Origin of the sequence: Roseixanthobacter glucoisosaccharinicivorans (assembly GCF_043195095.2) — a bacterium.
Taxonomy (GTDB): domain Bacteria; phylum Pseudomonadota; class Alphaproteobacteria; order Rhizobiales; family Xanthobacteraceae; genus NCEH01.
Window position 1 is genome coordinate 2,158,270 of sequence record NZ_CM195538.1, and the last position, 57,671, is coordinate 2,215,940.

44 protein-coding genes and 2 tRNA genes (2 of these 46 only partly in view) are annotated in these 57,671 nt (G+C 63.3%); 30 read left to right on the plus strand and 16 right to left on the minus strand.

Annotation, left to right across the window (positions count from 1 at the left end):
- The 3 genes from V5F78_RS09730 to V5F78_RS09740 all read right to left on the minus strand — a co-directional run.
- Positions 1-632, minus strand: partial view of an ABC transporter ATP-binding protein gene (locus tag V5F78_RS09730; RefSeq protein ID WP_394071658.1) — the 5' portion only. It extends 226 nt beyond the left edge of the window; the window shows 632 of its 858 coding nt (coding positions 1-632); its start codon is at positions 630-632; its stop codon lies beyond the left edge, outside the window.
- A gap of 234 nt (positions 633-866) precedes the next feature.
- Positions 867-1,142: a translation initiation factor IF-1 gene (infA, locus tag V5F78_RS09735; protein WP_012115181.1), complete on the minus strand. Its 276-nt coding sequence runs from the start codon at positions 1,140-1,142 to the stop codon at positions 867-869.
- Between the two features lie 26 nt (positions 1,143-1,168).
- Positions 1,169-2,701 carry a DEAD/DEAH box helicase gene (locus tag V5F78_RS09740; protein WP_394071657.1) on the minus strand — a complete coding sequence of 511 codons (1,533 nt, stop codon included), beginning with the start codon at positions 2,699-2,701 and terminating at the stop codon, positions 1,169-1,171.
- 344 nt (positions 2,702-3,045) lie between these two features.
- Here V5F78_RS09740 and V5F78_RS09745 point away from each other — a divergent pair, with 344 nt between their 5' ends.
- Both V5F78_RS09745 and V5F78_RS09750 read left to right on the plus strand, forming a co-directional pair.
- Positions 3,046-3,570: a DedA family protein gene (locus tag V5F78_RS09745; protein WP_394071656.1), complete on the plus strand. Its 525-nt coding sequence runs from the start codon at positions 3,046-3,048 to the stop codon at positions 3,568-3,570.
- A 177-nt stretch (positions 3,571-3,747) separates the two neighbouring features.
- A complete protein-coding gene (locus V5F78_RS09750) occupies positions 3,748-4,116 on the plus strand; it encodes a hypothetical protein (RefSeq protein WP_394071655.1) in 369 nt (122 codons plus the stop codon).
- Positions 4,117-4,122: 6 nt separating this feature from the next.
- Here the strand turns inward: V5F78_RS09750 and V5F78_RS09755 are convergent, their stop codons facing one another.
- Positions 4,123-5,256, minus strand: coding sequence for an AGE family epimerase/isomerase (locus tag V5F78_RS09755; protein ID WP_394071654.1), 1,134 nt, complete (start codon positions 5,254-5,256; stop codon positions 4,123-4,125).
- Positions 5,257-5,438: 182 nt separating this feature from the next.
- Here V5F78_RS09755 and V5F78_RS09760 point away from each other — a divergent pair, with 182 nt between their 5' ends.
- Positions 5,439-6,695 (plus strand): aminopeptidase, encoded by a 1,257-nt coding sequence (locus V5F78_RS09760; RefSeq protein WP_394071653.1) that lies wholly within the window; start codon positions 5,439-5,441, stop codon positions 6,693-6,695.
- 50 nt (positions 6,696-6,745) lie between these two features.
- Here the strand turns inward: V5F78_RS09760 and V5F78_RS09765 are convergent, their stop codons facing one another.
- Complete coding sequence (locus V5F78_RS09765; protein WP_394071652.1) at positions 6,746-7,666, minus strand: LysR family transcriptional regulator; 921 nt, start codon at positions 7,664-7,666, stop codon at positions 6,746-6,748.
- A gap of 181 nt (positions 7,667-7,847) precedes the next feature.
- Here V5F78_RS09765 and gbd point away from each other — a divergent pair, with 181 nt between their 5' ends.
- The 4 genes from gbd to V5F78_RS09785 all read left to right on the plus strand — a co-directional run bounded on the left by gbd (position 7,848) and on the right by V5F78_RS09785 (position 12,944).
- The gene (gene gbd, locus V5F78_RS09770; protein WP_394071651.1) at positions 7,848-8,987 is read left to right on the plus strand and encodes a 4-hydroxybutyrate dehydrogenase; all 1,140 of its coding nucleotides are present in this window, start codon (positions 7,848-7,850) and stop codon (positions 8,985-8,987) included.
- 141 nt (positions 8,988-9,128) lie between these two features.
- Positions 9,129-10,511: an MFS transporter gene (locus V5F78_RS09775; RefSeq protein ID WP_394071650.1), complete on the plus strand. Its 1,383-nt coding sequence runs from the start codon at positions 9,129-9,131 to the stop codon at positions 10,509-10,511.
- Positions 10,512-10,863: 352 nt separating this feature from the next.
- Positions 10,864-11,637: an SDR family NAD(P)-dependent oxidoreductase gene (locus V5F78_RS09780; protein ID WP_394071649.1), complete on the plus strand. Its 774-nt coding sequence runs from the start codon at positions 10,864-10,866 to the stop codon at positions 11,635-11,637.
- Positions 11,638-11,825: 188 nt separating this feature from the next.
- Positions 11,826-12,944, plus strand: coding sequence for an alkene reductase (locus tag V5F78_RS09785; RefSeq protein ID WP_394071647.1), 1,119 nt, complete (start codon positions 11,826-11,828; stop codon positions 12,942-12,944).
- 376 nt (positions 12,945-13,320) lie between these two features.
- On the opposite strand, the gene V5F78_RS09790 is transcribed toward V5F78_RS09785, so the two are convergent.
- A tRNA-Glu gene (locus V5F78_RS09790) sits at positions 13,321-13,395 on the minus strand.
- Between the two features lie 177 nt (positions 13,396-13,572).
- Positions 13,573-13,995 carry a VOC family protein gene (locus tag V5F78_RS09795; protein ID WP_348848344.1) on the minus strand — a complete coding sequence of 141 codons (423 nt, stop codon included), beginning with the start codon at positions 13,993-13,995 and terminating at the stop codon, positions 13,573-13,575.
- Positions 13,996-14,046: 51 nt separating this feature from the next.
- On the opposite strand from V5F78_RS09795, the gene V5F78_RS09800 reads away from it, so the two are divergent.
- The 4 genes from V5F78_RS09800 (at position 14,047) to V5F78_RS09815 (ending at position 16,238) form a co-directional block, all read left to right on the plus strand.
- Positions 14,047-14,808 (plus strand): SIR2 family NAD-dependent protein deacylase, encoded by a 762-nt coding sequence (locus V5F78_RS09800; protein WP_394071646.1) that lies wholly within the window; start codon positions 14,047-14,049, stop codon positions 14,806-14,808.
- Positions 14,809-14,940: 132 nt separating this feature from the next.
- Entirely contained in the window at positions 14,941-15,519 is a 579-nt protein-coding gene (locus tag V5F78_RS09805; protein WP_394071645.1) for a cold-shock protein, read from the plus strand.
- A gap of 9 nt (positions 15,520-15,528) precedes the next feature.
- Positions 15,529-16,023 carry a DUF192 domain-containing protein gene (locus V5F78_RS09810; RefSeq protein ID WP_394071644.1) on the plus strand — a complete coding sequence of 165 codons (495 nt, stop codon included), beginning with the start codon at positions 15,529-15,531 and terminating at the stop codon, positions 16,021-16,023.
- A gap of 138 nt (positions 16,024-16,161) precedes the next feature.
- Positions 16,162-16,238 (plus strand) — tRNA-Pro (locus tag V5F78_RS09815).
- A 42-nt stretch (positions 16,239-16,280) separates the two neighbouring features.
- Here the strand turns inward: V5F78_RS09815 and V5F78_RS09820 are convergent.
- From V5F78_RS09820 to V5F78_RS09830, 3 genes are all read right to left on the minus strand, one after another.
- On the minus strand, positions 16,281-17,027 hold the full coding sequence (locus V5F78_RS09820; protein WP_394071643.1) for a helix-hairpin-helix domain-containing protein: 747 nt from the start codon (positions 17,025-17,027) through the stop codon (positions 16,281-16,283).
- A 150-nt stretch (positions 17,028-17,177) separates the two neighbouring features.
- Positions 17,178-19,385 carry a BON domain-containing protein gene (locus tag V5F78_RS09825; RefSeq protein WP_394071642.1) on the minus strand — a complete coding sequence of 736 codons (2,208 nt, stop codon included), beginning with the start codon at positions 19,383-19,385 and terminating at the stop codon, positions 17,178-17,180.
- A 268-nt stretch (positions 19,386-19,653) separates the two neighbouring features.
- On the minus strand, positions 19,654-21,165 hold the full coding sequence (locus V5F78_RS09830) for a porin (RefSeq protein ID WP_394071641.1): 1,512 nt from the start codon (positions 21,163-21,165) through the stop codon (positions 19,654-19,656).
- A 579-nt stretch (positions 21,166-21,744) separates the two neighbouring features.
- Here V5F78_RS09830 and V5F78_RS09835 point away from each other — a divergent pair.
- The gene (locus V5F78_RS09835; RefSeq protein ID WP_394071640.1) at positions 21,745-22,752 is read left to right on the plus strand and encodes an NAD-dependent epimerase/dehydratase family protein; all 1,008 of its coding nucleotides are present in this window, start codon (positions 21,745-21,747) and stop codon (positions 22,750-22,752) included.
- Between the two features lie 143 nt (positions 22,753-22,895).
- Here V5F78_RS09835 and V5F78_RS09840 read toward each other — a convergent pair whose 3' ends face one another.
- The 3 genes from V5F78_RS09840 to V5F78_RS09850 all read right to left on the minus strand — a co-directional run bounded on the left by V5F78_RS09840 (position 22,896) and on the right by V5F78_RS09850 (position 26,859).
- A complete protein-coding gene (locus V5F78_RS09840) occupies positions 22,896-23,147 on the minus strand; it encodes a hypothetical protein (RefSeq protein ID WP_394071639.1) in 252 nt (83 codons plus the stop codon).
- A 180-nt stretch (positions 23,148-23,327) separates the two neighbouring features.
- Positions 23,328-24,917 carry a PEP/pyruvate-binding domain-containing protein gene (locus tag V5F78_RS09845; RefSeq protein WP_394071638.1) on the minus strand — a complete coding sequence of 530 codons (1,590 nt, stop codon included), beginning with the start codon at positions 24,915-24,917 and terminating at the stop codon, positions 23,328-23,330.
- 13 nt (positions 24,918-24,930) lie between these two features.
- Positions 24,931-26,859, minus strand: a complete 1,929-nt coding sequence (locus tag V5F78_RS09850) for a hypothetical protein (protein WP_394071637.1) — start codon at positions 26,857-26,859, stop codon at positions 24,931-24,933.
- A gap of 495 nt (positions 26,860-27,354) precedes the next feature.
- Between V5F78_RS09850 and V5F78_RS09855 the strand changes: the two genes are divergently transcribed.
- The 10 genes from V5F78_RS09855 to istB all read left to right on the plus strand — a co-directional run bounded on the left by V5F78_RS09855 (position 27,355) and on the right by istB (position 41,202).
- Complete coding sequence (locus V5F78_RS09855) at positions 27,355-28,308, plus strand: KpsF/GutQ family sugar-phosphate isomerase (protein ID WP_394071636.1); 954 nt, start codon at positions 27,355-27,357, stop codon at positions 28,306-28,308.
- Positions 28,309-28,585: 277 nt separating this feature from the next.
- Positions 28,586-29,938, plus strand: a complete 1,353-nt coding sequence (locus tag V5F78_RS09860) for a nucleotide sugar dehydrogenase (protein ID WP_509276749.1) — start codon at positions 28,586-28,588, stop codon at positions 29,936-29,938.
- Positions 29,939-30,295: 357 nt separating this feature from the next.
- Complete coding sequence (locus V5F78_RS09865; RefSeq protein WP_394072697.1) at positions 30,296-30,937, plus strand: class I SAM-dependent methyltransferase; 642 nt, start codon at positions 30,296-30,298, stop codon at positions 30,935-30,937.
- 68 nt (positions 30,938-31,005) lie between these two features.
- Positions 31,006-32,871 carry a tetratricopeptide repeat protein gene (locus V5F78_RS09870; RefSeq protein WP_394072699.1) on the plus strand — a complete coding sequence of 622 codons (1,866 nt, stop codon included), beginning with the start codon at positions 31,006-31,008 and terminating at the stop codon, positions 32,869-32,871.
- Positions 32,868-34,730 (plus strand): glycosyltransferase family 2 protein, encoded by a 1,863-nt coding sequence (locus V5F78_RS09875; RefSeq protein ID WP_394072701.1) that lies wholly within the window; start codon positions 32,868-32,870, stop codon positions 34,728-34,730. Before V5F78_RS09870 ends, V5F78_RS09875 begins: the two co-directional genes overlap by 4 nt.
- A complete protein-coding gene (locus V5F78_RS09880; protein WP_394072703.1) occupies positions 34,730-35,791 on the plus strand; it encodes a glycosyltransferase family 4 protein in 1,062 nt (353 codons plus the stop codon). Before V5F78_RS09875 ends, V5F78_RS09880 begins: the two co-directional genes overlap by 1 nt.
- A gap of 148 nt (positions 35,792-35,939) precedes the next feature.
- On the plus strand, positions 35,940-36,728 hold the full coding sequence (locus V5F78_RS09885; RefSeq protein ID WP_394072705.1) for a hypothetical protein: 789 nt from the start codon (positions 35,940-35,942) through the stop codon (positions 36,726-36,728).
- A 122-nt stretch (positions 36,729-36,850) separates the two neighbouring features.
- Entirely contained in the window at positions 36,851-38,629 is a 1,779-nt protein-coding gene (locus V5F78_RS09890) for a hypothetical protein (RefSeq protein WP_394072707.1), read from the plus strand.
- A 333-nt stretch (positions 38,630-38,962) separates the two neighbouring features.
- Complete coding sequence (gene istA / locus V5F78_RS09895; protein ID WP_394072782.1) at positions 38,963-40,450, plus strand: IS21 family transposase; 1,488 nt, start codon at positions 38,963-38,965, stop codon at positions 40,448-40,450.
- The gene (gene istB, locus V5F78_RS09900) at positions 40,447-41,202 is read left to right on the plus strand and encodes an IS21-like element ISPve1 family helper ATPase IstB (RefSeq protein ID WP_394016433.1); all 756 of its coding nucleotides are present in this window, start codon (positions 40,447-40,449) and stop codon (positions 41,200-41,202) included. The genes istA and istB overlap by 4 nt, the downstream gene beginning before the upstream one ends.
- A 22-nt stretch (positions 41,203-41,224) precedes the next feature.
- On the opposite strand, the gene V5F78_RS09905 is transcribed toward istB, so the two are convergent.
- The 3 genes from V5F78_RS09905 to V5F78_RS09915 form a co-directional block, all read right to left on the minus strand.
- Positions 41,225-41,959, minus strand: coding sequence for a class I SAM-dependent methyltransferase (locus V5F78_RS09905; protein ID WP_509276752.1), 735 nt, complete (start codon positions 41,957-41,959; stop codon positions 41,225-41,227).
- Between the two features lie 144 nt (positions 41,960-42,103).
- Complete coding sequence (locus tag V5F78_RS09910; RefSeq protein ID WP_394068493.1) at positions 42,104-44,311, minus strand: glycosyltransferase family 2 protein; 2,208 nt, start codon at positions 44,309-44,311, stop codon at positions 42,104-42,106.
- A 204-nt stretch (positions 44,312-44,515) separates the two neighbouring features.
- Entirely contained in the window at positions 44,516-47,539 is a 3,024-nt protein-coding gene (locus V5F78_RS09915) for a glycosyltransferase (protein ID WP_394068491.1), read from the minus strand.
- 252 nt (positions 47,540-47,791) lie between these two features.
- Between V5F78_RS09915 and V5F78_RS09920 the strand changes: the two genes are divergently transcribed.
- The 8 genes from V5F78_RS09920 to V5F78_RS09955 all read left to right on the plus strand — a co-directional run.
- Positions 47,792-49,210, plus strand: a complete 1,419-nt coding sequence (locus tag V5F78_RS09920) for a mannose-1-phosphate guanylyltransferase/mannose-6-phosphate isomerase (RefSeq protein ID WP_394068528.1) — start codon at positions 47,792-47,794, stop codon at positions 49,208-49,210.
- A gap of 130 nt (positions 49,211-49,340) precedes the next feature.
- Complete coding sequence (rfbC, locus tag V5F78_RS09925; protein ID WP_394068489.1) at positions 49,341-49,898, plus strand: dTDP-4-dehydrorhamnose 3,5-epimerase; 558 nt, start codon at positions 49,341-49,343, stop codon at positions 49,896-49,898.
- A gap of 18 nt (positions 49,899-49,916) precedes the next feature.
- Positions 49,917-50,975, plus strand: coding sequence for a dTDP-glucose 4,6-dehydratase (gene rfbB, locus V5F78_RS09930; RefSeq protein ID WP_394068488.1), 1,059 nt, complete (start codon positions 49,917-49,919; stop codon positions 50,973-50,975).
- Positions 50,975-51,868: a dTDP-4-dehydrorhamnose reductase gene (rfbD, locus tag V5F78_RS09935; RefSeq protein ID WP_394068486.1), complete on the plus strand. Its 894-nt coding sequence runs from the start codon at positions 50,975-50,977 to the stop codon at positions 51,866-51,868. The genes rfbB and rfbD overlap by 1 nt, the downstream gene beginning before the upstream one ends.
- Positions 51,865-52,737 carry a glucose-1-phosphate thymidylyltransferase RfbA gene (gene rfbA, locus V5F78_RS09940; RefSeq protein ID WP_394068484.1) on the plus strand — a complete coding sequence of 291 codons (873 nt, stop codon included), beginning with the start codon at positions 51,865-51,867 and terminating at the stop codon, positions 52,735-52,737. The genes rfbD and rfbA overlap by 4 nt, the downstream gene beginning before the upstream one ends.
- Before the next feature lie 215 nt (positions 52,738-52,952).
- On the plus strand, positions 52,953-53,726 hold the full coding sequence (locus V5F78_RS09945) for a ferredoxin--NADP reductase (RefSeq protein WP_394068482.1): 774 nt from the start codon (positions 52,953-52,955) through the stop codon (positions 53,724-53,726).
- Positions 53,727-54,092: 366 nt separating this feature from the next.
- The gene (locus V5F78_RS09950; RefSeq protein WP_394068481.1) at positions 54,093-57,170 is read left to right on the plus strand and encodes an autotransporter domain-containing protein; all 3,078 of its coding nucleotides are present in this window, start codon (positions 54,093-54,095) and stop codon (positions 57,168-57,170) included.
- A 224-nt stretch (positions 57,171-57,394) separates the two neighbouring features.
- On the plus strand, positions 57,395-57,671 hold the 5' portion of the coding sequence (locus tag V5F78_RS09955; RefSeq protein ID WP_394068480.1) for a PepSY domain-containing protein. The gene runs 2,378 nt beyond the window's last position; 277 of the gene's 2,655 nt are visible here — the first part of the coding sequence; the start codon lies at positions 57,395-57,397; its stop codon lies off the right edge, out of view.

The window sequence follows — 57,671 nt, forward strand, 5'->3', positions numbered from 1 at the left end:
GTCACGAACAGCACCGCCTTGCGATCGGCGTTCCACAAATCCAGCAGCAGGTTGCCCATGATCTGGCGGGTCTGCGCGTCGAGCGGGCCGAAGGGCTCGTCCATCAGCAGGATTTTCGGATCGCGGATCAGCACCTGCGCCAACCCCACGCGCTTCCTCTGTCCGCCCGAAAGCATGTGGGGATAGCGATCGGCGAAGGCGGCGAGCCCCACGCGCTTCAGCCACGCCAGCGCCCGTTCACGCGCCTCGGCGGCGGGAATGCCCGCGACATCGAGCCCGATGGCGACGTTCTCGACCGCGGTCTTCCAGGGAAACAGGGCCTCGGCCTGAAACAGATATCCGGCCTGGCGATTGAGGCCGCCGAGCGGAGCGCCGAAAATGGAGACCGTGCCGGCGCCGGGAATGAGCAGCCCGGCCGTGGCGTTGAGCAAGGTGGATTTGCCGCAGCCCGTGGGACCGACGATGGCGACGAATTCCCCATCGGCCACCTCCAGGTCCGCCCCCTCGACGGCGATGAAGGCCGTCTCGCCCTTGGAGCGGGCGGGAAAGACGATCCGCACGCCCGCGAGTTGCACCGCGCAAGGCGGCGCATCACCCGCCGACGCGCCGCTGTGCGACATCGAACCTGCCATTGATCCTCCCGCGCGCCGGTGATCCGGCTTTGATTGGAGGGGAAGGTAAGGGGATTTTTTGCCGATGGGGAGGGCGTGCCGCAACGAAAACGCCGCCATCCCTGGGGATGGCGGCGCTTATCAAGCGGTCCGGCTGTCGGCAGCACGCGCCAAAGGCTGCGGCCGCCGTTTTATCGACAGCCGCACGAGCCGTGGCACTCCGCGAAACGGTACGGGCCAAGGCCCGCAGGCGCATCAGCGGCGGCGGAAATTCTGCTGGCGGCGGGCGCCGGGCGGGGGGGCATTGCCTTCCGCCTTGTGGCGGAAATTGATGCGACCGCGATCGAGGTCGTACGGCGACATCTCGACCACCACCCGGTCCCCTTCAATGGTGCGGATGCGGTTCTTCTTCATCTTTCCGGCTGCATAGGCCAGGATCTGATGATCATTGTCGAGCCGCACACGGAAGTTGCCATCGGGCAGGACTTCCGTGACCGTTCCTTCGAACTCCAGCAATTCTTCCTTCGCCATATAGTCTTCTCCAGCTACCCCAGATTTCAACGCGGGCGCTTGAACGCCGTGCCCGGCTTGCCACCGCCGGCAGGCCCGGAACCGGTGCGCATGAAGCCGACCGCACCGATTTCCGATGCGCCACGTTGGCCGCCCGGGGCGCGAACCGCCCGTTGATCCTGCCGCGCGCCTGTGCGCGGCGATTCAGAAGGGCGGCCCGAGGGCGCGCCCGCAGTGCGAGATTCGTTGGACCGCCCCTCGTGAGAGCGCCCCTCCTGTCCGCCACGGCCATCGTGGGCGCGATGATCGCCCCGGTGGTCGCCGCGATGATCCTGGCTGCGGCCATCGGGACGCGGCCCGCGGCCCTGGCTCGGCGCGCCGCTGCGGCCACCGGCCGGCTTGTTGCGCGCGGGCGCCCCGGCGGTGGGATCGACGATCGGCGCCGTGCCGGGCGTCGAGCGACGGTCGGTCAGCGGCAATTGCATGCGGATCAGCTTTTCGATCGAACGCAGGTACGCGCGCTCCTCGCCGTCGCAGAAGGAAATCGCGATGCCTTCACGGCCGGCGCGCGCGGTGCGGCCGATGCGGTGGACATAGGATTCCGGCACGTTCGGCAGGTCGAAATTGAACACGTGGCTGACGCCCGTGACATCAATGCCGCGCGCGGCGATATCGGTGGCCACCAGGGTGCGCACGGTGCCTTCACGGAAGGCGGCGAGCACGCGGTCGCGCTGGTTCTGCGACTTGTTGCCGTGGATCGCCTCAGCGGCGCGGCCGTATTTGGCGAGCGCGCTCACCACCTTGTCGGCGCCGTGCTTGGTGCGGGTGAAGACGAGCGAGCGCTCGACCCCCTCGCCGCCGAGCAATTCGGCCAGAAGCGCCGGCTTGCCCTGCTTTTCCACCAGCATCACATGCTGTTCGACCCGGTCGGCGGTCTTGGCCGCCGGGGTGACGGAGACCGTCACGGGATTGCGCAGCATGGAGCCCGCCAGGTCCGCGATGGCGGACGGCATGGTGGCCGAGAAGAACAGATTGTGGCGCTTCGCCGGCAGGCGGCGGATGATGGCGCGGATGGCATGGACGAAGCCCATGTCTAGCATCTGGTCGGCTTCGTCGAGCACGAACACTTCCACCGCGTCGAGCTTCACGGCGTGGTTCTCGGCGAGATCGAGCAGGCGGCCGGGGGTGGCCACCAGCACGTCCACGCCGCGATGCAGGGCGCGAATCTGCCGGCCCATGGGAACGCCGCCGATGGCGAGTTCCACGGTGCGGCCGGTGTGACGGCCGAACTTCTCGAAATTCTCCACGATCTGGCCGGACAATTCGCGGGTCGGCGAAAGCACCAGCACGCGCACATGCTTGGGCTCGGGCCGGCGCGGATGGCGCACCATATGGTCGAGGATGGGCAGCGCGAAGGCTGCGGTCTTGCCGGTGCCGGTCTGGGCGATGCCGATCAGGTCATGGCCGGCGAGGATCTGGGGGATGGCCTGCGCCTGGATCGGCGTCGGCGTAACATGGCGCTCTTCGGTGAGGGCCTGGACGATGGGTTCGGCAAGGCCGAGTTCGGAAAAAGAGGTCAAGCTCTGTCTTTCATGCGGCGAACGCCACCCGGGGCGCGGGACAGGGTCCACGCGCCTCGCGCATTCGCGGGGGGTGTGTGACACCCCGCGTGGCCTGGGCTGTCGAATTCTGCAAAATGAGTATCGGGCTTAAGCCGACGGGAATTGAGCATTCCCGGAGCGTTCCGCTACGCGGCCCGAGAGCGACCTGCCCGGCATCATCTGCGCCGCCGACCGCTACAGCCCGCCATATGGCCCAGATCCGTGATGATTTCAAGGCAAAGGCCAGCTACTGCCGCATTTTGTGCGCAAGTCCCCCCTTGCGGCATGCCGGCGCATCGCCGAAATAGCCCGCCGGAGGACCCATGATCGACTTCGACGCCTATGCTGCGCCGGTGCTGGATTTCATTCGCGCCCGCCAATCCTTCGCCCCGGCCATCGTGTTCGCCCTGGCGTTCGGCGAGTCCATCGCCTTCCTGTCGCTGCTCATTCCAGCAACCGTGCTGCTGCTCGGCATCGGCGCCCTGATCCAGGCCGGCGGGCTGGATTTCTGGTCGATCTGGTTCGCGGCCGTGTGCGGCGCGGTGCTGGGGGATGCCCTCTCCTATTGGTTCGGCCTGCACTTCAAGCAGCGTGCCAAGACCTTCTGGCCGCTCTCCCGGCGCCCGGACCTGGTGCAGCAGGGGGAAGGCTTCTTCGCGCGCTTCGGCATCTGGGGCGTCGCGGTGGGGCGGTTCTTCGGCCCGGCCCGCGCCGTTGTGCCGCTTATTGCCGGCATCCTCGCCATGCCGCAGATTCCGTTTCAGGTGGCGAATGTGCTGAGCGCGCTGGTCTGGGCCTTCGTGATGCTGGCGCCCGGCGCCGCCGTGCTGAAGGCGCTGGGCTGGTAGGGCAAGGCCGCCCCTGCGGCTGATCCGCGAAAGCCGGGCGGCTCGGGCGAGGACCCTGGCGCCAATGCCGGCGCTTGCGCCAATCCCGGAACTTGCGCCAGCGCGGGAACAGGGCCGCGGGTGCGGGTGTTGGCCTCATGGGGATCCGCTGGGGGAACAGCCCGGACAGGAGGCCGCATGTCCCATCGCCCGCCCCATCATCGAGACGTCCCCACGCAGCGCCCGTCCCGCCCGCAGCCCCGCGCCGCCCTGCCCGCCACGCTGGTCCTGGGGCTCGGTCTCATCCTGAGCCAGGTGATCGGAGCCAGCGGCGCGGCGGCGCAGGTGGGCGCCGATCCGCGCCGGCCCGATGCACCCGGACCCACCCTGCCCGCACCGCGCAGCGATAAAAACCTCAGCGACCGGCTGGACCGCACGGACGGTGTCATTCCCCCCGCCCGCAATCTCGATCCCGAACTCACCCACCCCGCGCCCAAGGGGGGCACGATGCCGGTCATTCCACCGCCAGGAAGCCCGGGCGGCAACCCCCAGGTGCAGCCCAAATAGCCAGGCTCAGGCGCCTTTCCCTGCGTGCAGGACCTCGATTGCCAGCACGATGTGATAGAGGCTGCTGGCGCGCGTGGGCTCCACCATGGGCGCGCCGTCGCGGTCGATATGTTCCCACCAGGCACCCGCCACCGGATGGGCGAAAAACCGCATCATCCCGCGCGCCGCCTCGGCGATCTTGCCGGTGGCCTCGGCATGTTCGCCGGCATCGCGGGCGATCGCCTTGAGGGCCACATGGGCCTTTAGGCGCTCCGTCTGCGGCCAGAGGCGGGCGCGATGGTCGCGGATGGTCAGGTTCGCAGTGAGTTCGTTCACGGCGAGGCCGAGGGTCGGATCGACCCCATGGGCTTCGGCGAGCGCAATCAGCCGGCGCGCTGCGGCGATGGCGTCCGGCCTCTCGCGTAACGTGCCCCAGCAGATCAGCAACCACGCCCATTCGAACTGATGTCCCGGCTCGACGATCTTCTCCTCGCCGGGCAGCGGGTGCCAGTCGCGATCGAAATATTCATAAAGCGCGCCGGTGTCCGGATCGAGGAAGGCAGAAAGAGCCAGCTCGGCAATCTCGTCCGCGAGCCGATCCCACGCCGGATCCGGCGCGGTCTGCGCCCACGCCAGACATGCTTCCAGCAGATGCATGTGGGGATTGGCCTTCAGCGGAAGCGTGGGCGGGCTTGCTTCCTCGAACCCGGCGCGGGGATGGGCGTAATGCGCGCGCATGGTCTCCAGCAGGCGATGGGCGCGCGCGCACGCCGCCTCCGGCTCCGCGCCGCTGGCGTGGGCCGACGCCAGGGCGAAAAGAACGAAGGCATGATCGTAGGAATCAAACGCCCCGTTGAGGGTCTCTCCTTCGGGCGTGCGCGTGGCGATCAGCGTGCCGTTGGCGGCGAAGAAACCGTCGAGCGCGGACAGGCCATGGCGCAGGATCGGCCGCGCCGCGCCCGCCCAGCCGAGCCGCTCCGCTGCCCCAAAGGCATAGATCTGGCGGGCCACGAGGCGCGCGCGGCGCGGTTCGGGAAGGATCGCGCCGGTGGGATCGAACCGCTCGTAAAAGCCGCCGTGCGCACGGTCGACACCGCGCGTCGACCAGAACGGCAGGGCCTTCTGGAACAGCCAGGCGATCAGCATTTCGAATTCCGGCACGGTCTCGTCCTCGGTTCGCGCGCGTCTGGCATAATGAGGCCCCCCGCATTCGTAAAGTTTGCGCGCCGCCCGCCACAGGGGCCGACTGGCCCAGAAAGGGGCGCGGCGCACGGGCCGTATTCGCAACCGCCGCCGGTTCGGATAAGGTCCGCCCCACTCATCTCTTTGCTGGGCATTCCCTTATGACGGCACATGCGCGTGATCTTTCCGCACCGATTGACCCGGTCCAGCTCGACCGGCTGGCCGAAGTGGCGGTCAAGGTGGGACTGGACCTTCAGCCCGGCCAGGACCTGTTCCTCACCGCCCCCATGGCGGCCCTGCCGCTGGTGCGACGCATCGCCGAACATGCCTACAAGGCCGGCGCCGGCCTCGTGACGCCCCTGTTCTCGGACGAGGAAATGACGCTCGCGCGCTATCGCTTTGGCGCCGATGCGAGCTTCGACCGGGCACCGGGCTGGCTCTATGACGGCATCGCCAAGGCGTTCAGCGCCAATACCGCGCGGCTCGCCATCGTCGGCGACAATCCGATGCTGCTCTCCGGCCAGGACCCCGCCAAGGTGGCGCGGGCGAACAAGGCGAATTCGCTCGCCTATCAGCCGGCGCTGGAGAAAATCGCCGGCTTCGATATCAATTGGAACATCATCGCCTATCCCACCGCCTCCTGGGCCAAGCTGGTGTTTCCCGGCGATGAGGAGCCGGTGGCCGTCGCCAAGCTGGCGCAGGCGATCTTCGCGGCGTCGCGGGTGGATGGCGACGATCCCGTGGCGGCCTGGAGCGCGCACAATGCCGCGCTGCGCACCCGAACCGAATGGCTGAACGGCCAGCGCTTCGCGGCCCTGCATTATTCCGGGCCGGGCACCGACCTCACCATCGGCCTCGCCGACGGGCACGAATGGCAGGGCGGGGCCTCCACGGCGAAGAACGGCATCACCTGCAACGCCAATATTCCCACCGAGGAAGTCTTCACCACCCCCCACGCCCGGCGCGTGGAGGGGCATGTTTCCTCCACCAAGCCACTGTCCTACCAAGGCACGCTGATCGACCAGATTCAGGTGCGCTTCGAAGCCGGGCGCATCGTCGAGGCCAAGGCGGCGCGCGGCGAAGAAGTGCTGAACAAGGTGCTGGATACGGATGAAGGCGCCCGCAGGCTGGGCGAAGTCGCGCTGGTGACCCATTCCTCGCCGATCTCGAAGAGCGGCCTGCTGTTCTTCAACACCCTGTTCGACGAGAACGCCGCCTGCCACATCGCGCTTGGCCAGTGCTATTCCAAATGCTTCCTCGACGGCGCCAACCTCTCGCCCGAGCAGATCGCGGCACAGGGCGGCAACAAGAGCCTGATCCATATCGACTGGATGATCGGCTCGGCCCAGATCGACATCGACGGCCTCACGGCGGACGGCGCCCGCGTGCCGGTGTTCCGCAAGGGCGAATGGGCCTGAGGCGCGCCTGATCGGCCGGCGGCGGCGCAAGGACGTCGCCGCTCCCCCGCTCAGCGCAGGTTGAACCCCTCCATGAAATAGCGTGCCACCGGCGAGAGCGGCGCGCCGCGACGGGTCACCAGCTCATAGGGCTCGCTGCGCGAGCGCAATTGCAGCGGCAGGATAGAGGTCATGCCGAAGCTGGTGCAGAACTGCGCCACCTCGCTCGACAGCAGCGCCACGAACGAGGGTTCGCGCTGGAGCAGCGAGAGCGTGGCGAACGCCGAGGTGGTCTCCACCAGATAGAGCGGAAAGCGCAGCCCCGCCTGCTGGAACTCGCGCTCCAGCAGCACCCGCATGGGCATGTTGGCGGAATAGACCACCCAGCGCGCCTCGGCGAGGTCGGCAAGCTCGATGCGCTTGCGGGTGGCCGCCGGGTGATGGGTGTTCGCCACCACGGCGAGGGTTTCCTCGCGCACGATCACGCTGTCGTAGAGGTCCGGCCGCTCGCTGATGGTGGTGCGGCAGATGGCGATGTCGAGCCGCCCCTGGTCCAGCAGGCGCAGCAGTTCGGCGCTGGTGTCCTCCACCAGCTCGATGGAGATGGCGGGATGCGCCTTGATGAGGCGCAACATCATTTCCGTCAGCAGCGGCACGGCGCCCATGATGACGCCGAGCGCCAGCTTGCCGCCGTGGCCCTGGAGCAGGCCCTCCATCTCCTCGCGCATCTGGCCGAGATTGGTGTGGATCAGCCGCGCATAGCGGATGACGCACAGGCCGGCATCATTGGCCACCAGCCCGCGATTGGTGCGGGTGAACAAGGTGGCGCCGAGGGTTTCCTCGATCTCCTGCAACGCCTTGCTGGCGCCCGGCTGGCTCAGCCCCACCTGCTCCGCCGCCTTCAAGAGCGAGCCGAGATCATCCAGCGCGATCAGCAGCCGCAGATGACGCAGATGCAAGCGCGAGACCATGGAACCGAGGGAAGGCAGCATGTCTTACTATTACTCCGGGATATAGCTGTATCAACTCTTCTCAGTTTTCAATGAAAACGCCCTCACATATCCCTTTGCGGGAGCGTGACGTCGTAAACCGACGCTAACTTACGCTGCACTGCAATATAAAAAGATGCGAGTCGCTGCGCAACCGGGCGATTTCGTGGGGGAAATACTTCAAATGGCTCTGATCAATTACCTCACGCGCATCCAGTTCGGCTTCGGCTCCGTCTCGCTGCTGCAAGACGAATGCGACCTGATCCCGATCCGTCGGCCCCTGATCGTCACAGACGCGGGCGTGCGCAAGGCTGGCATTCTCGACACGATCCTGGAACAGCTTTCTGCGAAAACCGTCGTCACCATCTTCGACGCCACGCCCCCCAATCCGAACGAAGCGGCCGTGCGCGCGGCCCTCGCCGCCTATCGCGAAGGGGAATGCGACGGCATTATCGCGGTCGGGGGCGGCTCCTCCATCGACCTTGCCAAGGGGGTGGCGGTGTGCGCGGCCCATGACGGGCCGCTGAAGAGCTTCGCCGTGATCGAGGGCGGGGTGGAACGCATCACGGCCGCCACCGCGCCGGTGATCGCCATTCCCACCACCGCCGGCACGGGAAGCGAGGTCGGGCGCGGGGCGATCCTGATCCTCGACGACGGGCGCAAGGTGGGCGTGCTCTCGCCCTATCTCATTCCCAAGGTGGCGATCTGCGATCCCGAGCTGACGCTGAGCCTGCCGCCCTTGCTCACCGCCGCCACCGGCATGGACGCGCTGTCCCATTGCATCGAGACCTATCTGTCGGCCGCCTTCAACCCGCCCGCCGACGGCATCGCCCTCGAAGGGCTGCGTCGGGCCTGGACCCATATCGGCCGCGCCACCCACGACCCGAGCGACCGCGAGGCGCGGCTGAACATGATGAGCGCCTCCATGCAGGGCGCCATGGCGTTCCAGAAGGGGCTCGGCTGCGTCCACAGCCTCAGCCATTCGCTGGGCGGCATCAATCCGCGCCTGCACCACGGCACCTTGAACGCCATCCTCCTGCCGGCGGTGCTGGACTTCAACAAGGACAGCGATTCGGCCCGGCACGAGCACAAATTGGAGCGCCTGGCCGAGGTGATGGGCGTCGGCGAGGCCGATGAGGTGGGCCCCACCATCCGCGCCGCCACCGAGCATCTCGGCTTGCCGGCCAGCCTCGGTGCGGTGGGCGTCGGCGAGGATCTGTTCGCCGGCATCATCAAGGGCGCGGTGGCCGACCATTGCCACAAGACCAATCCGCGCGTGGCCACCCCTGACGATTACGCGCGGATGCTCGCGCAATCCCTCTGAGGCTGGCTCAGCGGGTCTAACGAGGGCGGCGGCGCATACGCCAAGGCGCCGCCCGCGGGCAACAATCTAATTGATTTAAAGAACAAATCTCGGTTCGCGCTCAGCGCGTCGAAGAACAAGAGTTATCGGAGGGAACCTGACATGAATATCAAGACGTCCGTCGGCCAAACTGCCGCCTCGGTGGCGCAGGCAACCGATGCGGTGATCCGCAAGGCGGGATGGCGCATCGTGCCGCTGTTCATGGCGTGCTTCGTGGTCGCCTATCTCGACCGCGTCAATGTGAGCTTCGCCAAGCTCCAGATGCAGAGCGAGCTGGGCTTTTCCGAAGCCGCTTATGGCCTTGGCGCCAGCATCTTCTTCATCGGCTATCTGCTGTTCGAGATTCCCTCCAACATGATCCTGGCCAAGGTCGGCGCGCGGCGCTGGATCGCGCGGATCATGATCAGCTGGGGCATTGCCTCGGCGGTGATGATGTTCGTGAAATCCGAATATGCCTTTTATGCGCTGCGCTTCCTGCTCGGCGTGCTGGAGGCGGGGTTCGTGCCGGGTGCCGTGTATTGCTTCACCCATTGGTTCCCCGCCTCCCAGCGCGGGCGCATCAACTCGCTGTTCTTCATGTCCATCGGCATCTGCGGGCTGATCGGCGGTCCGATCTCGGGCGCCATCATGAAGTTCATGGACGGCATCGGCGGCCTTGGCGGCTGGCAGTGGCTGTTCCTGCTGGAAGGTATCCCCTCCGTGGTGCTCGGCTTCGTCGTGCTGATGGTGCTGGACGACCAGGTGGACGATGCCAAATGGCTCACCACTGAGGAAAAGGCCCTGCTGAAGGCCCGCCTCGCGCAGGATCCCAAGGTCGGCCACGCCCATTCCTTCGGCGCCGCTCTGCGTGAGCCGGTGACCTATGTGTTCTCGCTGATCTATCTCGGCCTCGCCATGGGCATCTACGGCATCATCTTCTGGATGCCGCAACTGGTGAAGACTGCCGGCACCACCGACACCTTCGTCATCGGCATCCTCACCTCCCTGCCCTATCTGATCGCGCTCGTCTTGATCCCGCTGATCGCCCGCAGCTCCGACCGCTCCGGCGAGCGGCGCTGGCATCTCGGTGCGTGCGCGGTGGCCGGCGCGGTGGGCTATGTGATCTGCGGCGCGTTCGGCGACAGCCTGATCGCCCTGCTGCTCGGCCTCACCATCGCGGCGACCGGCATCATCGGCTCGTTCGGCCTGTTCTGGCTGCTGCCGCAGCGCGTGCTTTCCGGCCTCGCCGCCGCGTCCGGCATCGCGCTGATCAATTCGGTCGGGCAGATCGGCGGCATCATCGGGCCCTACATGGTGGGCGTGGTGAAGGATGCCACCGGCAGCGCGTCCATGGCGCTGTATGTGATCGCGGCGGTCTGCGGCGCCTCGGCGGTGCTGATCATGTGGTGCCTGCCGCGCAAGCTCTACCTGCGCGATACCCAGGCCCGCGCCGTCGGCGCCTCCATGGACCCCGGCCTGCTTGTGGCCACGCCGCGCGAGATCTAGGGCGGATAGACGTTCAGCGGCCTGGTGCATCTTCGAGGTGCCTGCGGGATGGTGGCGCCATGTCTTTCACCAGCTGTCATGGCCGGGCGTGTCCCGGCCACCCACGCCGAGCCGCTCGTGCGGGCCTTGAAAAGCCAGCACCAGCGGTGCCACGTGGATGCACGGGACAAGCCCGTGCATGACGCTGCTCTGATGCAAGCGCTAAGCTCTGCCGCAAGCGCGTCCGACCGGGAATGTCGATCGACCCCAGGGCGGTTTTCCAAGTCCCATGAAACGGGACGCCGCCCTGCCCCCCTTGAACCGCCGGCGCGCGTGCGCCGGCGGTTTGTTCAGATAATCGGAGGTGCCGGCCATGTCCGGAATTGAACGCTTCACCCTCGCGGGCAAGGTCGTGATGATCACCGGCGCCAGCAAGGGCGTTGGGCGGGCCATCGCGCTGGCGTGCGCGGCCTGCGGCGCCGATGTGGTGCTCGGCGCGCGCAACAGCGGGCGGACCGAGGCGGTGGCCGAAGAGTGCCGCGCCCTGGGACGGCAAGCCTTCGCCGGGGTGCTCGACGTCACCGACGCCACCTCCATCGAGACCTTTGTCGCCGCCGCGCTGGAGGCGATGGGGCGGATCGACGTGCTCGTGAACAATGCCGGCCAGACCATGGTCAAGCCGGCGATCGAGTTCACGCCCGAGGAGTTCGACCGCATCAGCGACCTCAATTTCAAGGGCGCGTTCTTCGTCTCGACAGCGGTGGCGCGCTCCATGATCGACCGGCAGGTGAACGGCGCAGTGATCAACATCAGCTCGCAGTCGGGGCATGTGGGCGCACCGTTCCGCGCCGTCTATGCCGGCAGCAAAGGCGCGCTCAACCAGCTCACCACCACGCTGGCGGGCGAGTGGGCGCCCCACGGCATCACCGTCAATGGCGTGTCGCCCACGTTCACGCGCTCGGACATGCTGGAAAAGGCCATGGAGAATGCCGATTTCCGGGCCATGGTCGCGCGGGTGCCGCTCGGCCGTCCGGCGGAACCCGACGAGATCGCATCCGCCGTCATCTTTCTCGCCAGCGGGGCCGCACGCATGGTCACGGGCCACACCTTGCTTGTCGACGGCGGCTATACCTCCATCCGAAGCTAGGCCGCCATGTCCGGATGTCCCCGCGCGTCGCGTGGCAGTCCGGCATTCCCAACCCTGCGTTTTTCAGGGTCCGCGTATCCAGAGCCCGCATATTCCAGGGCCCGCGTCTTTCGTTCCGCGTTCTGTGCCCATCCCCCGGACCGCCGCAGCGCCCTTCGCGCGTGGCGACGCCTGATCGAGGAGTCTCCATGACCACCACGCTGTTCACGCCCCTCGCCCTTGGCCCATACCAGCTGGCGCACCGCATCGTGATGCCGCCGCTCACGCGCATGCGCGCCGGCCCCGGCGCCGTGCCGCGCGCCCTCAATGTGGAATATTACGCCCAGCGCGCCACGCCCGGCGGGCTCATCATCGGCGAAGGCGCCCAGATCTCTCCCATGGGCCAGGGCATGCCGGGCACGCCGGGCATCCATTCCCCGGAGCAGATCGCCGGCTGGAAGAAGGTGACCGACGCGGTGCATGCCAAGGGCGGACTGATGTTCCTGCAATTGTGGCATGTGGGCCGCATCTCCCATTCCTCTCATCTTCCCGGCGGGGCCCTGCCGGTGGCGCCTTCGGCCATCGCCGCCGCCGGAAACGCCTTCACATCCACGTTCGAGCGGGTGCCGTTCGAAACCCCGCGCGCCCTTGAGACCGCTGAAATCCCGGCGCTGCTCGAGAGCTATGCCCAGGCCGCGCGCAATGCCATCGAAGCCGGGTTCGACGGGGTCGAGATCCACGGCGCGAACGGCTATCTGCTGGAGCAATTTCTCCATGCGCGCACCAATCACCGCACCGATGCCTATGGCGGCTCCATCGAGAATCGCGCGCGCCTGGTGGTAGAGGTGGCGCAGGCGGTGGCGGACGCGGTCGGCGCCGAGCGCACCGGCATTCGCCTGACGCCCTATGGCATCGCCAACGACAGCGGCGAACCCGATCCCATGCCGCTCTATACCCATCTGATCGGCGAATTGGCCAAGGTCGGGCTGGCCTATCTCCACCTCATCGAACCCCGCGCCAGCGGTGCCGGCCAGGCCGAGGTGGACCACAAGGACGTGCCCTCCGCCGCCGAGCTGTTCCGCTCGGTCTGGCCGCGCGTGCTGATCGCCGCCGGCAATTTCAAGCCGGAGGGGGCGCAGGCCATGGTCGCCGCCGGCACCGCCGATGCCATCGCCTTCGGCCGCCTGTTCATCTCCAATCCCGACCTGCCCGAGCGCATCCGCCTCGGCGTGCCCCTGACCCCCTACAATCGTGCCACCTTCTACGGCGGCGAAGAGGCCGGCTACACCGACTATCCCCGCCACGGGGAAGCCCAGGCGGCGGAATAGCGGCGCGCGCGCCGGGGGGTTACGCGCAGGCGCCGCCCCCTCCTCCGCACGTGAGGTCCCCTCTCCTGCGTGCGGAGGAGGGTCCGCCGGGCGACGGTTCGGGCGGGCCACCGTCCTCCCTTTCCGGGGTCTGCGCATGCGAACCCGGCCGTCGGTGGTTACGTGGAATTATATCCGGGTCTTTTCCATAGCTGGGGCAGCGCCGTGCCCTTTCGCCAGGCGGCGCGGGGCGCCGTGCCGATGGCCGACCGGCTCCGGGCGACGATCAAATCACCCCGCGCCGATAACATCGGCGAAGTGTGCGCTGAAAAGCGGAGATATTCGGATTCGTCCTGCGGTGATCGCCTTCTCGGGCCGATTCGTCCGCAAAATGCCGTGGCGCGCCCTAGGGGAGTCGAACCCCTCTCTCCACCGTGAAAGGGTGGCGTCCTAACCGATAGACGAAGGGCGCAAAGCGCGTGGCCCTTATAGGGGCAGGCGTTCCGGCGGGCAAGACCTTACCCGCCGAAACACCTCAGCCTGTGGATGACCGCCGGATAGAGCCACGGCCAGCATCAAAATCTTTCTTATTTACAGCGTCTTATACAAGGCCGCCCGGATCGTTCCCGGTGCGCTTGTGGGCGCGGACTCACCATTTGCCAGTATTGGGCATCGAGGCCCAAGGTTCCTGCGGCGGCTTGGGGCCACCTTTCTGCAGCAACTCGACCGAGACATTGTCGGGCGAGCGCACAAAAGCCATGTATCCATCGCGCGGCGGCCGGTTGATGGTCACCCCACCCGCCTGGAGCCGCTCGCAAAGTCCATAGATATCATCGACTTCGAAGGCGAGATGGCCGAAATTGCGGCCTTCTCCGTAGGGCTCCTTGTCCCAATTGTAGGTAAGCTCGATCTCGGCGATATTCTCTTGGCCCGGAGGCGCAAGGAACACCAACGTATAGCGGCCCTGCGGCACCTCCTTGCGGCGCACCTCATGCAAGCCCAGCTTATTGCAGTAGAAATCCAGGGACTGGTCGATGTCGGTCACACGGACCATCGTGTGGAGGAAGCGCATGGCTGGTCCTTGTCTGAACACAGGAGTGCCGGAAAGCGGCACGCGCAACGTATGACTTTGGAAGCCGATCTCAAGACCGCCCAGGCCCAGCTGGCGGAATATCTCACGCAAGCCCGCCATGCCCTCGCCTTCACTGGCGCCGGCCTCTCCACCGAATGCGGCATTCCCGATTTCCGCTCCCCCGGCGGGCTATGGACGCAGAACAAGCCGATCCCGTTCGAAATCTTCCTCGCACACCGCGCCGCCCGCACCGAAGCCTGGCGCCGCAAGTTCGCGATGGATGCAGCCTTTTCAACCGCGAAGCCCGGCCGCGGGCATCTCGCCCTTGCGCGGCTGCTGCAGGACGGACAGCTGGGCGGAATTATCACCCAGAATATCGACGGCCTTCACCAGGCCTCCGGCGTGCCGGTCGATGCGCTCGTCGAACTGCATGGCAACGGCACCTATGCCACCTGCCTCGACTGCGATGCCCGCTATGAGCTGGACTGGGTGCGTTCCCAATTCCATGCCCATGGCGAACTTGCGCCCGATTGCCCCGCTTGCGGCGGGCCGATCAAGAGCGCCACCATCTCGTTCGGCCAATCCATGCCCCAGGGGGAAATGCTGCGGGCCAGCGCCATGACACGCTCCTGCGACCTGTTCATCGTGATCGGCTCATCGCTCGTGGTCTATCCCGCCGCCTCCTTTCCGATACGGGCCAAACAGAACGGCGCGCGGCTGGTCATTCTCAATCGCGAGCCGACCGAACTCGACGATCTCGCCGACCTCGTGGTGCGTGCCGAGATCGGGGATGTGCTCGCGCCCTTTGCCTGATTTCGCACCCTGCCTGATTTTGCGGCGCGGAATCTGCCAGACGGCGCGTTGGAAAGGGTGTGCGAGGCGCGGATGTCTTGCTATCCTCAGCGCTTGAATCGATGGCCCGTAAGCGTAACGGTCGGGGTAGACATGGGCTCCTACGGACAAGGGCTTGGGCCGCATCCCATCTCCCCGTCAGAGGATCTGGCGGAAACCCCGGTGCGCCTCGTCGAGGTGGCCGGTGCAATCAAATGGTTCGACGTCACCAAGGGGTACGGCTTCATCGTTCCCGACAGCGGCGGTCCCGACATTCTGATTCACGTCACCTGCCTGCGGCGCGGCGGCTTTCAGACCGCGATGGAGGGCGCCCGGATCATCTGCGAGGCGATCGAGCGCACCAAGGGGATGCAGGCGTTCCGCGTGGTTTCGCTGGATCTGTCCACCGCCACGCCCCCGTCCCTGCCGGCGACGCGCGCCAGAGCCACGATCGAGCCGAGCGGCGGCTTTGAGGCCGCCACGGTGAAATGGTTCAACCGGCTGCGCGGCTTCGGCTTTCTCACTCAGGGTGAGGACAGGCCAGACATTTTCGTCCATATGGAAACCCTGCGCCGGCGGGGCCTCACGGAATTGCGACCGGGCCAGGACGTTCAGGTTCGCTATGGTGACGGGCCCAAGGGTCTGATGGCCACCGACGTGAAGGTCGAGGACGGCCTGCCGGAAAAGCACTGAGGATTTTTCATGCTGCGTTTGACTTGGGCCGGCACCCTGCTGCCAGCGCGCGTCCTGTCTGCCTGCGCCGCCCTGCTGTTGGCGGTTCTGGCCGGGCTTTCCCTTGCCCAGGCAGCCGATGCGCCCCTTGAGGCGTTGGAGATCGCGACCCGCAAGGGCGTCGTGGTGCTGGAAGTGGAAGTGGCCCGCACCGAACAACAGCGCGAGACCGGCCTCATGTATCGCAAGGACTTGCCGGAACGGCAGGGCATGTTGTTCGACTTCGGCAAGAGCGAGCCGGTCTATATGTGGATGAAGAACACATATATTCCGCTCGACATGCTGTTCGTCCGGGAGGACGGCACCATTGCCCGCATCGAGGAGATGACCACGCCTTTTTCCACCCGCACCATCTCTTCCGGGGAGCCGGTGAAGGTGGTGGTGGAGATTGCCGGCGGGGCGGCGAAACGCCTGGGCATCGCTCCCGGCGATCGGCTTTCGACGGGGTTGTTCAGCGGCAAATAGGGCCGCTCCGCTTCGCGTGGAAGAGCGCGTCGCCCCAAGCGCGTACCCTGAAATTGCCGGCTTGTTGCGCCTTATTCCCCCCTGCCCCTTGCGGGCTTTCGTTTATAAAACTAAGGAAGGCGAAGGCGCTTCGCCCGTCGGAGCATAGCGCAGCCCGGTAGCGCATCTGCTTTGGGAGCAGAGGGTCGCAGGTTCGAATCCTGCTGCTCCGACCATCTTCTCATCCACGGCGCCCTCCAGGGCGCTGATCGCTGCGGTCAGGCCATCTCATCCGGGGAGATGGAGGGGGTGCGGGCACGCGCCTGGCCGATCCAGTCCTCGCGCTCCACGCGCCCGCGAAATCCGAGGAATGCCCCGACCCACCGCGCTTCGTCATGCGTCCAGGCGGCGATCTGCCGAAAATGATAGATGCCCAAGGCATTCAACTTGCGTTCATTCAGGGGGCCAATTCCCTTGATCTGCTTGAGATCATCCGCCCCGGCAGCATCCGGCTGCGGCACGGCGGGCGGGCGTTGCCCCGGCAGATTGGCATCCCCAGCCGCCGGGCCAGCCGGCGCTGCAGACCCCCCGGGCTGATCGCCCTTGCCCCCGGTCTCCGCCGGCCCGACATCCGGGATTCCGAGGGTGAGTTGCGATGCCGGGCTGCGCCGTTTGGGCTTGCTGGATGCGGGAGCCGCGGGCGGCGGTGCGGCCGGCTCTGGTGGATCCGCGGCGTGGGAGCCTATGCTCGCCGGCGCGATGGACGGCGGCGCGGCGTCATCTCCAGCCTCGTCCGGCGGGGCGGGCCGATCGCCACCGGGCGGGGGCGACTCCATGGCTTCATCATTCCTAACCGGGGCATGTAGTCCCGGGCCCGTTTCATCCAGGGGCAGTAAGGTTGTTTGTGCGAAAAGGGACATCCGACGCCGCCGCTCGGCCCGACGGCGCAGAAGCAGCCCGAGCGCAACACCTAACGCACAGGCCAGCACGAGCAGCAGGGCGGTTTCAATTTCGAAGGACATCATGGCTGCGGCCTCCGCGTGGCCGGCGGAAGGAAATACCCGACGGCAAGGCCCAACATGAATGCGCCCAGCACATAGGGCCAGAGAGACAACGCAAGGTAGGCCATCTTTTCCGTTCTCCCGAGGCTGTTGCGCCGATCGGCGGGAGCATTCTCACCGCAAAACCGGCTCGGGAACCGGATCGCCGGCTGCCCTGATATTCACCTGAACACTGCCGCGCACGAGCCCCGAAGCAGGATCAAAACCTGGCGCCGGCCCCCCTGCCCCGGTGCCCACGAACACCCGGCTGGCGGCTACTCCGGCCTGTTCAAGATAGGCGGAAATGGTATCGGCCCGGGCGCGCGACAAGGCGAAATCGCCACCGCCATTGCCTTCCGGCACGCCGAGGACATCGACCCGAGTCGCCGGGCAGCGCTGCACCGCATAGACGATGCGGTCCAGGCTGGGTGCGCTCTGCGCGCTGAGACGAACACCGTGTCCCTCGAACAGGAGCGGCATGTGGGCAAGGATCTGCTCGACGTCGCGGGCGCACTCCTGGTCTGATTCCGGCGTGCCCGGAGGCGCCCGCTCGATGGAGATTTCGCTGGTGAAGCCACGTGGCAGCGCCTGGCGCACATTGGCCGTAACTTGCTCCACGGCCGCCGGATGCAGCGCCGCGCCGGACAATTGAACCTGCCCGTCGACAATCCTCAGCTCGGCGGTTTCCAGCCGCGCCATCTGGGAGATGAGCTTCGGCAGCGTTTCGGAAAGTCCAGCCGGCGCACCCGCCCCGACCGCGCTCACATCATTGATCCGCGCCTCGGGATAGAGCGTGAGAATGAGCGCGCGCACCGCGGCCTGGGTCGCCAGATCGGGGAAAAAGCCGGAAACCGTGACGCCTTCGCCATCGCGACGGACGGCAAAGACATAAGGTGAGATCAAGGGCGGGCGCAAAGCGGAGACATCCAGCTGAATTCCCGGCGGTGGCTCCTGGGCAGCCGTGCGAACGGTGACATAGGCGCTGGAATCGGAGGCTTCGCCCGACAACGTGATGCGCGTCCCGGAAAGCTCGGCACGCCCCTCCCGCAGTTTCGCCAATTGCGCCAGGGCGAAGTTCGCGGCATTCACCCAGGCATCTGCGGGCGGGCCGCCCGAGGCCAATTTCGTCTCATCCGTGACCGTGATGCCCGGCAGGACGCTGCGCGCCGCCTCCACAATGCCACGGCCGGCCTCTTCGCTCGGCGCCACGCCCGTCAGCTTCAGCGTGTCGCCGATCAAGGTCGCGGCCCAGAGGAACGGCGAAACTCGCGGCGGTTCGACGAGAAAGCGGGCGAACGTGAACCCCTCGGGCGGCGCGCGGCGCGCGGCCATGAGGGCATCGAACGACGCATAATCCGGGCTCGCCCCCTCAAGCGTAATGGACGTATCGGTGATGAGCACCCGGCCTTTCGGCAAGCGTGCCAATTGGCGAAGAGCATAGCCGACCGCCTTGACCCAGCGATCGGCACTGGGGGCGCCATCCGCGAGCTGCATCTCATCGACCACCCGCGCATCGTCGATGGCCCCGCGCACCGCGGCGAGCACCTGCTGGCGGGCCTCCTGGGACGGCACATGACCCAGCAGGGTGACCTGGTCCGCGTCGCGCGCCGCCGACCACATGTAAGGGGCGGCGACCGGAGGACGGACCGCGAATGTTCCAACGCGGAAACCCTGGGGCAGCGGGTCTCGGAAGGTCGCCGCGAGGGCATCATAGGTGGCAAGATCCGGGCTGCGTCCCTCGATGGTCATCACGTCATCGGAGAGGGTCACGCGGCCGGCCGGCAAGCGGATCAATTGTTGAAGAGCGAAGGTCACCACGGCGGAAAAATCGCCCGCCGGCGCGCCGCGCGCACGCACCAGTCGATCCAGCCCTTGAACGGACAGGCCGCCGGGCAGAGCGCGCGCGGCCTCGCCGATGCGCGCCAAGGCATAGGCGGACGGAACATAGCCGGAAACCAGCAAAGTCCGGCCATCTCGGACCGCGGTGAAGGTGAAGGGGCGGCGTTCGGGGAGCATGACGATGGAATCGCTCACCTGCCGGACGCCGAACAAATTCTCCAGCGCTGCCCGCACCTTAACCCGCGGCTGCTCGGCGAGAGCCTCGCCCGTAATCACCGCGTCGCGGCCATTAAACCGCACTTGAACCCAGGATTCGCCGGTATTCCGCAAGGCTTCAATGGCACGTTCCTCGAGATCCGCCTCGATCGCGGGACGTTGCAGCAAAGCGAGCCACCAGAGCAGAACGAGGCCAGCCAGCGCGAGCGCGATGATCCCGAAGGCACGCCATCCGAGCCAGCCTCCGGAGCGCAGGCGTGGCAGATCTTCACCCGCTCCAGCTTCCATGCTGTGTCTCATTCTCCTGGGATCCGGCACGGGAAGCCGATGATGTGTGATCCCATGGATCGGCGGATGGGTAAAGCCTATCCGACATGTGCGGCGCGCCTTCGCTGGCTCGGGTGACCAGCGCTATTCCAACACCATCGCGCGAGGATGGCGGGTCACTGCGGCGGGAGATATCGGGCCTGCAAAGCAGGTGGCCGTCCGCAGGGCCAAAAACAAAAAGGCCCCGGTGGAAACCACCGGGGCCGATCTCAAACCGACGAAGTGTCGATCAGAAGTTGCGCTGGGCGCGGAGACCACCCGACCACACGTCGGTGGAACCACCAACGCCGGAGGTGACCGAAGACAGCGTGCCAACGGCAGTCGGGAAGTACGACACGTTGTTGGCGAGCGTGTTGTTGCCGCCTTCAACCTTCGAGTAGAGGACTTCCACACCGAGGTCGAGGTTCTTGACCGGCGACCAGATGGTGTTGAGGCCGACCTGCCACATCTTCACGTCGGCAGCGCCAACGGTGTTCTGCGGCACGGAGACGTCCACGTAACCGGCATACACGGCCGAACGCAGGTTCGGCATCCAGTAGTGGCGATACTGACCCTGGAGGGCCCAGCCGGACTCGGTGTCGTAGCTGAGGGTCGAACCGTTCCACACGGCATCGGCCAGCGGGTAGAACGCGCCATTGTAGGACGTGAACGTGCCGAAGGTGTTGATGTCGGTGGAGCCGAGGCTGGTGGCGCGGCCCTGGGTGGTGCCCGAGAGACCGAGGTAGCTCAGAGCGCCGTCAGCATAGTTGGCCTGGATGTACAGGCTGTCGCCGGGGGAGATGACGGGGAGCTTGAGCTCCACCGAACCACCGATCGCCCAACCCCAGGTCGTGTCGGTGCTCTGGCCGAGGTAGGTCACGCCGGTCGGGTAAGCGGCCGAGGTGACGGGGGTGAGGGCAACGATCTGGTGCAGGGCACCGGACAGCTGAGCCGAACCCCAAGCCTGGTCGACGCGCAGGTTGGCGACGATGTCAGGAGCCTGCGTGCCACCCTGGTAGTTGGTGTAGCCGCCGAGCGCGCCGATCGTGCCGGTCGAGGTGGCCAGGAGACCGGTGGGGGTGCCCTGAACGCCGGTGATACGGTTGGCCGCATCTTCCAACGCCAAGCTGGCGGAGAAGCCGTTGCCGAACTGCGCCGTGTAGGCGATCACGGTGTTCCACTGGTTCGAACCCGCATACGGGGTCGTCAGCATGTAGTCGATACCCGTGTCGAAGAACGACTGGGTGTAACCGAACGTGAAGCCAGCGAACTGGATGAACACGCGCTCGAAGTAGAGGTTGTTGCCGCCGTTGGACGGGGTGGCCGAGGAGCCCGAAGCGCCCCAGGAGTTCCACTCGATGCCGCCGCGGACATACGAACGCAGGACACCGTAGTCGGTCGCGGTGCGGGCGTCGAAGTCGAACGTGCCACGAACGCGGGTCGTGTAGTTCGGGCTACGATCGGTCTGGAAGGGATAAGCGGCGGTGCCGGTGCCGGGGTTGCTGAAAGCGCCACCCGAAACGGAGGAGATCGCCGGGTTGAACGTGCCAACGCCGTTCACGTAGTAGTCGGCGCGCGCATAGCCGCCGATCTTCAGGCAGGTGTCGGTGCCCGGAACATAATAGTAGCCGGCGCCGTAAGCGGAGCAGACCTTCACATACTCAACGGCCTTCGCCTTAACAGGCAGATCGGCGGCGTTCGCTCCAGCGACCGCGACGAGACCCGCCGCGCTGCCGAGGAGAAGGCTCTTCACCATCTTCATCGTGTGACCTCCAAGTTTCGTTCCGAGGGAGCTAGCGCCGCTTCGTCGGTGCCACTGCACCCCGAGAGGGTTCTTGCCCCGATTCCCCACCACGCCCGGGCCGAAGCCACAAACACAGGAAGGGCGACCGGGGACTGCCCCCCTTCGTCGCAAAGCAACCATACAAAAGGCCCATCCGGGATCAACGCCTGTATCGCTCGGAAAGGGCCTTGGACACTGGATTTCCGGGCAGTGTTGCAGGATTAACACGCCTTATTTTAGCTACCATAGTACCGTACATATGCCGACAAATCGTGGCCAGCGTTGAAGCTCTGCGTCGCCGGCTGACGAAAATCCGGCCGTCGCCACAAAATCGGGCACCGCCTCTCCAAGGGGCAGCGCTTGACCCGCACCACCGCTAGCGGCGTCGAATCGTGTCGGGAATCGCCCCTTCGTCGCGAGCGGGGATTCGCCATTTCCGGCCGCGTGCCGCCCCTGCACTGGAATCGCACGGCCGAATGTGGTGAAGACACCCACGCGCCCGGATGGCTTCGCCGTCAGCGTGCGACCAGCGTTCGGCAGCCCGACGAGACATCATTCATGCGGATCTTGGTTACCGGCACGGCCGGCTTTATCGGCTTCCACCTGGCGCGCCTGCTGCTGCGGTCGGGGCACGAGATCGCCGGCGTCGACGGGCTTACACCTTATTACGATGTCTCCCTGAAGCGGCGGCGCGAAGCCCTGCTGCTCCAGAACGCCGGGTTCACGGCCCATGAGGTGATGCTTGAGGACAGCCTCGCCCTCAACGCCATCGCCGAAGCTTTCCAGCCGGAAGCGATCATCCACCTCGCGGCCCAGGCGGGGGTTCGCTATAGCCTGGAAAACCCACGCTCCTATGTGGAGGCCAATCTGGTTGGCACCTTCAACGTGATGGAGCTGGCGCGCGTGCACGCGGTGAAGCATTTCATGCTTGCCTCCACCAGCTCGGTGTACGGCGCCAATACGCTGATGCCGTTCGTGGAAGACGAGCGCACGGATTTCCCCCTCACCCTCTATGCCGCCACCAAGAAGGCGACCGAGGTGATGAGCCATTCCTATGCGCATCTTTGGGGCATCCCCACCACCGCCTTCCGCTTCTTCACGGTGTATGGGCCGTGGGGCCGGCCGGACATGGCCCTGTTCAAGTTCACCCGCTGCATGCTGCGCGGCGAGCCCATCGACGTCTATAACCACGGCGATATGTATCGCGACTTCACTTATGTGGACGATCTGGTGAAGGCGGTGGCGCTGCTGCTCGACGCCGCGCCCGCCCGCGGGAGCGCGAACGAGAGCGACGATTCGCTGGGCACAAGCCCTGCCGCTCCCTTCCGCGTGGTTAATATCGGCAAGGGCAGTCCGGTCCGCCTGCTGGATTTCATCGAGGAAATCGAGCGCTGCGTCGGCCGTCCGGCCATTCGCAACTACATGCCCATGCAGCCGGGGGATGTGCCCAACACCTATGCCAATGTGGATCTGCTGGAACGGCTGACCGGATATCGTCCGGATACCGATGTGGCTGCGGGCGTCGCGGCTTTCGTCGCCTGGTACAAGGATTATTACGGCTGCTGAAGCCGACGCGCAGCGACCGGGCGTGGCTGTGCCTGGCGTGGCGACGGTCGATGAACGAGGCCGTGGATGCCGTCCTCGTTCATCGCGTTAGCCCTGAACCTGACGCTGTTACCAAAGGTTCGAGGGCTGGACCCGCGGGTGGATCACGCCTTGCCGGGCAGCGTCGGCGCGGTGGGCAGCGGGGTCGCGGCAAGGGCGGCGTTGTTCGCCTGAAGAGCCGCGGCGGCGCTGTTGATGGCGCTCAGGTCGGGGCTGGTCACCTTGGCCGGAACGGCCGGAACGGTCGCCGGGGCGGGTGCGGCGGCGGCCTTGGCCGCAACGGCGGCGGCGGAGGTCTGCTTGAGCTGGGCGATGCGGGCAGCGGCCGAGCTGGCGGCGGAAGTCACGGTGGTCATGGTTGGTTGTCTCCATATTGGTAAGGTCACCCATCCGGGATGATCCACCGGCACCTAAGCGCACCGGCCTGTCCCGAAGCTTGCGACCGCAGCGGAGCACCTCCTCTTTCCTCGTTGCGCGGAGCCGCCGCATGCCCGGGCCGCGGCTCCCAACGTTTGGACTTGCGCGGAATGCTGCACTCAGGCGACTGGCTCGGCCTCTCTCCGCCAGCGCTCGATTTCGGCAAGGTCGGCCTCCGGCCGCTCCTGCTCCACCCGGCCCTGCCCGAGGAACAAGGCGCCGGAATCGGCATCGAGCGTCAGCCAGTCGCCCTGTCGCACCAGCGTTGTTCCCACCATCGCGGTCTGGGTGGCGGCATCAATCTTCAGCGCCGCGCACCCGACGATGCAGGGCTTGCCCAATTGGCGCGCGACCAGCGCCGCATGGGCGGTGCGCCCGCCCACCGCCGTCACGATGCCGTCCGCCGCGGCGAACCCGGCCACATCGCTCGTGCTGGTATCGGGACGCACCAGCACCACCGGCGTGCCGGCGGCCGCGAGGCGCACGGCATTTTGCGAATCGAAAGCGATCCGCCCCACGGCGACACCGGCGGAAGCGCTGATGCCCCGGGCGACGGGTTCGCTCACATTCACCAGGCGCTTCGTCACCAGAGCCGCAAGATCCACGCCGGCGAGCCGGGCCAGCCCCTCGGCGGGGGAGATGAGGCCCTCGGCCACCAGATCGACGGCGAACCGCAGGGCCGCGCGCGGGGTCCGCTTTGCGGCGCGGGTCTGGAGAATCCAGAGCACTCCCTCGTCGATGGTGAATTCCACGTCCTGAATGTCGCGAAAGGCCTGCTCCAACTGGGCCAGCCGCATGCGCAGGTCGCGCGCCGCCTCGGGCGCCGCGCGCAGGATCGCCGCCTCGCTGTCCGGGGTGCGGCTGCCGGAGACGACATCCTCCCCTTGTGCGCCGAACAGCACGTCGATCACCGGCTCCGCCGCCCCGCTTGAGGGATCGCGGGAAAATGCCACCCCCGCGCCAGAGGACAGGCCGCGATTGCCATAGACCATCGCCTGAACGGTCACCGCCGTGCCCTGCAGATCCTCCAAGTGCTGGAGCCGGCGATAGGTGGTGGCGCGATCGCTGGTCCAGGAGCGATAGACCGCGCGCGCCGCCGCTTCGACCTGCGCCTGCGGGTCGCCGGGCAGATCGAGATCCGCCGCGTCGATCAGCTGTTCATACGCGCTCGCCAGCCGCTCCAGCGCCTCGCCGTCGAGATCCGCCTCGCTCGAAACCCCCTCGGTGCGCGCGATGGTCTCGCGGGCATGGGCGAACGCCGCGCCATCGGCATTTAGCACGACGTCGGCGAAGCTCTCCAGGAACCGCCGCCGGCAATCCCAGGCGAAACGCGGGTTGCCGCTGGTGCGGATCAGGCCCCGGACCGCTTCCGCGGTGCAGCCCACATTCAGCACCGTATCCAGCATGCCCGGCATGGAGCGTGCGGCGCCGGACCTTACGGAAACCAGAAGCGGCCGGCGCGGATCGCCGAACACTCTGCCCGTGGCCTGCTCCAGAAAGGCGAGCCCCTCGCGCAGCCCATCCTTGAGCTTGTGCAAGGCACTGTCCTCGCCCCGCACGATGGCGGCGCACAGATCCACCGGCAGCACGAAGGCGGGCGGAACCGGCAGACCCAGAGCCGCCATGCGCGCCAGATTGGCCGCCTTGGCGCCGATGATGTCGGCGGAAGGTGTCGCGGTGGACCCGCCACCGATGCGAGCGATGTGCATCATCCCCTCCTGATCACTTTGAAAGATCGGCGAGCACATGCTCGCGCAGAACATGGCCGAAGGCCGCCAGCCGGTCGGTTGCGCGTTCCAGGGTCCGCGCAAGATCGAGCGCGCCGAGCGCGCTCTTCAGATCGTAAGTCTCGGTCAGCACCAGCGCGGTCACCGCGCGCTCGGCCGCGTCGCCGGTGTGCTCCTCAGCCATCAGGCGGCCCACGGCGGCCAAGGCATCTTCCGAATCGATGCGCTGCCCCGCCGGCACATCCGCGGCGGCCATGATGCCGCTCGCCGCGGCCCCCGCCCCCGTCACCGCCGCCGCGCACAGCTCCGCCAGCGGCTTCAGCACGGCGGACGGCAGCCCATCCGGCACCAGGGAAGCGACGAAGGCGGCCTGCTCCAGCTCGTCGATCGCCTCCTCCATGCTGTTCACGAGGCGCACGATGGCCGGATCCGCATCGAACCGGGCGGCGGTATTGCGCGCCTCCAGGGCGATGCGGTCGGCCTTTTCCTCGATCCGGCGTGCCGCGTTCGCCAAGCGGTCGCGGTCAAACGGGCGCTGGGCCTGCTGTTCCGCGATCCCGTGCGCGATGGCGACGGCGATCTCCCGCGCCAGCCCCGCCTGACGCACCACGATCGCCAGCAAGGTCGCCTCGACCCGCTGCATGTGGCGCACCAGGTCGGCCTCGATCTGATCGCGAGCAAGCCGCACCGAACTGCCGTTCAGCAAGGCCTGCGCGGAGACCTTCAGGACCGTCTTGAGAAAATCCACGGCGGCATCGCGCCCCAGCGCGGCGTCGAGGCGCTCGCCGAAGCCGATACGCGTCGGGGCGGCATGATGGACGGCGGCCGCCACGAGTTCGCTGCCGCCCAGCTCCAGGAAGCCGCGCTGCCCCACCCTGTTGCGCGCCGCCCAATCGAGCACCCGCACCGCATCGGCCTTGGTGACCCAATTGCGCAGCACCTTGCGCGCCTTGTTCCAATCGATCAGGAACACGAGCGAGGCGCCGACCTCTGCCAGAAAGGCATCGCGCGCTGCCGCATCGCCATAGGGAAAACGGCCGGTGACGAGATAGAACACGCCGTCATCGCCGAGCGCCTCCCCGCTCTTGCGCTCCAGGCCGCTCCATTGGGCGGGAAAATCGCGCAACAGGCCGGTGAAGAATTTGGCCCGCGCCAGATGCACGTCGGTATAGGTGACGGTGACCGCCCCGCCTTCCACCGAGATCACCACCACATGGGCGTCCGTCTCGCCGATATCATTCTGAAGGGTGAGGCGTGTGCCTGAGCGCGCCACGGTGGTGGACAGGCCCGGATGATCGAATTTGAGCGCCCGGGTCGACTCCAACCCCCGCATGAAGGCTTCGACCGCCGGGCGGTCCTCCGGCAGCAATCCAAAGGCATGGGCACCGGCAATCACTTCTTCCGCATGCGCGGCGGACAGGCGATTGAGGGCCTTGTGCAGGTCCATCACCAGCCGGTGCAGGCTTTCGCCCCCATGCTCCGACAGGCCGGTCAGCTGGGAAATGAGCGCGAGATCCAAGGTATCGCCGACGCCGAGCGGCAGCGTCGCCTTGAGCCCCGCCAGCCGGGCCAAGCCGGAATCGCCCTCCGCCGTGTCGCCGGCGGCCACGCAACGCGCCATGGTTTCCACGTCATTCCAGATGGCGAGGCCGAGATCGCCGAGTCCCGGCGCCCGCACCTGCCCTTCGGGTAACAACGCGGCCGCGCCGATCAAAGCTTCCATCGCCGCCGCGTCGAGACCGGCGGCCCGGCATTCTTCCGCCAGATCGAACGGCGCGGCCTGCGGATTGCGGGCATGCCGCCCTGCGCCCTGGAGGACGCTGAGCCGCGCCTTCACCTGGTCATTGGCGCGCAGGCCCTCGGCGATGAGCGCGGGAAGAAGGATATCGCCCTGCCCCAGGCGCTCGATGATTTCGGTTTTCATGACTGCCACCCTCGTCGATCGCCCGGGACCAAAGCATGGGGCGCCGGAGATGTGATTGCGGCAGGTCAGTCATGGGGATGTCATGTTCAGCCGGGCCTGGCGACCAGCAGCACCGCTCCGCGATGCGGGAACGAGCTTCCGGCTTGCGCCGGTGACGCGGACGCGTAAGCGCCCGCCTTGATTGCAGTGCAAACTGCTGCCATAAAAACCACATGGACCCGCGAAAGGCTCAGGCTGTTTTTGAACCTGGGTTCCCGGTGCATTCGCTGAAGTTGTGCGTGCGGCGGCACAAGGGTTGACAGGCTGCGCGTTCCGACCGCGTTCAAGCCACAAAGCCCCGCCCGGTGTCAGCACGCGCGTCCTTTTCGCGTCCGCCTGCGGCCGCCCGCTCGACGCTGGTGCAAAGAAAGCGCCCTGCTCGGCGCGGGCAATGACAAAGAGACGAAGACCTTGCGTTTATCTGCCACGACCGCGCCTCAGAGGATAAACGCCACTTTGGCGTCCGCAGTGCGGGCCGTCGAACTGGAAGCACGCGGCCTCGCGCAATTGGGGGCGATGCTGCTGGGACCGCTCGGCGCCGCGTTCGAGAAAGCGGTCGACCTGATTTTGGCCTCGCGCGGCCGCGTGGTCGTCAGCGGCATGGGCAAGAGCGGCCATATCGCCCGCAAGATTGCCGCCACCATGGCTTCGACGGGCACTCCGGCCTTTTTCATGCACCCGGCGGAAGCGAGCCACGGCGACCTTGGCATGGTGACGAAGGACGACGTGCTGATCCTCGTCTCGTGGTCGGGCGAAACCGCGGAATTCCGGCCTGTCATCGAATATGGCAAGCGCTTTTCCATCCCCATGATCGCCCTGACCTCGAGGCAGGACAGCACGATGGCGCGCGCAAGCGACGTCGCGCTCATTCTTCCCTCCGCGGAGGAGGCCTGCCCAAACAAGCTGGCGCCGACCACCTCCACCACCCTTCAACTCGTCATGGGCGACGCGCTGGCCGTGACGCTGCTGGAGCAGCGCGGCTTTTCGCCGGAGCAGTTCAAGGTGTTCCACCCTGGCGGGAAACTCGGGACGATCCTGATCCGCGCCACCGATCTCATGCATTCCGGCCCTGATTTGCCGGTGGTGACGCCGGATACCCCGGTTCCCGAGGTCCTGCTGGCGATGAGCGCGGGCCGCCTCGGCTGCGTGCTCGTTACCGCGGAAGACGGCGGCCTTAGGGGGATCGTGACCGACGGCGATATCCGTCGCGCAGTGAGCGAAGGCGATCTAGCCGGCCTTGTCAGCACGTTCATGACCAGATCGCCGGTCAGCGTGCCCCCCTCCACGCTCGCGAGCGAATGCGTTGCCCTCATGAACGAGCGGCGCATCACGGTTCTCGTCATCAGCGAGGGCGCAAAGCCGGTCGGCCTCCTGCACATGCACGACCTTCTGAGGGCGGGGGTGGGGTGAGGTGCGGAGAGTCGCACGCCGGACCGCATGCGAGGCTTGGTTCGCCGTGATGGAAGGAACCGCCCGATGATGGGAAGAGGTGACGATATTAGGCCGCGTTCAAGGCCAAGGTTGCGCTGGAGGTGATCCGCGGCTAGCTGAACGTGGGGCAATTGGTTGCCAGCAAGGCATCCGCTAGGCGTTCTAGCTTATCACTTGGGCGCGAAACGAAATTAGAAACAGCTAGAGTTCGTCTGAGCGCGTTACCTGTGGTTGATCTCGGTGGCTGGGGACAGACATGCGCATTGCGATGATTGGGACGGGGTACGTTGGGCTTGTGTCTGGGGCCTGTTTTGCGGACTTTGGCCATCGTGTGACGTGCATCGACAAGGATGCCAAGAAGATCGCGATGCTTGAAAAGGGCGAGATCCCGATTTTCGAGCCTGGGCTGGACGAGCTTGTGCACCGCAATGTTGCGGCGGGCCGGCTGGATTTCGCGACCGACCTGACGGAGGCGGTGAAGGAGGCGCACGCGGTGTTCATCGCGGTGGGCACGCCTTCGCGGCGCGGCGACGGGCATGCGGACCTGTCCTATGTGTATGCGGCGGCGCGCGAGATCGCGGCGGCCGCGGACGGCTATACGGTTGTGGTGACCAAGTCGACGGTTCCGGTGGGCACGGGCGACGAGGTGGAGCGGGTGATCCGGGAGACGCGCCCGGATGCGGATATCTCGGTCGTGTCGAACCCGGAGTTTTTGCGCGAGGGGGCGGCGATCGAGGATTTCAAGCGTCCGGACCGGGTCGTGGTGGGCAGCGAGGAGCCGCGCGCGCGCGAGGTGATGGCGCAGGTGTATCGTCCTTTGTCGCTGAACAACCTGCCGCTTCTGTTCACCAGCCGGCGCACGTCGGAACTGATCAAATATGCCGGGAACGCGTTTTTGGCGATGAAGATCACCTTCATCAACGAGATCGCGGACCTGTGCGAGGAGGTCGGGGCGAACGTTCAGGAAGTGGCGCGCGGGATCGGGCTTGATAATCGCATCGGGGGCAAGTTCCTGCATGCGGGCCCGGGCTATGGCGGATCGTGCTTTCCGAAGGATACGCTGGCGCTGACGCGCACGGCGCAGCAGGCGGGCACGCCGCTGCGGATCATCGAGACGGTGGTTGCGGTGAATGACGTGCGCAAGCTTGCGGTGGGCAAGAAGGTGATCCGGGCGCTGGGGTCCGATCCGCGCGGGAAGACGGTGGCGGTGCTTGGTCTGACGTTCAAGCCGAACACGGACGACATGCGCGACAGCCCTGCGATCGCGATCGTGAACACGCTTCTGGACCGGGGCGTGAAGGTGCGGGCCTATGACCCGGAGGGGATGGAGGAAGCCAAGAAGGTACTTCCCGCGGGCGTGGCCTACGGCACCGGCCCCTATGAGATTGCGGAAGGGGCGGACGCGATTGTGATCGTGACGGAATGGGATGCGTTCCGGGCGCTTGATTTTGCAAAGCTGAAGACGCTCATGACGCAGCCTGTGCTGGTGGATCTGCGCAACATCTACCGTCCCGACGAAATGGCCGAGCTCGGCTTCACCTACGACAGCGTAGGCCGGCCAGCATGGCAGGATACTCCCGTGGTCCTCGGATCGCGGTCAGCGAGCTAAAGCAAAGCTCAGCCGCAAATAGCCTTTCTCGATGAATTGGCGATCATTGCACAGGCACGGTTGCGAATCTGAATTCTCGATAGGGATCCATGTTGCAGCGCAAGATGCATCCCGTTAAAGTTCTGCTTCGCGCTCGCACCGGACAACATCTGACGCGAGCACTGGCATGAAGACGCACCCATTTTGTCGCTCCACCGCCCCGAAGATTTATTGATCATGGAGAATGCGCCCCACCGGACATTGTACAACATATGCTATGCGGCACATCGCGAATGTTGGCAAATCATCAATTTACATACTTGATTTCTCTATTGAGCACAGTAAATAGAAATCGTGGATGGATAATGGTGGGGAACAATGGCAAATAGATTTGAATTTATTGATTTCGGCTGCGGAAATGGCGGATCTTATAATTTTGCAGCATCCTGCGTTCAGGGATCTGGATTCGCGATAGACAAGTCAGAAGAGGCCGTCGTTAAGTGCCAGACCCTCGGGATCCAAGCAGAGCGACACGATGTTTTGAGCTTTCAGCAAAGAAACGTCGCTTCGGGATCGTTTGCGATAAACCTTCTTCAAGAGATGCCTGGATTTCCAGATTTCCGCGCAGCTCTCGTTAATATTATACGCGCGTCCACACATTTTTCTTTAATTCAACATCCATACTACGACAAAGACACGCAGCTTGCGTTGAAGGGTATTTATATTCCCGAACATTTTGATAAAAAAATACTTTTGAAGCCAACAATTTCAGATTATTTGAGTTTTTTCTTCTTGCACCGTGAAGCACTCACTTTATCCGGAATAGGAATTTTCGTCCAAGGTCAGACGGAAACCACGAATCTCCCAGGGGTCCTGGACCCGAGATCGAACAGCGACGTGGAGAAGACGACACCCAAGACACTGCGGGTGATCATCGGGCGAAAGGACCTTTCACGCTTCCGCCGTGCGCTTTATCAGGTGGAGGCTGGAAAGCCCGCGTATCTTTGGGAAATGACCTGACGCTCTGGATTTGGTGGATCAATTCGGCGCGCGTAAAATGATCCGACCAGAAGCGGAACGAGGGTTTCATGCGGGGCCGTATCGACGGAATGAGTGGAGAGGTGCTGCGGGCCTGGGCGTGGGATCCGGACCGTCCAGAGTTTCGCGTGCCTGTGCGGCTGGTCATTGATGATACCGCATCCGAAACCCTAATCGCAGATGCGCCCCGGCAGGATCTGCGATCCAGCGGCATCGGAGACGGTGCGCATGGGGTTCGATTTGTCGTCCCGCTCCGGCTTTTCAACAATTCGACCCGGTGGGTTTCGCTCCGGACGACCAACGAGCAAGGTCTAGACGTTGAACTGGACCGGCGTGAGATCACTCTGGCGCAGCGCGCGCATGTGCTGGATGGGAGAGTAGAAAATCTAAGGCGGGGGCGCTGCCGGGGTTGGATCTGGTGCCCGTCCGAACCCGATTTGCGGATCGCTGTTGAGGCGCTCTGGAAAGGCGCGGTCGTCGGAACGGCAGTGGCTGACAGACCCAGGCGGGACTTGCTCGCTGCCGGAGTCGGCGACGGCGCACATGGTTTCGAGATTCCGATTCCTGGCTCCGTCTGGCAATTCCCGGACGACGATTTCCTCAAGGTTGTCACCACAGACGGATATCTGCTGGGCAGCGTACAGTTGCCAACCAACCAGGTCCTGAAATCTCTGGTGGACCTGGGGCGTCAGGCGGAGCGCGATGGAGACCAGCGCTCGGCGATCAAGAATTTGGACGAGGCGCTGCGCCTGTCCCCGGACAATGTGGATGCGCTTTGGGTGCGCGCCCGGATAGCGGCGGGCCAAGGCGATACGGAAAAAGCGCGGCAGCTGGCCCGACAGGCTTTCGAACTGCACCCTTCTCATGCACGCGCCGTCGTCATTCTGGGTCGCCTTGCCTATACAGAAGGCAATTACGAGGAAGCACTCGATTTTTGGCGGCAAGTGAAGCCCACCGATTCCGCTTATCGCGAGAGCCTGATCAAGTCGGGTCGGTCGTTCCAACGGTTGGAGCGATACGTGGAGATGCTCTCTCCTGCCAGGACCGCGGTGGCCCTGAATCCGGACGATGCGGATGCTCACCAATTGCTCGCAGAAGCCTATTTGGCAATTGGATCCGCACCACTTGCGATGAGGCATTTTAAGCAATTGGAGAAGATCAAGCCGGGCGACAAGAAAGCCGCAACCCAGCTACAGAAACTGAGTGCACAGCAGGCCTTCCGAGACCCTCCGGTCCCCTTGGAAATCATTGAAAACCCAACTTTGAAGACATGGGACGGCCCCGCAGAAGGCCGAGTGTCCGCACCAACTGAAATCACGACGGGTGTTCTGCTCGGGCCGGCCGACCGGCGCGGCGCCGTCCATTTCCTGGTCATGGAGCCGCAGGAGTTCCGGGCCGGCAACCTGCCCCATTACGGGCTTCGGGTCACCGCTGATCGTACGCCCGCGGAACTCGCTTTCCGGATGAGGGCCGATGCCGCGGAGAATCTGGCCGACGGTATTAAACTGTCCGCGGAAGTGCGCAGCATCGGGCAAGCCGCTCCGATTGACATCCTGCTTGTGCTGAGAGTCCCTGGCCGGCCGGAGACTCGGCGTTTGTTATTATCGCTCGAGGCAACAAAGCGCGCGAAGCTAAAATCGTTCGATTGCATATTGAGCGGCACTGAACTTGCTTCGCTTAAATCTGGCGACGCTTGGCTCGTGCTGCGCGTTGCCGCGAATTGCACAGCAGTTTTGCGGGCCCCACGCCCTATGTTAAAGATCGTATCGCGCAAAATAGACCTCATGGAGGGACCCGAAGGGCCCCGGCTTGACGCGTTCGAGATGGTCAGACTCATGAGGCATACGGAGCTGCAAGACACAAACGGCGGCGAGAACGAGATGCCGGTCACGGCGCTCGGGGAGATCGTTGAGTGATACCGTTCGGTGGCATCGGCAGGGGAATGTATCAATTCCTCCCCGAGGACAGGCAGTTGGCCGGCTGGGTCATTCCAAGTGCGGACGCCCCGGACGAAGCGGTGCTTGCGGTGGTGTGCGGCGATACCGTCGTGAACCTTCTGGATGCGCAGGAAGCACCGCCGGCGGATGCGCCTGACAGCGCACGCGGTTTTCGTTGGGAAATTCCAGATCTTCTACGCGTCAAGGCAGAGCCCATTCGCATTATCGATCTCGTCAGCGGCCAACCGCTCGAGGGACCCGCGATCCTGCCCCTGAGCCTCCCGGTCCTTCAAGACACCACCACCTGGGGCGAAGAGCCGTTTTATTGGGTCGCGGGAATTTCAGGCACGCTGCACAAATGGTTCAATCATGTTGCCGACGGTCTGTGGATTACCGCGGCCTCGGAAGCCGCGGGCCCGCGTTATATGCGCATGGACGCGCCAACAGGCGCTGGAGTTAGCTGGGGCATACAGGCGCTCGCAGACAACGAAGTGCCATGGGCTATCCATCTGCGTCTACCGACCTGCGCCGCCGAGATCGGCGACGATTTCCGTTTCACGCTTTGGGCTCGCCTTAGCCGCGCCACCTCAAATCTCACCCAGTGTCACATAGAAATCTTCCTGAGCCGTTGGAACGGACAGAAGTTCGAGAATTTAAGACGTCTGCGCCGCAGCCGAGCGATGCGGCTGTTTTCGAGCACCGATGTGCAGATGACGCTAGCCCCTGAGGAACGCTCCCTCGCGGCCGCGGGCGAATTGATCCTCACGGTGATCTCGCGCCCCTGCTTTGGTCTCGTCATATGTCCCGTGGCGCCAGCTCAACCCGTGGCGATTGGGGACTATTTTGAGGACGAGCGCCTGCTTGGCGCGTTTGAAGCCTGCAGTCGGTTGACCAAGCTGACCAACGAGGCACTGGGTCGGAAGGTGATGATGGTGCCGCCGCCGGAACCGCGGCCGGCGGTTTCTCCGCCGCCCTTGAAGGACATTCCCCTGACCGAGATCATCCTGCCGGTTTATAATGGTGACGAAATTGTAGTTCGCTGCCTGAAATCGCTTCAGAGCGCAACCGACACACCGTTTCACGTTTGGATCGTTGATGACGGTAGTCGCGAACATACATCCTTGCTGATGGAAGAAATCGCAGCGCAGGACGACCGGTTCACGATCCATCGCCGTACGATCAATCGCGGGTACACCAAATCGATCAACGAAGCGATCAAACTAACCAGTACCGAGTGGGTCGTAATCCTGAACAGCGACACGGTGGTCTCAAAAGGCTGGCTGCGCCGCCTGCATCAGGCGGCCGCTCAGGTGCCGGGCGCCGGACTCGTAGGCGCGCTATCGAATGCGGCCACCTGGCAATCAATCCCCCAGGCCAAAAATGCTGATGGCACCTGGTCACAGAACGATTTCATCGATCCAGAGTTGATCGACCAGGTGCAAGCGAAGCTTGAAGCAACTTCCGAGTGCCTCTATCCCGAATTTCCCGTGCTTAATGGATTTTGTACGCTCATTTCGCGCGCAGTGTTTGACGCATGCGGTTATTTTGACGAAGAGGCTTTCCCGCTTGGCTATGGCGAGGAGACAGATATGTGTCTGCGGGCCGGGCTGGCGGGGTTCAAGCTTATTGTTGCAGACAATTGTTTTGTCTACCATGAGAAAAGCGTGAGTTTCGGCTCCGCCACACGATCGAAGTTGACTCGTGCAGGCGGATTTGAGCTGAGAAACAAACATGCGGGGGTGAACATCGCAGCCCTCGAACGCCTGATGCAGTCCAATCCCGTCATGAGTCGGTTGCGGTCGAAATTGAGCAGACTCGAATCGGAGCTGTCGGTCTGATGCCGAAGATTGCCTTTGTCTTGCCTGTCCGCGGCGGTAGCGGCGGTGCCCATTCGGTCATGCAGGAAGTCTCCGCATTGCGCGACCTGGGGGTTGATGCGACGGTTCTGGTCAACCAGCAGAACATCGACTCCTTCATGCAAACCTATGACCGGTACGGCTGGGTATCGACGGGGGTGTCGGTGTTCAACGGCCCGCGCGATCTCGGGCGCGTGGCGGCCAGCGCTGATGTGGTGGTCGCCACCACCAACACCTCCGCCCATTCCATTGCGGAAGCTATTTCCGAGACTAAAGCGAGCTTTCGTACAGCCTATTATGTCCAAGACTACGAGCCGCTGTTTTATGACGCCTCAACCATCGACCACAGTATAGCGGTAGCGAGCTTTTCGGTGCTGCCCAATTGCACCTATTTCGCAAAGACACACTGGCTGTGCGATATCGTTCAGGCGACGCATGGACACAATGTCCAGCGCGTGGTCCCCAGCATCGATCACACCATCTACCGCCCGGCCCGCCGCGACGCGCGCGAGAAGCGCGTGCTTTGCGCAATGGTGCGGCCGGACACGCCACGTCGTGCGCCGCGTAAGACGATCGCGCTGATGGAGCGCGTCGTGAGCGGTACATATGGACCGGCCGATGTGTTCGCCTTTGGGGTCGACGAGGAGGATCTCGCGAAGGCCGGCATGCAGATGCCCGAGGGCGTTCAATTGGTCGGCAAACTCAAGCAGACTGAGGTGGCCGCACTCCTGCGCAATGCCGACTTCTTCGTCGATCTCTCCGACTATCAAGCGTTTGGCCGCACCGCAGCCGAATCCATGGCCTGCGGCTGCATCGCCCTGGCGCCAAAGCTCGGCGGCGCGTCGGACTTCATTGAGGACGGGGTCAATGCCTTCCTGGCGGACTGCACCGATCCCAAATCCATCGACTCGGCTCTGCGGCGCATGTTTTCCATGTCGGACGCGGAGGCGAGCGCCATGCGCTACGCCGGGATGGAAGCCGTATCCGCTTACACGCCAGTCCGCGCCGCGATCTCTGAGTTGAAGGCCCTCGGCTTCGCGTGAAATCGCATTAGTTAATGCCTCGGCGATGGACAGGACACCTATTTGAGCTTGGCTCGCCATGCTCTGTTTGCATGACTTGGAATAAGCCCGTACGTTTATAAAAATTTTTGTCTATCGACTTTGAGCATCGATTAGGACGAGAGACCCAATGCCTGACACCACACCATTTACCGTGACAGTTTTTGGAAGCTGCTGTGTAGTGACACCCTGTCAGATACTGAACTCTGAAGGAAAGCTTAAGCTTAATCAGAGAAACATATTCGGATTCACACATCATCCGGCTGAAACATATCAGCAGTTTCAACTTATCACGGGGTCACTCTCTGCACCAAAGAGATTATGGCCGTATCTGAATATATCAAAAACCTGGAACGCGCCAGATTCCGGAAATATTGATAATTTTCATGAAAATTTCAAAGATACAGATATATTTATTGTTGAAGTGTCATCCGTCAGAAAAGTTGTATACAAAGCATTTTTGCTGCAAATCAATAGGACACGTGAAATTCTCGCCAAATCCCCCGAGGACGTTAAGAATTGGTGGGAACCAATGACTCGGTTTGGCGTAAATAATGCCGCAAAAATTCCTGGCTCTCTTACTGGCAACGATCGCGATGTGGCTGAACTTGTTAATGTCGTCGAACAAGACACTGTTGGTGTTTACAGAGATATCGCCAGAATTGACAGTTTTTTGAAAAAGCCTGTTATTTATGTCTCCCATTTTGATACAGATAGGCAAAAAAAGCCAATTCCGCAGAGAACTCGAATTAATGAAGCTCTGAAGAAGCTAAAAAAACCCGAAAGTGTCCTTGATCCAACTCAGCTTGTTCAAGATGCTGGGATTGATGAGGCACTCTTGGACCTGGGACATTATAGAAAAGAGTTTGAACCAGAAGTGGCAAAGCTTCTCTATTCTAAGATTTTGGCACGTCTATGAAACGTCCGCCGCGGACATTGCCTAGTCGCTTCAGTTGCGCAATTCTTTATGCGGTCGTTATCCTAGTAATCGGATCTCGGTCCGGCTTTTGTGATGCGTCACCAAAGCCGCAGACCGAGAGCATGGCACAAAGGCAAAGCGCCCTTGTTGACCAGCAGATCCAGCGCCCATTTCCGAAGATTGTTTCCGCGCAAGGGAATGCTTCCCCAACGGCGGTCTTGAACCTCGCGCTTGCTGAACTTTGGCATCGTGACGACGGGGTAGCGAACCAGCGGCTCGGGGAGCTTCTGCAGACCATTCGTCAGCAAAAAAATTACAAGGGCGTGACGGGTCATCATCAGCCGGGGGCATTGGCTGACGATGACTTGTTTCATTTTCAATGGGCTCAATTTCTTTATCGCATCCATGCAATGTATGGACCTGCTGGAAGTGTAAGGCAGGGAGCGGTCACTCAGGCCATTGATGATCAAATTCGCGATGTCTTCATCGATTGGTCCTCAACAGAGTGTCGCATCGCTGATGCAAATCCCTCGCGAACCTGGATCGTCTGGGGAAGCGAAAATCACAGCGCCCTGCGAGACAGCTCCTGCTGGGCCGCCGCAAGTATCATCATGTCCAGCAATTCCTCTTCCGGAGCCTATCAGGACGGGTCGACGGCCGCGCAACAACTCACCGCTTGGTCCAATTTTCTCAAGGCATATTTTAAAAGTCGGGGCCGTACGGGCGCGTTAATCGAGTATTTTTCACCGACGTATGCGCAATATACTCTACTTAATTTCTATCTTTATGCCGATTTCGCGGAAGATGAGAATTTGCGTGACCTCGCAAGGTCCTATCTAGACCTGTGGTGGGCGATGTGGGCACAGGAAGAAATCGACGGAATTCACGGCGGTAGTAAGACTCGCACTTACGCAAGCCGATTGGGAGACGGCACTCCCCTCCCCGTGACCGCTTGGCTATATTTCGGCATCGGGGCTCGCCCAACCGAATTGCCGCCGGGCGAGGCATCCATGGTGGCAAGTGCGTATCGGCCTCCTGCAGCAGTCTCTGATCTTGTCCTTCATCGTCCTAAACAGGCGAAATATGAAGTGCGCACACGTGCGCCGGGCCTTAGCGCAACCCCCAGAAGTCCGGGTTTTCTGTACGACGTCGATTTTGAGAAAAATGGTGTCCTCCGCGTCACCCACGTGACACCAGGATTCGCGATGGGTCTGGGCATGCTGCCCCTACTCCCAGATAAGGCTTGGACTGCGATCAGCTCTCAAAATCGCTGGTCCGGTCTGGTATTTGGCGGCGGCGATCGGTTGGCGCGGATTGTTCCTTCAGTGATCCTCCCAGCGGACCGCAAGAGCTACAATGCCCAATTTGGCGTCCAAAGCGCGGCAACGCAGCTTGTACGTGGTGTCTTCTCGCCAAAATTCAGAGCCCCTCACAAGATGGGCGTCTTCTTCGGCAAGCCGCTGCGGCGGTTTGAGCAAGGCGATTGGATCTTCGTCGATGCTGCCGCTTATGCTGCCGTGCGCCCCGCCTTCGGCGGCTGGCAGCCTGATCCGAAAGATGCCCACTGGATGGTGCTGAATGATCCGCGGTCCGCAGTCATCATCCAGGCGGCTGATAAGGACGAGTATCCCAATCTGTCGGCCTTCATTTCGGCCGTAACAGCCATGCCCATCTCCGTCTCTGCGACGACGGTCGCCGTCACCGGCTTGGGCACCGCAGGCAAGCTGACCCTGGGGCTCGGTGACGACGGCACCATGATGATCAATGATCGCCCGGTGGACCTGCAACCGCCCTTCGTATTGAAAAGCCCATTTATCAACCAAGAGCTAGGTTCGGGCCGCATTATTATCAAGAATAACGACCGTACGCTCGAATTGAATTTTGAGTCTCCTGGACGCTGAAGACGCGATCCCCGACGATCATGAGACTGGTATCTGTAGTCAACCGGGCCCCGCAGAACTTCCGGCATTGGCCTCAAAGTCGGCGGAACAGCCCACAGCAGCCGTAACAGCCATAAAATTCAAACTGCACGCGGGATAACCCTTCTTCGATTGCGGCAAAAACACCGTATTCTTCGCTGCTCTCGCCAACATTTCGGCGCGAGGTATTCCTGCGTGAGAACGGCGGTGCGAAATTCGTCCACGGTAGCGGCGGCATGATGCGGCTGCGGGCGGCTTAAAAGTCGTCCAGTTTTCCCTTTCTGCGGCAGCAGGGAGGGCGTGGGGATTTACAGCGTGGAGCTATATCTGAGAGTTCGTCAGGCTTGTGCGGAGGGCATGAGCCAGCGGGAAGCGGCACGGGTGTTTAATGTGTCGCGGGACACGGTTCGGAAGATGATGTCGTTTTCGGTTCCGCCCGGCTACCGTCGAACGGTCGAAGTCCGCCGCCCGAAGCTCGATCCGTTTATCCCGATCATCGAGGGGTGGTTGGAGGCTGACCGGATCATGCCACGCAAGCAGCGGCATACGGCGAAGCGGGTGTTCGACCGGCTTCGCGATGAGTGTGGCTTCACCGGCGGCTATACGATCATCAAGGATTACATCCGGGAACGTGAGCGACGTGGCCAGGAGGTGTTCGTGCCGCTGTCGCATCCGCCGGGCCACGCTCAGGCCGACTTCGGCGAAGCCCTGGTCCGGATCGGCGGGGTCGAGCAGAAGGCACACTTCTTCGTGCTGGACCTCCCGCACAGCGATGGCTGTTACGTCCGGGGTTATCCTGCAGCGGTGGCCGAGGCCTGGGTGGATGGCCATATCCATGCCTTCGCGTTCTTCGGTGCGGTTCCCCAGTCTGTGCTCTACGACAACGACCGGTGCCTGGTGGCGAAGATCCTGCCGGATGGAACCAGAAAGCGTGCCTCGCTGTTCAGCGGGTTCCTGTCGCACTACCTGATCCGGGATCGCTATGGCCGGCCGGGCAAGGGCAACGACAAGGGGAATGTCGAAGGCCTGGTGGGCTACTCTCGGCGCAACTTCATGGTGCCGCTACCGGAGTTCGCCACTTGGGACGCGTTCAATCTGTGGCTGGAGGAGCAGTGCCGCAAGCGTCAGCGCGCAGTCCTGCGCGGCGAAAGCGAGACGATCGGTGAGAGATTGCAGCATGACCTTGCTGCGATGCGCGCCCTCCCGGCGGCGCCGTTCGATGCCTGCGATCAGGACAACGGCCGGGTCTCGTCGCAATCTCTGGTGCGCTACAAGACCAACGACTACTCGGTGCCGGTTGCATACGGCCACCAGGATGTCTGGATCCGGGGCTATATCCATGAGGTGGTGATTGGCTGCCGGGGCGAGGTGATCGCCCGCCATCCCCGATGCTGGGATCGCGACGAACTGGTCTTCAACCCGATCCATTACCTCCCGCTGATCGAGCAGAAGATCAATGCGTTGGATCAAGCCGCCCCGTTACAGGGCTGGGACCTGCCGGAGGAGTTCGCCACCTTGCGCCGCCTGATGGAGGTGCGGATGAACCGACAGGGTCGGCGCGAATATGTTCAGGTCCTGCGGCTGTTGGAGGCCTTCGATCTGGCGGACGTGCGGGCGGCAGTGCTCCAGGCTCTTCGGATGGGGGCGCTCAGCTTCGATGCGGTGAAGCATCTTCTCCTGTGCCGGGTGGAGCGTCGTCCGCCGCGACTGGACCTCGACTGCTATCCCTACCTGCCGAAGGCGATGGTCGAGAAGACCAAGGCCGGGTCTTACATGCGGCTGCTGTCGGATGATGCGGCATGAGTGATGCCCCGGAAATCCTGCTCGCCCATCACCTCAAAGCGCTGAAGCTGCCGACCTTCCTGCGCGAACATCAAAAGCTGGCCCGCCAATGCGCGGCGGAAGGGCTGGACCATGTCCGATACCTGGCACGGCTTGTCGAACTCGAACTGATCGACCGGGAAAGGCGAATGGTCGAGCGGCGCATCAAGGCCGCGAAGTTCCCGGCCGTCAAAAGCCTGGACAGCTTCGACTTTGCGGCCATTCCGAAGCTGAACAAGATGCAGGTGCTGGAACTGGCCCGGTGCGAATGGATCGAACGGCGCGAGAATGTCATTGCCCTCGGCCCGTCCGGCACCGGCAAGACCCATGTCGCCCTCGGCATCGGGCGGGCCGCTTGTCAGAAGGGCCTCTCGGTTGGCTTCACCACCGCCGCAGCGCTGGTCAGCGAGATGATGGAGGCCCGCGATGAGCGCCGCCTGCTGCGCTTCCAGAAGCAGATGGCCGGTTACAAGCTTCTCATCATCGACGAGCTCGGCTTCGTGCCCCTGTCGAAAACGGGTGCCGAGTTGCTGTTCGAACTGATCTCGCAGCGCTATGAGCGCGGATCGACCCTCATCACAAGCAATCTGCCCTTCGATGAATGGACCGAGACATTCGGCTCGGAGCGCCTGACCGGCGCACTGCTCGACCGATTGACCCACCACGTCAGCATCCTCGAGATGAACGGCGAAAGTTACCGCCTCGCCAACAGCACTGCCCGCAAGCGGCGCTGATCAAGATCCAGGCATCTTACAACTACTGGCCCTGACGGGCCAGCGCGCCATGGCACGCGCCAGCTATGTGGGAAGCGCGCGCGCCATGGCGCACATCCTCACCAACTGGCCTGGTTTTGCTCCGCCGCCGTGGTCGACTTTTGCGCCGCCGTTGACACCTGCGATCCGTATAATCATGAAAAGCTGCAAACCCACCCGGCGCGATCAAGTCACCCAGAGCCAAGCAGGCCTGATACACGGGTTCAAAAGCGTGGGAATGGTCAATGAAGGCGAATCCGAATTTTGCGCCTTCAGACCGCAGCTGAAGCATCACATCGGATGCATCGCCGCATACGAAATCCACGACAGCGTCCAGCTTACGTTCTTCAAGTTCGGCCCGCGCCTGAGCTAGCAGGGGGGCCCGGATTTCAACCGTGGTCAGTCGATGCCCATTCTTTGAATCAAGGAGCGCAGTTGCGATGACCGATGTGGATAAGCCGCGATTGGTGCCCAACTCCAATACGTTGCCCGCGCTGAAAAAGGCCATTTCGTACAGCTTCAGCGCATCTTCGACCCGCAGCCATCCCGGAATTCCGAGATCGATCAGCATCCGGTTGCGAGGTGCGGCTGCATATCGCGCTTGCTGCGCGTTTAAATACGGCCCCGTCCAGGCATAGGTCGGTCGATAGGGGGTCGCCACGGCATTGGTTGCTCCGAGGCCCACCTGGCTCTCGACATGTCGCGCCAGATCAAGATCCTCGTCCTGACTCACCTGCATGGTACGCGCCCGCATTTGGACTGCCGCGCCAAAGACACTCAGAATTGCGCCCCGCTCACCCTTGACGTGTCCGCGCAAACGGCAAGTGCCTCGCCTATGCACATGGGTTGCACACCGTTTCACCAATTACAAGCTGAGCAATAATCACGACCGTATCGCTATGCCCAGCGATCCCGCAAGAGCCGGCAGACTGGCGCTGTGCCGACTTGTATCCCGTAAGACGAGAGTCTCGATGGAATGTCCTCCCAGCAAACCTTGCACGGCCTGCGCATAGGCATTGATCCCCGCCTTTGAGGAGCGAGGGTCCGCTGGCATAGGATGACGCTCCAATTCATGCCACTGAGAGTAATCGAACCTCAACATGGCGACCCACTCCCCGGTGCAGAGGAGCGCATAGCGAGGTCCCTCGGATGCATGCAGTCGTGCGGTCATCGGGTCGGAAAGCCCGTCTAGAATCGCCTCGCTTGAAACCACATAGGCGTGGTTTTTGCCGATGGTCGGCTGCGCCGCACTCGGCTCCTCCAGGCGCAAGTTTTGAAGTGCCTGCCTCACGCGCCAGCGCACCCCGAGCATCGGCGCACCTTCGGAAAAAGTCTCGATTAAGCGGTCGTACTCGGGATAGCGTTCCCGCACGGCTTTGCGGCCATTCGCATAATGACCGCCGCGCGCGGCGCCGAAGCTTGCCGAACGCACATGATAAACATAGGTGCGATCGTCAACCACATGCTCATAGCCAGCCTGAAGGGCCCGCATGCAGAAATCATTTTCCTCTCCATAGCCGACCGGAAAGGCGACCGCGTCGAAGGCACCGACGGCATCAAGGCAATCCCGCCGAATATACATGCAGAAGCCATTGCCGGTGGGCACCTTGGGGTAGGCCCGGATGGATGCCCCACGACACAATTGCGCCCAATCCTCAATGGAGAGGCCGCTGGGCAGTATGTTGGCCACCCCAACTTCTGGCACGCTGAACGCCCCCGCATTATTGGAGAGCGGGGTCGCAGTCGCCACGCGCGGCCCGCTGTAAGCGGCCGTCTTCAGTCCGTGCGCCCAGCCAGATGACACGACGGTATCGGAATTCAGAAGAATGACATCGTCGCGGCCAGCAAGCTCGATCCCGTGATTTATGGTTCGCGTATAGCCTATATTCTCGCCGTTTCTGTGGACCTCTATGCCGCGGCTCGCATATTTGGCCAGCACGGTTCCAACCTCGGAATCTGGGCTCGCATCGTCGATCGCGATGATACGCGTAAGTGCGTCAGAGTACGAAAGAACGGAACTCAGGCAGCGATCGAGATCTCCGTGCGCATTGTAGACGGGGATGACCAAAGTGACGCGTTGAACGGCCAGCCGGGCGGGAGTGATCCAGCTCCAGTCCCCCGATGGCATATCCGCATCCTTAGGCACTTCCACCCGCTCATATTTTGCGACAACAGGCAGCATTGTCCGAGTGAATGCTGCGGCAACCGAAATATCCGCTTCGCGGCACTTCATATTCGGCTGCGCGGGTGCGAACGCAAAGCTCCCATCGGAGGCTGTGGTACCAGTATAATAGCGTACATTATCGACGAAAACGTCGTAGGCCGTGCTCTTTCCGGCGGTGCGGAATTTGCCGCTGATCTCCTTCGGAGAAACATTAAGCACAGATCCGAGGGGCGCGGCGGGAGCAGGCAATGTGACCCGCCCGAGGGCGTCTCCTGACGAACTGAGAAATTCGAGCTTAGCTTCGCTCGGCCACTTCAGCTCGAACTCGGGATCGCAGCCGCGCAGCCGCTGCAACAATGCCGATACCTTGATGTTAAATCGATGCGCTACGATACCCTGCGCACCCCATATGAGCCCACCATCGCTCAACGGCTCCAGTTCGATTTCAACGTCATATAGGCCAAAGGCACGCACTAGGATGCTTTGTCCAGGCGCGTCAGACGTAAGGTCAATTGCGTCACCGGAAATTACATCATCGGTGCAAACAGCGTCGACCTGTCCTTTTAACAGGTGCTGCGTGGCCGTGAGAATGGGCCGGCTACAGCTTGAGCCCGAAAAAAGTTGGGTCGCCACCAAAGCAGCAGTCTGCTTCACGCTCCCTGAACGTACCAAAATACCGATCAACGCCGACGCATTGCCGCCCTTCAGGTGAACGGTTGCGAAGATGACATCCTGCCCGCATTGGAAACGAACGGGGACTTCCAGCGATTCGGATGCATGGATAAACACCTTTAGCTGTATAATAGACCACAACGGGCCATACAGAATATCCTCAATCTGAACGTCGATGCCGCCACTCTCGACCTCCGCCCCACCCCCAACTTCTGGAGCAAAACGGCTATATGATCTATTATATTCGTGGCGCATCTATAAAACCTTGCCAAAAAAATCATGAGATCAAAGCGAATACTTGATCACATCCCGGAAACGTCAACCGCTTGATCTTTCAGGGCACTTCCCAGCACGTATTTTTGTACCATATGCAATACTCAAGCCAAAGCCAGGGGCCGCCCCTTTGGGGATCTCAATCGGCGCGCGCGTCCACAAGGAAATGCGGCACGCTGCTCATGGTCAGAAAACTGAACGCAGGCCAGATGCCTCATGGCTAAAGATCCGCCGAGCAGACCTCACTTGACTATATAAATCCATGTAGACACGCGCCATTGCCGTATTGGTCAGACGGCTGCCCTCACCCTCCTGCCAAGCGTACACCTCAGCCAGGCGATCTTTCCAGTCGTCCGGATGCGCACGGATGAAACGTATGGCGACGCATAAAAGATCGACGTCAGCCGAATCAAATAGCCATCCGCCGCTATGCGCTTGAATGCGCTCACCTACTGCCCCGATGTCATAGCCGAGCACCGGCAGCCCGGCGGCCCACATCTCCGTCAGAACGTGGCAATACGTCTCGGACCAGAGCGACGGCAACAACCCCAGGTTCGGCTTCAAGGCCTCAGCTTTGGCGATAAATTGCTCTCGCTCGTAGCTGCCATGCATCACCACCACTGATGTGTCGAGCCCGTCGTCGGCCTTTCCGAGCAGATGGAACTCCACCCCTTCCGCGCGCAGCTTGTGGGCCGCAGCGCTGACAAGAGCCGACCCCTTTGCGCGAGAGAGCCCACCCGCGAGTAGGATACGGAACGGAGCGTCTGGCTCCGATGAGGGACATACAGCGGCGCGCCCGAAACGCTCAAAGGTTCGGCCGTGCGGTATTACCCGCAACCGGCCCTCGATTTCAGGAAACGCCCGCAGAAGAATATCCGCTGCGCTCTGTGTCGTGGTTACAAAGGCATCGCATGGATCTAGCGCCCGCATTGAACGTTGGCGCCAATGGTGAACATAATTGTGCTTGAGCGATGGAACGCTCGCCTCATCCCATAATTCTGAAACGCAGGTCCCGGTTGTTGGAGTGCAGACCCCGCCACAGGGCTTCATATTTTCATCTAAGAGTTTAATCGAAGGGCAGACCATATAGAAATCGTGAAACGAGAATATCGTCGGAATTTGGAGAGCACTCGCGGCCGCTGGCAAGCCGATACTATGCCATGCGAGGTGCCTTATATGAACAATTTCAATTGCGTACTTTACGAGCCAACTTTTAACAATTGAATCATATTCAATTGAATGATGTAGAATTGGATCAACGTTATTCTCCAAAGTATGACTCTCTAGCTCGATTTGCTCGTCGAGCCCCGCGTGGAGAACCATTCTATTGCCGCCACAGACGAGGAGGAAGGGTTCGTAAGCGTGTCTCACAGCGCCCATGAGATCCCTATTCGTCTGCGGCGTCCCCCCGGAGCGCGTCGAGATCACGAAAAGCACCCTTGGACGGGGACGCGAAACACCCGCGGCAAAAGCGCGGCGAATTTGGAAACGTACGGCACTGAGATCGGCGCGGCGCGCGATGCTCTCTACGAGATTGGGAAGCTCGGGATAATCTGGAAGACGTATCGCCTTGTCTCGATCCTTGTCGTCATCGCGACGCAGGACATATGTGCGGTCATCCAACACATTCTGCATTCCGGAGCGCAGGGCGCGCAGACAAAACTCAAGCCCGACCGCCATGCTCTCCAAACCCGCGTCCTCGCTGAATCCTCCGATCGTATCGAAACACAACCGCCTAACGAACAGACAAGCCAAGTGGCCGACGCCAACATTAGACCAATAGGGCGATCCAGCTTGCGCAGCCGCTCGCGCAGCGTCAGCATGATCCCAGCCGTCTGGGACATCGTTTGCCTTATTAACGGAGGGAGCGGAAAACGCACCGGCGTCATTAAAGAGCGCGCTAACGGTGCCGGCCGTGGGGCAGTGTGCGGCAGCGATCATGAGATTTTCCAGCCACCGCGGACCCACCATTGCCTCACCATCGAGCACCACCGCGTCTGAAGCCGCCGCCCGGATTGCGATGTTCAGAAGAGACCCCACACTCTCTCCTGCGGCGTAAACGACCGAAATACCTCCCGCACCCGACATGCCGATGCGATCCTGGACCGAGCTACGCCCTGCACCGCGCTCGATGACCACGAGATTGGCCGGGACCGTGGTATTCTCCAGGACGGTCCGCAGGCAGAAATCCGCAACGTTTCGGCGAGGTCTAGCGAGAAGGATAACGGTTACGGGCTGTCGAGAAAGCTCGATAGGGGTGAAAGCGAACCGATGTGGATTTGCTCCGGTCACGATCGCGGGCGAACCGGCGAGAACAATTCCGGTCTCTAATTGCCTGACGGCCACCTGAAAAGACGATTTATCTATGGGCGAACTGCCCCAGGTGAAGGAGAAGCGACCGCCCACGTTGCTCAGGCCCAGCCGGAGCATATCCGCGCGCTTTTCATCCGCCCTGATCCCGGCAAACGGTTCACCGTCGATCAGCACCTCCAATGAAACGGCGCGATCCGGCTGATCGGCAATTGTGGCCCAGCCGCTAATTTCGTGAGCAGAAGCGGTTTCCAGCCGTCCCAAAAGACGGCCGCCATCGATTCCGACGCTATCCAGGATCTCACCGCCACACCTCAGTTCAATCCTCGGCAAGGCCTCTGCCACATACCCTCCGACCTGCTTCGAAAGATCTATCGCAAAGCCAACGTCTGAACGGGGTGCAAGTCCCTTTTGCTTGACATCGGGCCGTTCGCGCGAAGGTTTTATTGGAAACCATGTCCCCATCGCGAGAAGACCGACAGGGTTTTCAGGGTCAGGCTGGGGATTATAGACCCACCCTGTCACCCGTGTTCCGTCGACTGCTTCAATCTGGCCACGCGCCGCAGCAATGAAATGCTTTGCCGGCGCGCCCATCAGGTGCACGGCCTCGCCTGCGCTGTTCACCAAGCTGATGTCGCCGACTTCAGTCGGGCCAACGCTCAACGAGACTTCGGCGTAAAAACCGCAAAAATTCTGCTCCAATCCCAATGGCTTGAGATCATTTCGCGGAAAGAAGCTCGAGGTGCGGCCGATACGCACTCCGCGCTTGAGAATGTAGACTTCGGAGGGTGCGGTCTTGCTGCGCAGATCAAGGCACCATCCAGATACCAGCGCGGTGTGCGCCCCAGTCTCCACACGGTCTAACGCACCGATCAACAACCAGGGTTGCACTTCACTCATCTGCGCAGAGATACCGTTGTGGCATGACTTTACCCCTCTGCGACTCCGCTCTGTTCGCCCGACCCTCAACGGATTGCTTAATCCAACGGCTGATGCCGCGCCACCGGATAACCGCCCGATAGACCCTTGAGGCTCTTGGTAACATACTGCTAAGACCAAACAAAAGTGCTAAACGGCTAACGCGCGTTTGCTGGTGGTCTGTTGAGCGCGTGCGCCGATTCTGGCGACATTCCACGACGGCTGGAGTCTTCAATGAGCAGTGGAAAAATCTGCCCAGTAGTGCTTGCGGGAGGCGCAGGCACGCGCTTGTGGCCCTTGTCGCGGTTGACCCTGCCGAAACAGTTCCTTGCCCTCGTCAACGAACACACGCTCTTTCAGGACACTTTGCTGCGCACGCCGCCGGGCGACCTCTTCCACCCTCCCATCGTGGTCACAAATGACGATTTTCGTTTCTTTGCCCGCCGCCAGGCCAGCGAGATCGGCATCAATGCCACGGTGATCCTCGAACCCGCGCGGCGTGATAGTGCCCCTGCCCTGCTCGCCGCTGCAGCTATGGCGCAGCGGCTTCACGGGCCTGATGTCCTCGTCCTGGCGCTCGCGGCCGACCATGTGGTGCTGAAACCCAAGGCGTTCCTTGAGGCGGTGGGGCTGGCGGCACAGGTTGCGGCCGCAGGCAAAATCGTGACGTTCGGCATCGTCCCGGACTCGCCGCGCACCAGTTATGGCTATATCCGGCCCGGTGCGGCCCTCCCTTCCGGGGGCAATGTGGTATCGGCGTTCGTGGAGAAACCCGACCGAGAAACCGCTTCTCGCTATGTTTCCGAAGGATTTCTCTGGAATTCGGGCAATTTTCTATTTCACGCGGCACTGATGATCGCCGAGGCAGAGCGTTTCGAGCCAGAGCTGACCCAAGCCGCATTGAACGCTGTCGCGACCGCCACCGACGATCTGGGATTCATCCGCCTCGGCCGCGCGGCGTTCGAGGCGGCGCCCGCCAAGTCGATCGACTTCGCCGTGCTCGAACATACCACCAATGCGGCGGTCGTCCGGGGTGACTTTGGCTGGTCGGATATCGGCTCGTGGGATGCGGTGCGCGAAATCGGCACGCAGGACCCAGAGGGCAATGTGGTGCAGGGATCGGTTGCGCTGCTGGACAGTCACAATTCCTATGTGCGCTCGGACGGTCCGCTCGTAACGGGCATTGGCCTTGAGGGCATGTCGGTGATCGCCACCGAGGATGCGGTGCTGGTCATGCCGTCGGATCGCAGCCAGGATGTGAAGGCGCTGGTGGCCTCGCTCAAGGCAGCCAAGATCAATGCGGCCGATGAGCATCTGAAAGTCCATCGTCCGTGGGGCACCTATCAGACCATCTGCCGCGGCGAGCGTTTCCATGTGAAGAAGATCGTGGTCGAGCCGGGCGCCAAGCTCTCCTTGCAGAAACACCATCACCGGGCGGAACATTGGGTCGTCGTGCGCGGCACCGCCGAAGTTACGGTGGACGACCGCACCTTCACGGTGCGCGAGAATGAATCCACTTATATTCCGCTGGGTGGCGTGCACCGCTTGGCCAATCCCGGTCGGATCGATCTTGAGCTGATCGAGGTGCAGACCGGCTCCTATCTCGGCGAAGACGATATCGTCCGCATCGAGGATATTTATCATCGCGCATGATGCGCCGCCGCGTGCGTCGGGGCCTGTAAATGTTAGGCCCGCGTTGAAAATGCTGCAGCTGCTCATTGACCTTGCGGGGGGCCGCAGCTAGCCTCCCGTTACACTTTTGCAACGGGGCAACGTCCGTCCAATGACGTCTTTCACACCGCTGGCGATCCCAGAGGTCATGCTGGTTATTCCGCCCCGGTTCAACGACCCGCGCGGTCATTTCAGTGAAACTTATGTCGAGGCGCGATATAACGCGAACGGCATCTCCGCTCGTTTTATCCAGGACAATGAGTCCGTGTCCGTTCCCGTCGGGACCATCCGTGGACTGCATTTCCAAATTGACCCGTTCGCCCAAGCCAAGCTGGTGCGTGTTCTGTCCGGTGCGGTATTCGACGTGGCGGTGGACATCCGCAAGGGCTCGCCGACCTATGGCCGCTGGGTGGGCGCCACCCTGACCGAGGCGAACCGCGAGCAATTGTTCGTCCCGCGCGGCTTTGCGCACGCCTTCTGTACAATCGAGCCGAATACCAAGGTGGCCTATAAGGTTGACGGCGTGTATTCGCGCGAGAGCGAGGGCGGAATTGCTTGGGATGATCCAGATCTCGCGATCGAGTGGCCGGTCAAGGACGCTTTGTTGTCCGACAAGGATCGCGAATGGCCGCGCCTGAAGGATTATGATAGCCCGTTCACCTACGCGTGACGGCACGACGGGGCGAATATGGCACAACGTATTCTTGTTACCGGCGGAGCCGGCTTCATCGGTTCCGCTTTGGTGCGCTATCTGATCGCATCCACGTCCGCAGATGTCCTGACCTATGACAGCCTGACCTACGCGGGGACGCTGACATCCCTGGCGCCGGTGATGGACAATCCGCGCCATAGCTTCGTGCAGGCGGATATTTGCGATGGGGCCGCATTCCAGTCCGCGCTGGAAACCTTCCGTCCCGACCGCATCATGCATCTGGCGGCGGAAAGCCATGTGGACCGGTCCATCGACGGGCCTTCGGCCTTCATCACCACCAATGTCATCGGCACCTATACGCTGCTCCAGGAGGCCCTGCGCTATTGGCGTGGCCTGGAGGGTGCGGCGCGTGATGCGTTCCGCTTCCAGCACATTTCCACCGACGAGGTGTTCGGCAGCCTTGGGGCCGAGGGCTTCTTCCGCGAGGAGACGCCCTACCAGCCCAATTCGCCCTATTCGGCGTCCAAGGCCTCATCGGACCATCTGGTGCGCGCCTGGCATCACACCTATGGCTTGCCGGTCGTGATGTCGAACTGCTCGAACAATTACGGGCCTTACCATTTCCCCGAGAAGCTGATCCCGCTCATCATTCTCAACGCGCTGGAGGGCCTGCCCCTGCCGGTCTATGGCGCGGGCGAGAATGTGCGTGACTGGTTGTTCGTGGAGGACCATGCCGAGGCGCTCCATCTCATCGGGTCCAAGGGCCGCGTCGGCGAGAGCTATAATGTCGGCGGCGCCAACGAGCGGCGGAACATTGATGTGGTGCGCACCATCTGCGCCATTCTCGACGACATCCGCCCGGATGCCCGCATCGGCAAGCGCGAGGACCTGATCCGCTTCGTCACCGACCGGCCCGGTCATGACGCCCGCTATGCCATCGACTTCTCCAAGCTGAACGCCGAATTGGGTTGGACCCCGCGCGAAACCTTTGAGACCGGGCTGCGCAAGACCATCGAATGGTATCTCGCAAATCCCGGCTGGTGGGAGCCGCTGCGCACCCGCTATGCCGGCCAACGGCTGGGGCTCGCTTCCTGATGCGCATCGTCCTGTTCGGCGCCAAGGGCCAGGTCGGCCAGGAACTCACCGCCCTCGCCGCTGCGCGCGGGGTCGATCTCGTCGCCTTCGAGCGCGCGCAGGTCGACATCTGCGATCCCGCGGCGGTTGCCCGCGCCCTGGAGGCCAAGCGCCCGGACCTGGTGGTGAACGCCGCCGCCTATACCGCCGTGGACAAGGCGGAGAAGGAAGCGGAACTCGCCACCCGCGCCAATGCGCAGGCACCCGGCCTGCTGGCCGAACGCTGCGCCCGCTATGGCACCCCGCTGATCCACATTTCCACCGATTATGTGTTCGACGGCACCAAGGAGGGCGCTTATCTGGAGAGCGACCCGATCGCTCCGCTCGGCATCTATGGACGCACCAAGGCGGCCGGCGAAGCGGCCGTGCGGGCGCAGAACGAGCGCCATCTGATCCTGCGCACCTCGTGGGTTTACGGGGTGTATGGCGCCAATTTCCTCAAGACCATGCTGCGGCTTGCCGGCGAGCGCGACCGCCTCACCATTGTCGCCGACCAGCACGGCTGTCCCACCGCCACGCTGGACATCGCGGAAGGCATCCTCGCCGCTGCGCAGGCCGTCGCGGACGGGACGGCGCGCTGGGGTACCTATAATCTGGCCGGCAACGGCGCCACCACCTGGCACGGCTTTGCCAGTGAAATCGTCGCCCGGGCGGCCCGCCATACCGGGCGCACGCCGGAAGTGGCGCCCATCACCACCGCCGACTATCCCACGCCCGCCCAGCGGCCCGCCAATTCGGAACTGGATTCCAGCCTGTTCGAACGCACCTTCGGATATCGCGCGCCGCCCTGGCGCTCGCGCGTGGCCGAAGTGGTGGACGGACTGCTCGCACCGACCCTCAAGGAGCCCACGTGAAAGGCATTATCCTCGCCGGGGGATCCGGCACCCGGCTGCATCCCATCACACTCGTGGTCTCCAAGCAGCTGCTGCCGGTCTACGACAAGCCGATGATCTATTATCCCTTGTGCACGCTCATGTCGGCGGGCATCCGGGACATCCTGATCATCACCACGCCCCATGACAGCGCGCTGTTCCAGGCGCTGCTCAAGGACGGCAGCCAGTTCGGCATCAACATCACCTATGCGGTGCAGGACCAGCCGCGGGGCCTTGCCGATGCGTTCATCGTCGGCCGCGACTTCGTCGGCGACGAGCGCGTAGCCCTGGTGCTCGGAGACAATCTGTTCTTCGGTCACGGCCTGCCCGAGCTGCTCCAGGAAGCGGTTGCCCGCACCGAAGGCGCGACCGTGTTCGGCTATCCGGTGAACGATCCCGAGCGCTACGGCGTCGCCGAGATCGACGACACGGGGCGGGTCATCTCGCTGGAGGAGAAGCCGGCGGTGCCGCGCTCCAACCTGGCGGTGACGGGCCTGTATTTCTACGACAACCGCGTGGTGGACATCGCCGCCAATCTCAAGCCCTCGCCGCGCGGCGAGATCGAGATCACGGACATCAACCGGGTCTACATGGAGCGTGGCGCCTTGCACGTGAGCCTGATGGGCCGCGGCTTCGCCTGGCTGGACACCGGCACGCCGGATTCCCTCGTGGAAGCCGCGCAATTCGTCCAGATCCTGGAGAAGCGCCAGGGCCTGAAGATTTCCGCCCCCGAGGAAATCGCGTTCCGGGCCGGCTTCATAGATGCCGATGCCTTGCGGGCCCAGGGCAAGATTCGCGCGAAATCGGCCTATGGCGCCTATCTGCTACGGCTTGCCGACGAAGGCGTGTAACGCTCCGGCGGCGGTGCCCTGCGCTTTTCGTTTGATCTGGCGCATGGTGGCCGGCCGGCGACGCTGTCACATCTCGTCGATGATGCAGCGCAGCAGTAGCGCCCGATCATCACATGATCTACAGTGGAACACGGTATCCCACAGTGAGATCGGGTTAAACACGCATATCGCGCGGATTTCCCGGTCCGTTCCGCGTCCCTCCTGACTGGCCGGCCATGAGCAATTTCAACGAAGAAACGGTGAAGAGCGTCCATCATTGGACCGACAATCTGTTCACCTTCACCACCACGCGCGATCCCGGTTTCCGCTTTTTGAACGGCCAATTCGCCATGATCGGCCTGATGGTTGAAGGCAAGCCGCTGTTGCGCGCCTATTCCATGGCCAGCGCCAATTACGAGGAAGACCTCCAGTTCTTCTCGATCAAGGTGCAGAATGGCCCGCTCACCTCGCGCCTCCAGCATCTCAAGATCGGCGACAAGATCCTGGTCGGCCGCAAGGCGACCGGCACGCTGATCCAGGACAATCTGCTGCCGGGCAAGAATCTGTATCTGCTCTCCACCGGCACCGGCCTCGCGCCCTTCCTCTCGGTGGTGAAGGATCCGGACGCTTATGAGCGGTTCGAGAAGATCGTCCTCATCCACGGCTGCCGCACCGTCGCCGAACTGGCCTATGACGAATATCTCACCAAGGAGCTGCCGGAGAACGAATTCATCGGCGACGAGGTGAAGGCCAAGCTGATCTATTATCCGACCGTCACGCGCGAGCCTTTCCGTCACCAGGGCCGCATCACCTCCCTGATCGAGGGCGGGCAGCTGTTCGCCGACATCGGCCTGCCGCCCATTGATCCGCAAAACGACCGGCTGATGCTCTGCGGCAGCCCGGCGATGCTCAAGGACCTGGTGCAGCTGCTGGAATCGCGCGGCTTCCAGGAAGGCAGCCAGTCGCAGCCGGGCCATTATGTGATCGAAAAAGCGTTCGTCGAGCGCTGAAGCAGATCGCGGCGCGGGCGTGCAGCCTGCGCCCTTGTGGCAACAGGTGTTCGAAAATCCGAAGCCCGTAGTCGCCTATATGATACCGCTCGCTTGTGTGCGGATGTGAAAAGCTGCACCTTCCCATGGGTGGGGAGGCTGAAAATGCTTGGGATCTTGACTGCGGCGGACCACAGCGACCCTGTCCGTGCGATTCCCGCCAAGACGTCGCGGCCGCGCCATCGGCCGAAACGCGCAACATCCCTTGCCGCCCTCCTTATGGCGGCTGCTGCGGCGAGCGGCCTCTTGCTTGCGGCCGCCGGGTCCGCGGCCGCACAGAATGCCTGCCTCACGCCAACCTGCATTGCCGCGCAGAGCAGCGGCCAAGTGGGCGCGCTTTCCGCCTTCTCCACGCTCCTCAGCACCGCCGAGGGTCAGGCTTTCCTGCAAGCGGTGATGGCGAAGGAGAACGAGATCTATTTCAGCTCGACTTATGACCAGAAGAATCTGGCCGTGCTGAATTCCATCGGCGCCTTCGTGCCGAACAGCGTCTCCGCGAATGTCTGGAACATGGTGAACACGCCGCTGGCGCCCACCATGGTGCAGAACGCAAACAACAATCTGCTGCCGACCAATGTCGTCAACCTGTTGAACGTGGTGCTGAACGACACGCTCCAGGTCAGCGCCATGAAGGATGCATATGCCGCAACGAATATCTACGGCATTGCTTATCAATACAACGTAGCTGGCAGCGTGGGCGACCCGCGTCCCTTCCTGACCTCGCCGAGCATCGCGGCAAACCCATGGACCGTGGGCCAGGCGGATGCCTATTCTCTCACCGGCCCCGCGTCGCAAGCCCAGCAATGGATCGACAACACCCCCTCGCCCTCTTTTCCCAGCGGCCATTCCTCCGCCGGTAACAGCACCGCGCTCACCTATGCCTGGATGATGCCGGAGCAATATCAGGCCCTGCTGGTGGCGGGGCAGGAGTTTGGACTCAGTCGCAACATTCTCGGCGTCCATTACCCCACCGACATCATCGGCGGACGCATCGCGGCGATGTTCAACCTGGTTCAGCTGCTCTCCAACAATCCAAGCTATTCCAGCAATTTCTTCGAAGTGGCGACCGCAGCCTCGGCCGAGCTGCACGCCCAGCTCGGCAGCGCGCTCGCCGTACCCTACGCCGCCTGCGCGGGGAACGTAGCGGGCTGCATCGCGGCAGGAACGTTCCCCAGCGCCGTCGCCTTCAGCGCGGCACGCCAGCAATATATCTCGTCCATCACTTATGACCTGCCCTCCGTGGGATCCACCACCGAGGCGCCAATCGTGCCGGAAAACGCGGAACTGCTGATCGCCACGCGCTTTCCCTACCTGTCGCAAGACCAGTTGCGCGACGTACTGGCGACCACCGAACTGCGCTCCGGCGCTCCCCTCGACGACCACCAGACCGGCTGGGCGCGGCTTGATCTGTATTCTGCGGCGAGCGGCTATGGCGCGTTCAACCAGAACGTCACCGTCACGATGGATGCCGCGGCCGGCGGCTTCAATGCCATCGACGTATGGAGCAACGACATTTCCGGCAAGGGCGGGCTCATCAAACTCGGCACCGGCACGCTCGTTCTGGCCGGCACCGACACCTATACCGGCGGCACCCTTGTGGGTGGCGGCACGCTCGCCGTTACCGGCTCCATCGTCGGCGACCTGTCCATCCTGGCAGGGGCGAACTTCGTGAGCGCCGGCGGCTACAGCGTCGCGGCCAACGCGCAATTGCTCAATGCCGGGACCTTCACCTCGGTGGACGCCGTCTTGTCGAGCACCGGCACATTGATCAATGGCGGCATGCTCGACAGCGCCGTGGTCAACGGCGGCATGATGGCCAATCTCGCGGGCGGCACGGTTACGGGCGCGATCACCAACAGCGGCGTGCTGACGAACAATGGCACCATCAATGGCGCCGTCGTAAACACCGGCACTTTCAAGGGAAACGGCATCGTCAACGGTGCCCTGGCCAATGCCGGCATCGTGGCGCCGGGCAATTCCATCGGTACCCTGACGGTGAATGGCGCGGTCAGCTTCGCGCCCGGCTCCACCTATCAGGCGGAGATCGGCGCGCCGGGCCAGAGTGACCTGATCGCCGCCACCGGGCCGATCACCATTTCCGGCGGCGCGCTCACCATCATCGCCGGCGTCGGGGCGACGCCGCAGCTCGGCGCCTACACGCTGCTCACCTCTGCCGCGGGCATTACCGGCGCCTTCGCCAGCGTGAACGACCCATTCGGCACGGCCTATCCCTTCCTGGACCTGACGACCACGCGTTCCGGCACCACGCTCGGCCTTAACGTTGTGCTGGATGCCTCCGCCCTCGCCACCGCCGGGCACACGCCCAACGAGCGCGCGGTGAGCGGCGCGCTCGTCTCCCTGCCCACTTCCAACAGCGTGCTGCAAGCCATCGTCGGCCTCAACGGCACGACTGCCCCGCCCGCATTCGACGCCCTCTCCGGCCAGATCTACGCCTCCGCCGCGACAGTGTTGCAGCAACAATCCATCTATCTGCGCGAGGCCATCGGCGGGCGTCAGCGCCAAGCCTCTGGCGGCGCATTGCAGGCGGGGCCGCAGACCACGCAGCTTGCCCCCGGCCTTGCCGCCACCGCATGGCTCCAGGGCTATGGCGCCTGGGGCAGCAGTGACGCCACAGCTGACACCGCGAGCCTTTCGCGCTCCATCGGCGGCGTCATTGCCGGCATCGACACGCCGGTGGGTGAGGCCTGGCGCCTCGGCATCGCCGGCGGCTACAGCCAATCCACCTATGAGGTGAATGCCCTCGCCTCCTCCGGCACCAGCGACAATTACGACCTTGCCGCCTATGCCAGCACCCGCTTCAGCGGCATCGACCTACGGCTCGGCGCGGCCTACGGCTGGCACGACCTTTCCACCAGCCGCACGGTGCTGTTCCCGGGCTTCCTGAACGGCCTTTCCTCGGACAACAAGGCCGGCACCACGCAGGTGTTCGGTGAAATCGCGCGTGGCTTCATCGCTGGCGCGACCGATTTCGAGCCCTTCGCCGGCCTTGCCTATGTGCATCTGAACATGGACGGATTCACCGAATCCGGCGGTGCGGCGGCGCTCACCTCGGGCGGCCTCACGCAGGACAACACCTTCACTACGCTCGGCATGCGCGTGAGCCAGAGCATGGCCCTCGGCACCGGCACGCTGACCGCGCGCGGCGGGCTCGCCTGGCAATATGCCTTCGGCGACATCAATCCTGAGATCGGCTTCGCCTTCGCGAGCGGCAGCACCCCGTTCACGGTGAGCGGCGCACCGATTGGGCGCAATGCGGCGCTGGTGAATGCGGGGCTCGATTTCCGGGCGACAGCGAACATGGTGCTCGGCGTCAGCTATGGCGGACAATTCTCCGACCAGGGCATGGACAACGCGATCAACGGGCGTTTCGCCATCACGTTCTGATGCGTGGGAGCGCAGAATCTCCGGCGCCCGTCCTGACGCGCCGGTGTTTTATTGCCCATCTGTAATAATTCCTTCGGGAAGGTGCCGCAGGACCGCAGCTTTCCACTCTAGATTTATAATCATTCCATTCATTTTTGACCGTATTGAGGAACACAACTGCGGTTGATATGCCATAGCCTGGATTTTTACTGCCGCTAACGCCGGGCAGCCGCAGGATATTGAGCATGTTGAAGGCCGTCTGGTTTCAGATCCATTGGTTCCTCGGCGTCACCGCCGGGATCGTGCTGGCGGTGGTGGGCGTCACCGGGGCCATGCTCTCGTTCGAGGACGACCTCCTCGCCGCGCTCAATCCCGGCATCATCACCGTACGGGCGGAGGCCGCCGGCCCGCTCGCGCCAGACCAATTGCTGGAACGCATCCGCGCCAATGCGCCGGGCAAGACGCCGACAGCCCTGATGGTCTCGACGGACCCGACCCGCGCCGCGCGCGTCACCTTCGCCC

Coding starts and splice junctions, on each gene's coding strand:
- V5F78_RS09780 (WP_394071649.1), top strand. CDS start 10,864: ATGTCCGGAATTGAACGCTTCACCCTCGCGGGCAAGGTCGTGATGATC.
- V5F78_RS09920 (WP_394068528.1), top strand. CDS start 47,792: ATGAGCAGTGGAAAAATCTGCCCAGTAGTGCTTGCGGGAGGCGCAGGC.
- V5F78_RS09840 (WP_394071639.1), bottom strand. CDS start 23,147: ATGACCACCGTGACTTCCGCCGCCAGCTCGGCCGCTGCCCGCATCGCC.
- V5F78_RS09835 (WP_394071640.1), top strand. CDS start 21,745: ATGCGGATCTTGGTTACCGGCACGGCCGGCTTTATCGGCTTCCACCTG.
- V5F78_RS09765 (WP_394071652.1), bottom strand. CDS start 7,666: ATGCTGCCTTCCCTCGGTTCCATGGTCTCGCGCTTGCATCTGCGTCAT.
- V5F78_RS09810 (WP_394071644.1), top strand. CDS start 15,529: ATGCTGCGTTTGACTTGGGCCGGCACCCTGCTGCCAGCGCGCGTCCTG.
- V5F78_RS09830 (WP_394071641.1), bottom strand. CDS start 21,165: ATGAAGATGGTGAAGAGCCTTCTCCTCGGCAGCGCGGCGGGTCTCGTC.
- V5F78_RS09775 (WP_394071650.1), top strand. CDS start 9,129: ATGAATATCAAGACGTCCGTCGGCCAAACTGCCGCCTCGGTGGCGCAG.
- V5F78_RS09785 (WP_394071647.1), top strand. CDS start 11,826: ATGACCACCACGCTGTTCACGCCCCTCGCCCTTGGCCCATACCAGCTG.
- V5F78_RS09945 (WP_394068482.1), top strand. CDS start 52,953: ATGAGCAATTTCAACGAAGAAACGGTGAAGAGCGTCCATCATTGGACC.
- V5F78_RS09825 (WP_394071642.1), bottom strand. CDS start 19,385: ATGGAAGCTGGAGCGGGTGAAGATCTGCCACGCCTGCGCTCCGGAGGC.
- infA (WP_012115181.1), bottom strand. CDS start 1,142: ATGGCGAAGGAAGAATTGCTGGAGTTCGAAGGAACGGTCACGGAAGTC.
- V5F78_RS09890 (WP_394072707.1), top strand. CDS start 36,851: ATGGCACAAAGGCAAAGCGCCCTTGTTGACCAGCAGATCCAGCGCCCA.
- V5F78_RS09910 (WP_394068493.1), bottom strand. CDS start 44,311: ATGCGCCACGAATATAATAGATCATATAGCCGTTTTGCTCCAGAAGTT.
- V5F78_RS09885 (WP_394072705.1), top strand. CDS start 35,940: ATGCCTGACACCACACCATTTACCGTGACAGTTTTTGGAAGCTGCTGT.
- rfbB (WP_394068488.1), top strand. CDS start 49,917: ATGGCACAACGTATTCTTGTTACCGGCGGAGCCGGCTTCATCGGTTCC.
- V5F78_RS09750 (WP_394071655.1), top strand. CDS start 3,748: ATGTCCCATCGCCCGCCCCATCATCGAGACGTCCCCACGCAGCGCCCG.
- V5F78_RS09880 (WP_394072703.1), top strand. CDS start 34,730: ATGCCGAAGATTGCCTTTGTCTTGCCTGTCCGCGGCGGTAGCGGCGGT.
- V5F78_RS09820 (WP_394071643.1), bottom strand. CDS start 17,027: ATGATGTCCTTCGAAATTGAAACCGCCCTGCTGCTCGTGCTGGCCTGT.
- rfbC (WP_394068489.1), top strand. CDS start 49,341: ATGACGTCTTTCACACCGCTGGCGATCCCAGAGGTCATGCTGGTTATT.
- V5F78_RS09860 (WP_509276749.1), top strand. CDS start 28,586: ATGCGCATTGCGATGATTGGGACGGGGTACGTTGGGCTTGTGTCTGGG.
- gbd (WP_394071651.1), top strand. CDS start 7,848: ATGGCTCTGATCAATTACCTCACGCGCATCCAGTTCGGCTTCGGCTCC.
- V5F78_RS09805 (WP_394071645.1), top strand. CDS start 14,941: ATGGGCTCCTACGGACAAGGGCTTGGGCCGCATCCCATCTCCCCGTCA.
- V5F78_RS09760 (WP_394071653.1), top strand. CDS start 5,439: ATGACGGCACATGCGCGTGATCTTTCCGCACCGATTGACCCGGTCCAG.
- rfbD (WP_394068486.1), top strand. CDS start 50,975: ATGCGCATCGTCCTGTTCGGCGCCAAGGGCCAGGTCGGCCAGGAACTC.
- V5F78_RS09865 (WP_394072697.1), top strand. CDS start 30,296: ATGGCAAATAGATTTGAATTTATTGATTTCGGCTGCGGAAATGGCGGA.
- V5F78_RS09845 (WP_394071638.1), bottom strand. CDS start 24,917: ATGCACATCGCTCGCATCGGTGGCGGGTCCACCGCGACACCTTCCGCC.
- V5F78_RS09745 (WP_394071656.1), top strand. CDS start 3,046: ATGATCGACTTCGACGCCTATGCTGCGCCGGTGCTGGATTTCATTCGC.
- V5F78_RS09850 (WP_394071637.1), bottom strand. CDS start 26,859: ATGAAAACCGAAATCATCGAGCGCCTGGGGCAGGGCGATATCCTTCTT.
- V5F78_RS09870 (WP_394072699.1), top strand. CDS start 31,006: ATGCGGGGCCGTATCGACGGAATGAGTGGAGAGGTGCTGCGGGCCTGG.
- V5F78_RS09795 (WP_348848344.1), bottom strand. CDS start 13,995: ATGCGCTTCCTCCACACGATGGTCCGTGTGACCGACATCGACCAGTCC.
- istB (WP_394016433.1), top strand. CDS start 40,447: ATGAGTGATGCCCCGGAAATCCTGCTCGCCCATCACCTCAAAGCGCTG.
- V5F78_RS09915 (WP_394068491.1), bottom strand. CDS start 47,539: ATGAGTGAAGTGCAACCCTGGTTGTTGATCGGTGCGTTAGACCGTGTG.
- V5F78_RS09905 (WP_509276752.1), bottom strand. CDS start 41,959: ATGCAGGTGAGTCAGGACGAGGATCTTGATCTGGCGCGACATGTCGAG.
- V5F78_RS09800 (WP_394071646.1), top strand. CDS start 14,047: ATGACTTTGGAAGCCGATCTCAAGACCGCCCAGGCCCAGCTGGCGGAA.